Origin of the sequence: Humitalea sp. 24SJ18S-53, assembly GCF_050632385.1 — a bacterium.
Taxonomy (GTDB): domain Bacteria; phylum Pseudomonadota; class Alphaproteobacteria; order Acetobacterales; family Acetobacteraceae; genus Humitalea.
The window spans coordinates 5,246,733-5,299,232 of record NZ_CP192599.1 but is presented as its reverse complement, the minus strand read 5'-3'; the positions used below and the strand labels follow the sequence as shown (position 1 = coordinate 5,299,232).

The window sequence follows — 52,500 nt, the reverse complement described above, 5'->3', positions numbered from 1 at the left end:
ACGGCCCAGTCGTTGATATCCGTCCAATACCAGACCGGGATGATGGTTGGCGTGAGCGTCTGGACGAAGGTCTGGTCGAGGTTGGTGTTCCGCCGGAACAGGTTGGATGCCGTCTCCTCAAGCTCCGGCGGCAGCCACAAATACTTCGGCCCGATGCCGAGGGCCTCGGTCGAACCGAATTCCGTCTGCTTGGTCATCGCCAACCGCACAGCGGCATAGCTGACGGCGGACAGGGCGGCGACGGACAGGTTGTTGTGCGTCGCATGGAACAGCGCGACGCCGTCATAGGCGACCGGGTTGCTGCGGAGGAAGTCCAGGACGAACTTCGCCAGCGTGCGCTTGGCGGCGCGGGCCATCTTGACGGGGATGCGCTGGATGGCGCCCACGTCATCGTTCTTGATCATTTCGAGCGTGACGTTCTCGGTCCCGCCCCGCTTGGTCACCGCATAGCTGGCCTTTTCATCGGTGGGGCTGGTCAGCGCGACATAGGGCGCGGACTCCGCGACCGCCGGCAGGTCGCCGTAGCCACCAAAGCGCGTGCGCTCCTGACTGCGGAAGTCGCCCACCGGGGTGACCGTCGCCAGCAGCTTCCACATGTCCAGATCGGTGGCGGCGCGATAGTCGGCGATCATCTTGCGCGTGATGCTGTTGCCGAGCACCGAGGCGAAGGTAGTGCTGGCCAGCGCTTCGGCGAAGCGCACGTTTTCCAGGCGGCCGGTGACGCGGTTGTCGCCGGTCAGCAGGATGTAGCATTCCTTGAAGGAACGGGCGTGCTTGTGGTCCTTATGCTTGGGGTCGAAGAACGCCTCAAGCATGCGCTCGTGCTTCTCGGCCTGGTCTTCACCGATGCGGGTGGACCCGTAGCCGCCGACACCGCCCGGCACGCGACCGACGCCGAGGCTTGCCAGATACTCGCCCTCGGACTGGATGCGACGGGTCAGGGCGGCCTCCGTGAAGTTGGTGTTCCGCAGATCGGCGAGGACGCGGTTCCGCGCGGCGGGCGGCAGGGCGGAGGCCGCGACCTGCGCTCGCATGCGGTCGCGGCGATCCATCGCGGCTTCGATCATGGCGGTGGTGGCGGCCGGCGGGGCGGCGCGCAGCGCGACCAGGACGGCGCGCAGATCGTCCTCGGTGGCGGCGGCGACATCGGCGGGCAGCTTGCTGGGGTCGATGGCAGTGATGGCGGCGATCAGGTCATCGCGCCCCATCGTGGCGGGATCACCGTCAGCCTCGACCGTGCGCCCGGCTGCGGGGGCGGGCGCGATGGCACCGGCCAAGATGGCCTGGAGCGCCTCCACCGTGACCGTGGCTTCGTCCACACCCTCAAGCAAGGCGGGGTTGTTGGCCTTGAGAAAAGCAAGCAACTGGTCGCGGTCCATAGTGGTTCCCTCTCCGGCAGCTTCACGAAAAGCGATGACCTGGCCGCCGGCGCCGGGTTCAACGATCAAGTCCACGGAATTCACCTTCGCGAAGCGCCGCGCGACGCGGACACCTCCCGCGCCGGCAACCGAGGTGCCGGCGACATCGACCGAGAGGCCGAACAGATCGGTCAGGCCGAGGGTGACGGCCTCCCGCAATTTGGTGGCGATGGGATCGGCCTCGCCGAGGATCAGCGTCAGCACCGCTTCAATGGCGCCCGTGTTGGGCTTGCCGCCCTCCACGAAGCGCGGCTCGGAAAGACCGCCGATCAGGTTGCGAACGTCCTTGCCGGCGCCGGCCAGGTGCTCGCGATCGCCCTTCACGAAGACGCGGGCGCCCTGGAACAGCGCAACGGCCTCGCGCAGCACGGCATCGGGATAGAGGTTGCCGTTCGCCGACAGGCCGGCGCGGATCACGCGGACCCGATAGGTGTTGGAAGCGCCGGCGGCGGCCTCCAGGATTGCGCGAAGGGTCATGCGCGGGCCAGCACCAGCTTGGCGCCGGCGGTGGTGACGATGGTGCCGGTCTGGAAATTGACGCCCAGAATGTCGTCCACGGACAGGCCGTGGTGGTCAGCCAGCCATTCCTTCGCGCGCCTTTCGTGCGCCTGGCGGTCATCCTCGCCCAGCCACGCGTCAAGCACGCGGGCGGCCAGGGGCGCATCCGCCTGCGCTTCGCCAGCAGGCGGCGGCGTCACGACATCGGCGGCAGGCGACACCGGCACCGCGTCGGCAACGGGCGGAACCACCGCAGCGTCATCGGCAGGCGGTAGCGTCATCGTATCGGCGGCGGACGACTGCGCCACCGCATCATCGGCAGGCGGCACTTCGCCGGAATGTTCGGGGGACTTCGGGGGACGGGCCAATGCTGCTCTCCGCTCCACCCCAAATCGGGGCGAGACAGGACCATCGCGGCTGGCGGATCGAAACGCGGGAGGAACGGCTTCCCCCGCCTCTTTCCGGGGGCGGGGCGTCCTGCGGGCTGCATGCCCGATCAGGAAGGGGTCATTAAATGCCTTTTAACGGGGGTAGCAGCCGCCGGACGCGCCGGGCCGCTACACACCCCGCCAGATACCGCCTGGCGGCGTCCTGGGGGCCTCCCCGGCGGACCCTAGATTTCGCCGTGGGCGGCAGCCAGGGCGCGCTTGTTTCGGTCGCCCGCCACCTCCTCGGCAGTGAAGGGCCGGCGCGCTGGCACCGACTTCGGCCAGGACGCCATGAATGGCAGCGAGGTGCAACCGCAATTGATCGTCTCGCCGATCGGGCCAGACGGATCGCGGGGGAACATGAGCTGCACCCCGTTCGGCAGGTCGAAGGGCTGATCGACGTCGCGCACCTGGCCGTCGATCGCATCGTGCTCATAGCGGCTGTGCAGCTTCCCCGACCGCCGCCACTGTTTCTGCATCTGCGGCACGAGCTGGACGGCCTGCACCTGGCGGTCATGTGCCGCGACCGAATAGGCGCGGCCGAGGCCGTCGCGCACAACGGTGGTGGCGCGCCGCATCCCGCCTTCCTTCAGCACCAGGTTCACCCGCTGCGCCGCCTCAAACGGCGTCTGTGTGCCGATGGCGGCCTGCGCGATCTCAGTGTTGATCCGGTTCGCGACGCGCGTGGTGATGTCCGCCATGCGGTGGGTGGCGAATTCGCGCATCGATGTCAGCACGCGCATATCCAGCGCCACCAGGCTCCCGGTCAGGTCGATGCCGGCGGCGGCAAGCGGCGCATCCACCTGTGCGACGCCGGCGCCCCAGCTCGCCGCGATTCCCGCCAGCACGCTGTCCGTCGCCGGCGCCGTGGCGGCGACCAGGGCCTTGGATACCTCGCGTTGCAACTCAGTCAGGCGCCAGCGGCGGAAGTCGCTGGGCGCTCCAGCCAGGGTGCTGCGGATGATCTCGGCGGCCGTCTCCAACTGGCGGCGCACCTCGGCCGCCGTGTCCCGCTGCATGCGCACGCCATCCTTCAGGCGGCGATCCCGCTCGGCCGCAAAGCGAGCGGTGCGTTCCTGGTTGGTCACGGGACGCGCGGCTGCGGATCAATCCCGATTCCTGGGGGTGGCGAGGCTGGTGTGCTGCCCGCCGGCGGGATGCCGGGCAATGGCGGGTCCACAAAGGCATCCTCCTCATTGCGCCGCGCCAGCTCCGCCGCCGCCTTGCCCAGCTCCTCCAACGGGTCCACTTCCAGCCCCAACGGCGCCGCCGCCGTCACCACCAGGCGCACCGCGCTCTCGATCGACAACATGTTGGCCTGGACCGCCTGCGCGGCGCCCATCACCACCTGGCCGAACACCGTGGAGAATTTCGCGATGTCCTTCGCGGTCAGCTCGGGGAAGATCGCACGCGGGCGGTAGGCTGGTTCTGCGGCGCGATCGGACACGCCAAGCGCCAACAGCCGCGACCGCACCACGTAGCCGGCCACATCCTCCAGGATCGCACGCCATAGCCGCTGCCGCTGGGTGAACACCTTATAGGTCGGCTCGCCCATGCTGCTGGCGGTGGCCAGGTTCACGTCACCGCCGTCCGCCATCCAGTGCTGCGGGATCGATGCCCCGCCAAGGACATGGTTGCGCACCAGGCGCGTCGCCTCACCGGCATCGGCCGAGTTGAGGGTGGGGGTGAGCAGCTCCCACTCCTCCGCCTCATTGTGAAACCTGACCGATAGCGGCGACGGCGCGGGCGTGGTGCGGGCGCGTTCGTCAATCTGCTCCTGTGTCGCGCCGGTCATTTTGACGTCCCAAGACACTGACCGCAGCACCACGGACCGCTCCACCTCGCCGAACATTAGCTGTTCATGCGCATCCACATGGTCGATCGCCGCCAGCAGGTCGGACCGGCCCCGCACGCCGGAGGACAGGCTGTTGATGCGGAAGAAAAAGCAATCGCCATCCATCGCTTCGCGCAGGGCGATGGTCGCCGGGCTGAACAGCTCGGCCTCCTCCGCCGCATAGATGACGCGCCAGGTCCGCAGCGCCCCATCGCCACGGCTATTGCGTGCTTCCACGCCAATCACCACGGCGTCGTTGTCCGGGTCGGTAATGACCGCCGTGATGCGGGCCGGATCGACCTTGCCCAGGATCACCTGGCCGGTCACCTCATTGCGGATAACCGGCCAGCATTGTTCGCCGAAAATCGCCAGCTCGCGCACATGCGACACCAGGTTGATATCCATGGCATTCAGGGGGTGGTTCCAAAACTTCTCCAGCCATTCCTGGGCATCGGTCGCATCCACCTCCAAGCGCACGCCCTCGCCCAGCAGGAACGACACCGGCAGCTCAATCATGCGATTGGCCAGTGGGTTGGCCTCCCAGACATAGGCGGCCAGCTCCTGCATGCGCTGCTGGTCCATCGGCATGAGGTCGCGCTCACCGACGCGACCGGACAGGCGCGTCCAGCCATTGTCATTGTCCCGACTGGCCGCCGCCGGGTCGGCGGTGGGGGTATCATCCGCCGCCTCCACGAAGCGGGCGGCAGCGCGGGCAGCCACGGCAACGGCCCTTCGCGTGGCGTTGAACAGGCGCATTAACGCATCCTCCGCATGGCGACCGAGCGCCGCCCAAACATCGCCGCACCCATTCCCCCGGCGGTCTTGCCGGGCGGCCTGGCCGAGGTGGCGCCGGCCGATGGCTGGCGGCCGATAGCCGTCATCCAGAGCATCTCCAGCGCATCCAGCCCGTCGTCATGATCCGTCATCGGGTAGTGCCGTAGCTGGTCCAGCAGGGCCGTATGGCCGGCATGGAAGCGCACCACGCCGTTGGCGACATGCGGCTGCAACCGTTCGATGCGCAGCCCCTTGTCGCCCAGGGGGATCACAGGCACCGCCGGCACCGGCACGCCCCGCGCCTGGCCACGCGCGATCAGCGACGTGCGGAAGAATTCCTGAAACTGGACGCTCTCGATCGCCCAGCGGAGGCAGCGATATTCCTCCTCCATGGTGATGATGTCTTCGATGATCCGGTCGGGCAGGCGACGGCGGATCAGCGCTTCCACCACGTCCAGCACGCCGGTCTCCCGGTTCAGGCCACCGATCAGCACGGCGGACGGATCGCGGGCGCGGTTCTGCTTGCCAAGGGAGGGATCGCAGGCGCCGAAGAACACCCAATCGGCCAGCCGATCGACCCAGAAGGTGACGGTGCCGAACAGCGCATCGGTGCTGCTGACCGGGTCATTCTGCTGCTCGCTGTCGAAGGCGGCATGGCCAACCTTCACCCGCAACTTCATCAGGGCGACCAGCGGGCGGACGCCGGGCCAGCTCACGATGGCGCCGGCATCCATGCTGGGCTTCCGGCTGGCATAGAGGGCGTCGGCCGCATCCGGGCCGTCGTTCCGCAGCACCTCTTCCCAGCGGTCCCACAGATCCATCGCATCCGGCCAGCGGACGATGCTGGCGAATTTCGCGGCACGCCAAAGCGGGTTGCGCTGCTTGCGCGCGAGCACGCCATCATAGTGGAGCGTGGTGCCGATATAGATGACGTCCAGCGACCCGTCCGCCGCGCCGACGTTCAGCACCGCCTTGTCCACCCAGCCTTCCAGCTTGTCGCGCTGTTCCGGGCTGCGCACGTTGTCGTCGTTCTCGATATCGTCCAGCACCGCCAGGTCGGGCCGATGCGGTCCGTGGCGACGGCCGCGCAGGCGCTTGCCCGACCCCACGCCCTCGATCTTCACGCCGCTGGCGGTGACGATCACGCCCTCTTTCCAGACGCGCCCCTGGCCGCAGATATCGGGGAAGTCATGGGCAAGGCGGGGGTTCGACACCAGCTCCGCCTTGATGGCCTCCAACATCACGGCGGCCTGGTCGAAGGCGTCCATGAGGATCAGCACATAGTGCTTGGCGCGGCGGGCGATGCACCACAGCGGGAAGAGCTGCGAGCAGATGGTGGATTTCGCCTCGCCACGGGGGGCGGCGATCACATCGTTCTGCCCGGCCGTGGTCGTGAGGATTTCGGGCAGGCGGCGATAGAGGTAATCGTGCAGCCGGGACCGGTGCTGCGGGTTCCGGATGTAGTGCGGGAAATAGGTCCGGCAGAAGAAGGCGAAGCCGTCCGGCGCCAGCGCCTGGCGGCGCCGATCGGCGATGGCCTCCGGGCTGTTGTCCAGGCCAGTGACATCGGCTTCGATGCGGCGGCGCAGCTCTGCTGCGACGTCCGCCATGTCGGCCCGGAATTCGCTGCGCGACCTGGTGCGCAGGCGCGGGCCGCCGGCGGCCGTACCGCTCATGCGTATTCTCGGGCCAGCTCGACCGTGAAGGGTTCCAGTACCTCCAACAGCGCCGAGGCGTGGTGCGGATGCACTTCCGCCGCATAGCGCGACAGGCGCTGGATGACATCGGTAGCCACGCCCAGGCGGTTCATCTGCGGCGATGCCTTGGCGACGGCCGCCATCGTCTTGGTGAAGGCGTCGGCGAGCCGCGACATGATCTCCGCCTTCACCAGCGGGGTAATCTTCGCGTCCGCCTTCACGCCCTCTATCGTGGCCTGATGCAGGGTCAGGTAGTCATCCAGGATCATCTGGGTGATGAGCTGGTTGCCATCGCCGGACAGCCGCGCGGCCGAGCGCGCCCGGTCCCAGTCATCGCCGGCCTGTTCCGCCTCTCGCTTCCAGCGGCGCGCGGTGGCGATGCTGATGCCCGCGCGATCCGATGCGGCATCCAAACCGAGACGGTCATAGACATAGGCCGCGCGGAGCTTGGCTGTCGTTTCCGGGGGATGCGCCATGTCAGCGCTTCAGCCGGTCCAGGCTGATGGACAGCGCCTTGCGCGCCACGGCGGCGGTGACGTTCGGTCGCTTCACGCCCTCATGGGTGCGCCGGCCTTCGGCCACCATGGCGCCACGCTCGGTCAGCAGCGCCATCATCGATCCGCGCGTGACGGTGGCCGCCACCAGGTCCTCTGCGTGCAACCACAGCAGCTCATCCCGCACCTGGTCGCGGTCGGCCGAGATGTGGACAGCCTGCACCAGGTCCATGAGCAGGCTCTCGTTGCTCGCCCGGCCGGGGTCATCATTCAGGGCGCGCAGGATGGCGATGCGCAGATGCGCCCGCCAGGCTTCCGCCATGGGGTCGCGATGGGTCACGCCATGCCTCCGCTGCGGGCGCGCGAGGAGATGATGTCCTCATGCCTGGCCATGGCCGTCTCCACGCGCGACAGCAGCTCCCGGTCGCCGCGCGCCTCGACCCGCATTTCCCCCAGGCTGCCCTTGATCTCGGTCATCCCGAGCTGGATGCGATGGATGTCCTCTCGCGTCGGCAGGTGCTGCATGTCCCGCTCGATGCGCTCCAGGCGCTGGGCTGTCTTCACGCCCTCGGAGCGCAGCTCCGAAACATCGGCCTTGGTGGCGAATTCCCCCCGGAAGCGCCAGAGCACGCCCGCGAGGACGATGCCCCCGATCGTCACGACGATCGGCCACAGTTTCAGCATCTCATCAAACGACAACGACACGGTGCACGCTCCAGGTCAGCAGGTCAGGGCGGGGTGCCGCAGGCGGCGCCGGAGGTGTCCGGATAAAGACAGGCGATGGCGCGCAGCTGCGCGGCAGCGGTCGCCAGGGCGGCGTCATAGGCGAGCAGCAATTCACCGACCCGGCCCTGTGTCAGCGGGGCGCCTGGCGGCGGCAGGGCCGGCGCCGCCGGCGGCACCAGCAGCGGGGCGGGCGGCGGGGTCCGCACCAGCCGCACCTCTGGCACCGGGGCGACGGAGGCGCAGCTGATCAACAGCGCGGACAAGCACAGGAGCGGCAGGAGACGAATGGCTCGGATCGACACGAAGGGCCTCCACCTGGGTTGCGAGCACCTGGCGCTCGGCCTCGGCGCTCTGCGCGCGGGCCGCGACGGCCTGCATCTGCGATTCATGGATGCTGGCGGCCTCGGCCAGGGCGGCGGCATTGCGGCTGGCGGCAAGCTCCGCGATCTCTGCCCGGCGGGTCGCCTCGGCCGCGCGGGCTTCCAAACCCGACCAGGTGACGCCCACCCACAGCGCGGCGCCGCCGGCCAGCAGCAGCGCCCCAACGGCAAGGTAGAGGCGCCAGCCGATCACGGCCGCGCGCCCTCGGCGATCATGCGCTCACGCCATTGCGCGATGGAGGCGACATAGCCTTGCGTTTCGGCGGCGTGCAGGGCGCCCGTAATGCGCGGCAGGCAGGGGCTGATGCCTGGCCAATCCGAGGCACCACCGCACAGCGTCTGCGCCCGAATGATGTTGCCGGGGCCGGCGTTGTAGCTGGCCTGGGCCAGACGATGCCGCTCGGCCGAGGAGCGCGGCGCCGACCAGGTGCGGCGCATCCGGGCCATGTAATAGGCGCCGGCATCGATCGCGATATCCTGGTGGGGCGACACGCCGGCGGGCAACCGCAGCTCCCGCACCACGTCGCGCCAGGTGCCCGGCATAAACTGCGCGAGGCCGGCCGCGCCGACCGGCGACACGGCATCCGGCCGCAGTCGGCTTTCCTGATAGAGCTGCGCACGCCAGGCAAGCCAGTCGGGATGGTCAGGCCACCAGCGCTCGACGGCGGCGCGTATCTGCGGGTCGTAGCGCGAGGGGAATAGGCTGTTGGCCTGCGCCGAGCCGCAACCGACCAGCAGTCCAAGCAAGATGCAGATGCCGAGGATGCGCAGGCCGAAGTAGAGTGCCGCCGCCTGTGGCTGCAACATGATGACGCTCAGGGCGTGGCGGAACCGTATCCCCCCACGATGGTCCAGCCACCGCGTTACGAGGATGGCGATGACGACGCCGACGCTCACATAGAGCGCCTTCATTGCGGCTGCGGTCAGAAGAAAGTCGCCCACGGGACACCTCCGGTTGAGGTGCCACCATCGCGCGCGAAAGTCGTGGACGTAGGCGGAAGGGCTTCCGGTGCCTCATCCCGGAGGCGACGCGGTCAATCCTCCACGCGGGCGGCGAACATGTCTATCTGGCGGGGGTCCGGCCGCCCCATATTGCGCACCATGCGCACCCAGCGCGCGGTGACGCCCAGCGTGCGCGCCACCTCGTGCGTCGGGCCGGAAGCGCCGGCGATCAGCACCTTGCGACTGCGGGCCATGCGCACGGTCGGAACTTCGATCTTCTCCCGCGTGTAGCGCTCTATCAAAAGGGCCGCCGCCTCCCGCCCGATCGACTGCACCAGGCGATGGGTCGGTTCGGCATGGGCGGGCACATAGAGGGTGGTCCCGCCGTAGGCGTCCACCAGGCGAAGCGACGCCGCAATGCCAATCACCTCCGCGATCTCCACCAGCGACGCGGGCCAGGTGCGCATGATGGCGCGATCCCGCAGAAGCGCTTCGGCGCCGGTCTGGAGGATCATGGCGGCGTGCCCCCCGCCTTCGGCGCAGGGCGATTCATCATGCCCTTCAACGCCTCGATAACGGCCGCTGCACGGGCGGCCGACAGCGCGCCCATGTCCTGCTGGGTCTGCCGCTTCACGAAGGCGTTCAGCGCTTCTTCGGATGGATTTCGCACGCGGCCCGCCTGGTGCAGCTCAATCCACAGCCCGCGCATCATCTTCGTCTGGGGATCATCGGCGTAGCGTGACCGCTGCGGGCCGCCTGCTGACCGGGGTGCGCCGGCGTCGTGCAGCGCGTCCAGCACCTTGCCCAGCTGGCGGCCGTTCATCGCCCGCAGGCTCACCTCACCGGCCGTGACACGGCCGAGGAAGGCACGCCAGTCGGCCTCCTCGGCCAGCCCTTCCAGCTTGCGGCGGCGCACCTGGATGGCGACCACCAGGCGCTTCATCGCATCCGGGCGCGCCTTCGTGACGGGGGCGCCCATCAGCCCACCAGCTCCTCGGCATGGGGCTGCACGATGAATTCCTCGCCGGGGTTACCGATCGATACGCCTGGCACCAAGCGGGCCGCGACCGGGTCACCCCGCATCGCCTGGCGGTTGATCGTGACGTTGCGACGCAGGAAGCGCTCCAGGCCCATCGTCTCCAGCAGCAGCAGCACTGCGCCCGGCGTGGTGATGCGGACGGACGGCGGCAAGCGCCGCCACAGCAGCGCACCGGTGGTCAGCCGCACTGTCTTGGTCCGGCCGCGCTTGGTCAGATCGTCCCGGTTCGCCTCGGCCCATGCCTGGACGCCGGCCTGGAGGTTCGCCAGCTCGACACGAAGCGGTGCGGCCTGGACTTCTACCGAGGCACGTCTGGCCGCGATCTCTTCATCCAGGGCTGCGGTCAGCAGCACCAGGTCGCGGCCGACGCTGCCCATGCGCGCGACCATGGCTGCGGCCTGTGCGGCGGTCGCCGGGGCGACCACTGCAAGGGCGGGTGTTTTGACGCGGGTGCGGGTGCTGGGGGCCATGTTAGTCTCTCAGTGCTTGGTACGGGTGGTGACGGTGTGGCCCCAGGCGATTTGCAAAGTGACCGCCAGGGTGGCGAGGGCTTCCGGGGTGCATTGGCCGACGCATTGCGCGGCGGCCTCGCCTAACGCGGAAGAAAGGGCGAGCAGCACCGTCTCGATCGGCGCGCCCTGCATGGCGTCATCCAGGGCGCGCATCATCTCGCGCACCTCGGCCGGCGATGTGCGCTCCATCAACTGGAGCAGATCGGCGCGGGCGTCCTCGACCTGTGCGGGCTCGGCCGGCCAGATGATCGGCGGCATCGGTGTCATTGAGCGTGCCCCTTCGGTGGCATGATTCGGGACACCAGGGGCTCGCCCTTCTGGGCGGCCGTGGTCCGCAGGATGCGGAGGCGGTCTTGCGCGGCCGCCGCATCGGGAAAGGTCTCGACCTGATCGCCGGGCGGCAAGCCGCCGCCGCGTACCACCAGCGTCCACTGGGTGCGGTGGGGCTGGATGCTCATGCCGTGGTGTCCCCGCCGGCATCGGCATCGCTCTGCCGGTTCGGGCAGTCGCGGCATGCCAAGAACATGCGCACCGTCTGGTGATTGCTGCCGTCGTAGGGGCGGCGCTGCCATGCCACGCACTGCTGCGCGGGAAGTTCCTGCCGCAGCGCCGGGCAATTCACGGTGTCGCCCATGAAGGCGCCGCGCACCGCGCGCTCAAGCTGCCCGGTTTCGGGCTTGAGGCTGCGGTTCAGCACCTGGCTGATCCGCCCCGGCGAATAGCCCACTGCCTTGGCCGCCTTGGCCTGGCTGGTGGCGTCGCTGGCAATGGCCAGCGCCAGCACCCAGGCCGGCAGATCATCGCCCCAGGCGGCGCGCGCCCGATCGACGGCAAGGATTGCGACGGCCTTCATGGCACGGGCCACATCTGGGCGCCGGTGTTCTGGTCGAGCACGATGCCGCCGCGCCGCACCGCAGGCGCGCGCGGGCCGGTGTTGCGCGATGCCAGCAAGGCGTATCGGGCGAAGGTGCCCCGGCCGGCCGGTTCCACCACGGCCAGGTATCCGGCGCGCGTCAGGTTCCAGACGTAGCTGCGAACCGTCCCCGGTGCTTGGATGCCGGTGGACGTCAGCAGATCAGTCACGATGAAGGTGCGCAGCACCTTCATCGCCTGCCACAGGCGCTCCTGCTCGCTCGGCGTGTTGTCGATGGTGCCGGCGGCGTTGACGCGCGGCGGCTCCACACCGTGATCTTGCACCAGGCGATAGACGCCCCGCGTGTTGCGGGTGGCGGGCACCAGCACTTCAACGATCCCGGCTGCGGCAAGGCGGCGGATGTAGTCGTTCACCATGGCGGTGCCGCCCGTCATCCTGGCCATGATGTCGTGCGCTGTAAATTCCGGCGAAGGCCGCGCAGCCAGCTCGCGGATGATCGACCAGACCGCGTCGCGCCCCGTCAGGCGCGCGAGCGGGCGTAACGTCGGGCGGCGCTTGCGCGGGGGCGTCATGCGGTGTCCCCGCCGGAATTGAGGTGCGCTTCCCAGAAAGCATCGGCGATCGAGCTGGCGCGCCCGTAGGCGGCGTAGAGACGTTCCCGCTTGGCGGAGGCCGCGTCGAAAGCTTCGCTTGCCTTCCGAAGCCGGCGCCGGGCGGCGAGGCTCTGGCCGCGCTCCCCGAACGCCAGCATCTGCGCATCGAACGCGGCGTCCCCCTGGGCTGCTGCGGCGCGCCACACCTGGGAGGCGGCGTCACTCACGCAAGACAGCTCATGCCAACGCGCACGGGCCAAGTCCCAGGCATCGGGCGGGAATCGCGACCGCAACAGGAACAGCAGCCCGTCGCGCGACAGCTCCTCCACCGTCGCCGGCACGGGCGGGACCTTGGCGGTGCGGGCCTTGCGGGGGGCGGTCATGAGTGAAGCCAGTGGTCGATGATGTACTGCTCGTGGAAGGCGTCAGAGACTTCCACAGCCTTGCGGTAGGTTGCGCAGGCTTTCTCCTCCGCCCAGCTTGCCCGTGCCAGCGCCTGGGCATTCAGAACCGCGCGGCCGCCAGGCGAGCATGCTTTGTCCAGCAGGATGCTATGGACGGTGACGTTGTTAATGGCTCGCAGCCACAAATTGCGACAGTCCTGTACCTCCTCTTCAAGCTCCCGCCAGCGCGCGTCGGCCAGGGCTCGTCTGTCTTTGACCGCTGCAAACTGCATTGCGTAAGCAAGCACACCTGCGCGCGACAATTTTGCCAGACCCTCGTACTCGCCGGCATCAAGCGGATATGTGCGATCGATCAATTGGAGGAGGCCAAACTTGGACAACCCCTCCGCACCATCCGGGATGGGTAGCGCCTTTGGGCTGGCCATCTCAAAAGCTCCGCGTCGCGGGCGGCTTGCCGGTGTGCAGCGGCTGACCGCCCCAATCGCCGAGCGTGATCGTCTCCAGCCCCTCACCACGCGCGTAGACATTGATCTGATCGAGGTTGACGCAAACGCGCCGGCAGGAGCCGTGCGCCTCACTGACCAACCGCGCCAGCAGGTCATCCGCCACGGTCAGGTTCGGGCAATAGAGGCGCGCCAGCGCCTGGGCATCCGGCAGGCTGCACGGCGACGCCTGCATCCAGTCCAGCACGCGGCCGTGGAAGCGCTCCCACCGCTGCAACTTCTGCGGCAGGTATTCCTCACCGATCAAGATGATGGTCGCCTGGCTCTGCTCGTATATGTCGCGGACCAGCTCCACGAGCGAGCGCGCGACCACGTGGTCAAATTCGTCGATGATCAGCGGGCGGCGCGAAAGCACGAGTTGCTCCGCCACCTGGTCGACCATCTCAGTCACCGTCCTGGCCGGGACCACACCCTGCTGGCGGAGGATGGCCAGCAGCATGGCCTTGCGCGTCCAACCCGAGCGCGCCTCGACGTAGTAGGCCCGGAAGGCGCCGGCGGCGTGCGCGGCCGCGAAGGACTTCCCGAAGCCGGACGGTCCCGAGAACGTAGCGAGGCCGGGCAGATGGCTGGCGCGCTGCATCGTGCGCGTGATCAGCGCCGACAGCGCGGTGATGTTGCGCAACGCGGCGACGCCGCCGGTGGCCGAGGGCAGCGCGGCACCGGGCGTCACAATGGTGAGGTGGTTCATGCTGTTCTCCGTGCGGGATTGGGGAAACTGGCAGCCATCTGCGCGGCCATCAGGCGGGCCTTGAACCAGCCTTCCTGGCGGTTGACCGCGAGCCAGTGGGCATCGGCTTCGGACAGGGTCTCCCCCGCATCGAGTTTGGCCTGAAGGCCCGAGGCGCGCCGCCACCAGCGATCCTCGTGCGTCTCGGTGGGCTGGATCAGCGCGACGGGCGCTGCGACCTGGAGGGGCAACTCGGCATGCGCCCGCTCGATAGTGTGGTTGAGCACGTGCGGCGCCACCTGCGGCGCGTTCTCGATGACACGGAAGCCCCGGCGTTCGTCCTCAATGGCCTCGACTGCCTTGCGATGCAGGTCCACCTGTCGGTCATTGCGCTTGTCCTGGGCGATCTGCACCATGGAGCGCGGGTGCTGCTCTGTGTGGTGACCATTCAGGGTCGCCTCGCAAATGAAGCGATCATCCTCCAAAGTGCGCACCCACACCTTAGACGGATCATGCGGGTCATAGCCGACGCGCACCCGGCGACCATGGAACGGCGTCAGATCGGCCGCGAAATACTTCGCGTCGCCGAGCGGCACGAGACCTCGGGTAACAGTGCGCTCTTCGCAGGGCCGGAAAAGATCGTCGAGCATGGAGGCCGGCGCCATGCGAGGTGTCCAACCCTGCGCACGCCAATGCTCCATCGCATCGTGCGGCGACATGTGGCGTTTGACGCCGTTACCATCTGTGAACTTCGGCAGGCCCCGATGCGGCTTCATGTTGTAGCGATCAAACACGTCGCCGAGGAAGGCCGTGAAGTCCTCCCAGCTAATCACGCGCCGAGATGTGCCGGTCGCCTTGGTGTCTTTGCTGATCTGTTTTTCGAGGCGCTTCTTGAACTCGCGATCCACGTCACGGCCGGTATAGGTCGGCAAATCGCGCGCAGCGGCGCGCAGCACCTTCATGAAGGCTTCGATCTTACCGCGTGCCTGCGCGCGGCCCGGCGTCGAATTCTCCGGCGAAGCTCCGATGCGGGCCAGCAACCCGACCGCGTCCGATGTCATCGCCTTCGCGATGAAGCCGCTTCCGTTGTCCGTATAGAACAGGCCGAACATGCCGAACCGCTCGACGGTGTGCCGGATCGCGTCACGGATCGCTTGCGAGCTTTCGGCGAGCGCAGTCGAGAAGCCGAGGAGATACCGCGTCGCGGTATCCATCACGACGGCGACTTCCGGATTGAACGACCTGCCACTGCGCGGGTTCCGCACCCATGCCTTGAAGGTGTGCCCATCTGCCGTGACCGTAGCCATCGGCGGAAGCCCATCCACGGATCGGTGCTTGTAGGGCAGGAATTGCAGCATGCCGTTCGGGCCGTGGCGCCCGGCCTCGCGCTCCAGCGGCGACAGCTTGTCCAGGTAGCGCCTGGCGGCCGAGGGCGAGGGCATGGCGACGCCCTCGGGAAGATGCTTGTGCATCGTCCGCAGCACCTCGGACAGCTTGCGTTTCGTCGGCCCGTTCCACTCTTTGTGGAAGGCCGGTGCCCAGGCTGGCGGTGCAACCGACAGCGACGGCGCGACGGGTGCCAGTGCGGCAACGCCGCGCTTAGCCTCGGACCGCCACCGATACAGCGTCATGACGGACAAGGTGCGCCCGCCCGTCTTGCCGGCGCGTGCGTTGGCTACGCCTACGAACTGTTTCAGATGTTGGGGCAGAGTGTCTGCCTTCGCGCGGCCGACCATCTCTGCGATGGCGGCTGTAATGCCAGCCACCTGCGCCAGTCGCTCCAGCTCCGCGAGGATCACGGCGCGGGCATCCATGGTTTGGCGCTGCCAATTGGCCATTTGCGCCGTCGCGGGCGCGGGAAGCGCAGGGAGCGCTGGCTGCTCTATCGGGGCCGGTGCGGCGTCGGCGAGACGGGTCACAAGCGCCGCCCGCGCTTCCTGCGGCAAGACCTTGATGGAATACTCTCGCCCGCCACCACGTCCGCTGCGGGGGCGGGAGGACCAGCCCTCCTGCTTCGCTCGGTGGGTCACACCGACCTTCGTCGTCGGCATGCCGGGGAGGTTCGCGTCCGCCCACCCCTGCGCGGTCCTCCACATGGCCCCCGTCATGCCCGCCCCCGCCGCGCGATCTCACGCGACGCCCATTCCGTCGCCCCCTTCGGCAGCCGGCGCCGCAGCGCCTCGGCACGCTCATTCAGCTCGCGCTTCTGCATCTCCAGCAGCATCAGCTCGCCGAGGGCGGCAGCTTCCTCCGGCAGGGCCTTCTGGCCGCAAGCGCTGTTCACCAGCGTCAGCAGCCGGGCATCGCCGGTCGCGCGATGCAGCAGCGGCAGCGCCTCCAAGGGGAACCGCCAATCGGTCGACGATGGGGCGCAGTATTGATCCAGCATCCGCTTCGTCATCTCCCTCCCCGAACCTTCATCGCCCGCAAGGCGGTTCATCGCCGCCGCGACGGCGTGACGATCGGCACCGCCGTCGCGCGCCGCCGCCAGCGTTTCGGCAAGCACACTGCGCACCTCCATGCCGAAGTCGTGGAGCGGAAGCGGTTCCGGCGCGGTGTCGAAGAACGACCCTTGCGCGCGGTTAAGGACGGGGCGGCGGCTCATCCCAGGTCGGCCTCGCGCCAGGTCACGGAGGACTTGCAGCGGGCGCAGACAAACAGGTGGCGGGGCGTCTCGAAGGTCACTCGGCACTGGAGGCAGCGCCGGGTGACGGTGGTCGATGCCTCGGCGCGGATCGTCACGGGCGGTGCGACCCGCTTAATCCGGACTATCCCCAGCGTGGCGCAACGGCGGGCCATGGCACCTGGGGTCCGGCCAAGCCGCCGAGCCAGCACCTTGGTCGGCTCGATGGAGGTGCGGAGGGCCTCATCCTCTGCGTCCGTCCAGCGGCAAATCCGGTCGTTCAGACCCAGGAAGCCACGACGTGCCCGCGCTGCACCCTCGGTGCGGCCAAGTGCCGCAGCCACGTCCCTGATCGGACCGGTCGCGTCGCGCAACGCGTCATCCTCGGTCTTGGACCAGGGACGCCAAACGATCATGGCGCGGCGTCCTCGGCGGGGGCGCATGCCATATCTGTCATGTTGATGCGCTGCCCGACCGCGTGCGCCCAGGCGAAGAGGACGCGGGCGGTGGGATCGACCTCCGCCGCCTCCAGGCGCGCGAATTGCCGTAGCGAGATACCGACCCGCTGCGCGACATCGGCCTGCCGCAGCTTAGCGGCGGCGCGGGCGCGGCAGAGCCGCATCGCCAGGCTGGCGTATTCCACCCGCCAGTTGCTGGCGCCGTTCCGGGCGGCACTCATTCCCCTCGGTCCCGGCCGATGGCGAGGGGCGGTTTCCCCCCGTTGACCCCCCAGTTAACCGAGGTGTTCATGCCGGCGGTGCGGCCGTTGTTCCGGACCCCGGCAAAGCTGCCGGCCCCCTTCAGCACTGGCACGGGGCGGGACTTGGTGAATTCGACATCGACGATGGCGCGCCGGGCAAGGGCGACGTCGGCAGCGCGTTCGGCCTTGGCACCGTCCTGCCCGATCAAGCCGGCAAGCTTGTAGGCCAAGCCTTCGGCCATGCCGGCCGCGAAATGCGCACGTGCCAGGTTGCGGGTCCGGCGGGTCCGGCGGGCGCGATAGCCTGGGGTTTTCAGGAAGTCTCGGTTGGCACGGGCCATGGCGCCGGCGACCACGCCATGCATCCATTCCGCGACCTCGGGCCAGGGCAGCCGGCCGACGTAGACAACCCGGATCGGCCGGGCAAAGGAGCGCCGCGTGTAGGCGATGCAGTGGCAGGCGGAGGCGACCAGCAGCCAGATGCTGTCGCCTGGCGCCCGGCGCATCCGGCCAAGGCTCACCTCGGCTTCGCCGCAGGCGACCTGGTCATCGGTCAGGCGGTGCTGGCGCATCAGCTCCAGCATCTTCTCCGCCGCCGCCAAAGCCTCCGCCTCGGTGCATCCGCGCGCCGTCGTGCGTGCCCCAAGCGCACGGATGCGGGCCTTGATGGCGTCCAGCTCGCTCATGCCGGCACCGTCAGCAGGATGACCAGCAGGCCAGGGTCGGTGACGTCCAGGCGCTCATCCATCAGGAGGCGGGCGGAACGGGTCGCAGCCGCCTCGGCGCCGCCGGCGCGAATCGCGGCGCGGAAGCTGTTGGCCGCGCGGTCGCGAAGGTCGGCCGCCCATTGACGCTGGTAGCGGTCGCCGGCCTGCCGCGCCGCCAGGCGGTGGCAGATGTAGGCCCAGGCGAGCGGGGTCGCCTCCATGAAGGTGGCGCTCACCGGAGCGCCTCCACCGCCACGCCCAGCAGCCGGTCCGCCGATAGGATCAGCCACATCATTCCGGCAAACAGCAGTCCGCCCAGGACCGTCTGCCCGCCAAATTCCTGGCGCCGCCTCATGCAGCCACCCGATTTTCACAATGACCGCCGGTGGAGGGAGGGCTAGCTTTCGTTCTCACACGGACCTGACATATCCGGGTGCCATCCGCCTCGTGGCGGTTCGGCCAGATGTCCGCAGGGGAGAGACGGAGGAGGTTGGCGATGGCCTGCTCGCCCAGGTAGTGCGGCTTCGCGATGGCATGCGCGCAGGCGTTCGGGTGCAGGTCGTTGTCGCGGGCAAGCTTTTGGAGGTTCATGCCGCGCCGCTCCATGCGGACAGCGGCCTTGATCTCCTCAGGATGCCAGTCACCAGACGGGAGTTTGGCGACGTTCCAGCTGCCGTCTTTCCGGCGCACGGCCATGGGCTTTGTCTCCGATACCCCGCCCTGGCAGGCGGGTTTTTAAAAGGGGTTTGATGTGGAGTTCATGGGAAGCAACAGCGCGAAGATACCGTTTAGCGGCATTTTCGCAACCAGGAAATTCCGTTTTACGGTTGTGTTCCTGCGGACAAGGACAAAAAACGGTATTTATTGTGCCAGAACAACAGCTTGCGATTCCGAAAAGGGGTGTCGTGCTGCTCCTTCCGAGAGGGGGCTGTGAAGCGCAAGCCAAGCGGGCTGCCCGCCCGCCTTCACGAGGCGAGGAAGGCGAGGGACGTAACCATGCAGCAGCTGGCAGAAGGCAGCGGGGTCGAGAAAACCACGCTCGCCAAGTGGTTCGGCGGACACACATCGCCGCGCGCAAACAACCTGCAGCCTGTGGCCGATTTCCTCGGCGTATCGATGGACTGGCTGCTGGTTGGCGACGCCATGAAGACCGCGCGGAACGTCGAAGAGCAGACCGACACGGGGCCACCGCCCCCCCTGGATGCGGTCGATGAACGGCTGATAACCGCCATTTATGAGAACGTTGAACGCATCTATCAGGAGGTGGGCATACCCCTGGACAGGCCGCGCCTAGTGGCCGTCGTCTTCCGCCAGTATCAGAGCATCTGTGCCGTGGCCGATGCCACGGAGCGGCGCCATAGCGGCGCCTCGCTGGTTGCCATGGTCGGACGCCGGCTCCGCCGAGAATTGGCCTCGCACGCGGAGGCTAAGGCAGGCGGGGGCGAGTGAGGCAGGCCGAGCAGCCAAGATCGTTCCGCGCTCACGAACTACCAAAACGCTAACGCTTTTCGCGCGATCCACGCTCAAAGCCGATCATTTGCTATCAAACCGGCCGGCGAGAATTTGTCGTGGACTGCGGACGCAAACCCAATTCAAAGGCCGGTTTCAGATCGCACATCGGGTGGGGGCGAATTTTGGAACCACTACCAAAGTGATCCCCTCCCCACAAATGCGATGCGCCCGGCGACAGGCGCGGAAGATGAAGGTTTGTATCGCGCGCAAAGGGTGGTCGTCGTCGAGGCGAGCGAGGGTTTCGAGCAGGGTTTGCCAGAGGCCCCCATGCGTGAGGCGGCGGAAGTATCGGGCGATGGTATCGGGTTTGCCGTATTTTTCGGGAACGTCGCGCCAGGGGGCATGGGCGCAGGCGACGTGGAAAATGGCGTCGATGCGGCCCCGCAGGTCACCGACCTGGCGACCGGCGGGGGAGCGGTGTTGCAGGTAGGGGTAGAGGGCGGCCCATTCGAGGTCGGAGAGGGGGGACCAGGGGCGGGGGGTATGGGGATGGGTCATGCGGGTCGTGTAGCATGGGGGGCGGGAAATAGGTTATTTTTCTTATGCCACAGCATCGGGCGTCGCGGCCAGCATCATGATGGCAGACGCATGTCAGCGGCCGATCAAAGAACGATGATCACATAGACCGCGCCGACGCGGATCAGGACCAGCAGCGGCCGTTCGGGCACCACCCCGGGCGACGATGGGGCGACGGCACGCCGCCGGGGATACCTGGAATATCGCGGCAAAGGCCGGAGCGGGTGTCCGCCCGCTCCGGCCCAGCCTGGCTGCGCCGCCCCCCGTGGAGGGCTGGAAACAAGGCGGCGCGCCAAGGTCAGCGCGTTGCCGCGATGTCGGTGATTTCGGCGGTGGGCAGGCCCGTCACCGGGCCGAGCGCCGTCGGCGCGCCGGTTTCCAGGTTGACCGTGTGCAGCGTGCCGCCGGCCAGCAGGAAGGCGGTGTTGGTGGTGCCCTCGGTCAGGATGTCGAAGCCGATGCCGGCCGGAAGGCCGGTGCCGACCGGGCCGCGCACGACCTGCACGCCATCGTTCGGCGGCATCTGCACGTTCAACTGACCGAGCGAGGTGTCGATCGTGAAGAGCATCGTCGCCGTCGCGCCGGCCATGCTGTTGGTATAGGCGCCGGCGGTGACGCGCGGGGTCGTCTCGGCCAGGGGCGTGCCGGCGGCATATTTCAGGCTGCCGTCGCGGGTCACGGCGCCGGTGTCCGGATGGATGCGGAAGGACGTGCCGTTCATCCCCATCAGGCGGATGCGGTCGGCCATCGGATTGAAGTCCAGCACCACGCGGCCACCGCCGACGAAGGGTTCGGACAGGCGCGCGACCTGCGTCGCCTGGCCGGTGGCCGGGTCGATGGTCACGATCTGGTTGTTGGCGGTGATGCCATAGAGCTTGCCGTCGGTCGGGCGCACATCGATGCCCAGCAGCGCGCCATCGGCGCCGCGCACGGCCACCGGCGCGGTGGCGCGGCGGGTGGTGCTGTCGATGCGGACCAGGCGGTTGTCGGCGGTCAGGGCGACCAGGGTGGCGGCTTCGGCCAGGGGCGCGGCGCCCAGCAGGGCGGTGGCGGCAAGCGCGATCTTCAGCGGGGTGTGGGTCATCGTGGTCTCTCCGTATCGCAACGGCGAGACCGCACCGGCCCCGCTGCATGCGTTACGGCCGGGCGAATGGGGTGGATGCAGCGGGAGTGAGAAAAATCGTATCCTGGTGGAGCTGGGCCGTGATGCGGCGCGGGCGGCCAGCCGGCGCCGACGATCAGGGTCCGGCGCGCCGGCGCGCGGCGCCTAGCGCGTCGTCACGCGGATGACGGCCGTCACCGGCCGGCCGTCGACCAGCACCGGGCGGTGGTGGTCGTTGGCCAGCAGGATGCCGATCACATGCGGCCCCGTGGCGACCGGGCAATGACCGAAGCGGGCGGCGATCTGATCTCCGCCGAAGTCGCTGTTCATGCTGTTGTACGGCCGCCCGGGGATGTTGCAGGTGTTGCCGTCCGGATCGATCTTCATGTGGATATGGCCGCAGCGTGGGTCGGCCCCGCATTGGCCGGCGGGGCGCAGGGTGAAGTTGCTGCGCACGACGACGCCGATGGCGCGCTCCATATCGGTGCCCAAGGGTATCTCCATGCCCTCGACGGGCCAGACGATCTCCAAGGTCGGGGGGGCTTCGGCCGCGGCGGGAAGGCTGCCAAGGCAGGTGGCAAGGGCGATGCGGGCGAGGGTTCTGAACATTGTGTGTCTCCTTCGGTGAGTAAGCACTGATTACATCGGTGCCCGGATGGGCACAATCGAAAAGTGATCGGCGATTACATTTACGCCCGAAGCGCGCGTGCTATGGCAGCGCCATGCGCAAACCCCAGCCCGACCGCTACCACCACGGGAACCTGGTCGAGGCCCTGATCGCCGCGACCATCGACATCGTCGAGGAACGCGGCGTGGAGCATGTCTCGGTGCGGGAGGCCGCGCGCCGGGCCGGTGTGTCGCCCGGCGCGCCCTTCCGCCACTTCGCCACCAAGACCGCCTTGATGACCGCCGTCGGCGAACAGGCGATGGATCGGCTGAAAGCCGCGGTGGATGCGGCCTTGCAGGCGACGCTGGACCAGGCGCCGCTGGCGCGCCTGGAGGCCCTGGGTTCAGCCTATCTGCAATGGGCGCTGCGGAACCCGACGCATTTCCAGATCATCAGTTCGCGCTCGCTGATCGACATCGCGGCATCGGAGAGCATCCGCACGGCCAATGCCGCCATCCGCGCGGTCATGGTCGGGTTGCTGGAGGAGGCGCGGAGGGACGGGGCGCTCGCGCCGGACCTCGATATCGCGCAGACCGTGCTGGTGACACGGGCCTTCGGCTATGGCCTGGCGCGCATGGCGATCGATGGGCATTTTGGCGAATGGCATACGGCCGAGCCGCCGGCGGACGCGGTGCCGAAGGCGCTGCGCCTTTTCATGGGCCTGCTGAAGGCGAAGCCGTCGTAGTGGGATGCGGGGAATGGCGCTTTGGCGCCTCCATTCCACCCGCCGTCACGGCGCGGCCCCTTCCCCCGGCCAGACCAGTGCCGGCATACGCGCCAGCGGGATTCGCGCGATGGCCACCGTGCGGTTTTCCAGGGTCAGCGGCACGTCGATTTGCGGCGGTCCGCCTTCCGGTCCCGGGCGGCCCATGAAGGCCACCATGGCTTGCGCGGTGAAGGCGGCGCGTGCGCCGACCGCCCCGGCTTCGGCCAGGGCGGCCAGGCCTTCCGATGCGCCGGTCAGTCGCAGGGTCCCGGCCCCCATCGGCTGCAACTGGTCATCCAGCGCCAGGGTCGCGGCCCCTTCAAGCGTCACATCGCCCCATTGCAGGGTCAGGGAGCGCAGGTCGAACGTGCCGCCGGCGTCGCGCCAGGTCGCGGCGCGGCGGGTCGGCTGGCGCCCGCCCGGGATAGGGCCGGTCATCGCGACCTCGGTCTGCAACAGGGTGACGGCGCGGCCCAGCGGGCCTGGCATCGGCAGCAGGATGTCGCGTGCCTCCAGCGCGATCAGCAGTGCGGGTTCGGCTTCGGTGGCGCTCATGCGGGATTCGAAGCGCCCGGTCGCGGCGCGCAGTTCCAACGCGCCGCCGGCCATGCCGACGCGCAGCCGGTCGGCGGCGAAACGCCCATCCCGCGGCGGCACGCCGGGTTCCAGGGCAAAGACGGCCAGCATGCGATCGGCGATGAAGGGGGCTTCGGCATCGCCCAGGCGCAGGCGCTGGAAGCCTTCGGGTTCGACCTCCAGCTCCCCGATATTGGGCAGGGCGACGCGCAGGGTCAGGGTCTCGGCGGTCCATTCCAACCCGCCGGGCACCGTGCCGGCCGCGCCGACGAAGCGGATTTCCGGCAAGCGCAAGGTGGCGGCGAAGGGCCAGCCGCCGTGTTCGGGGGGGCCATGGGCGATGGTCCAGCCCTGGGCGCGCCGGGCATCGGCCCAGGCGGCGAAGGATTGTTCGATCTGCGCCCCCATCCAGCGCCACAGCAGCGTATGGCCGCCGGCCACCAGCAGCGGCAGCAGGATCAGCAGCAAGAGCCACCAGCGGCGGCGGGAGAGGAAGCGCAGGGGCATCCGGCACAGCCTATAGACCCGAACCGGGCGGGATGGCATGGGCCGGGCCTGCAATGCTGGCGAACACCCCCCTGCTGGTCTTCGGTTACGGTTCGCTGATCTGGCGGCCGGATTTCCCGCATGCCTCGGCGCATCCGGCGCGGCTGAACGGCTGGCACCGCAGTTTCTGCATCTGGTCGCACCATCATCGCGGCACCGCGGCGAGGCCCGGCCTGGTGCTGGGGCTGCGGCCCGGGGGCGCGTGCCGGGGGATGGCGTTTCGCGTGGCGGCCCAGGATGCGGCGGCGGCGCTGGCGGTGCTGGATGCGCGCGAACTGGTCGCTGGCGAATATCGCCGCACCACCAGGCCGGTCATGCTGCTGGACAGCGGCGAAAGGCTGACCGCCGTCCTGTATGTCGCCGATCGCGCCGCCCCTGTGTTCGTCCCCGGCCTGCCGGCGGATCGGGCGGCGGCCGCCATCGCGACGGCCCATGGCATCAGCGGCGCCAATCGGGACTACCTGACCAATACCCTGGCGGGGCTGCGCGCGATGGGGGTGCGGGATCGGGGGCTGGAACGGGTGGCGGCTTTGTTGCCGGGGCTTGCGGCAGCCAGGGTGTGACGGTGCGCCCATTGCCCAAACCGGCGGCAAACCGGGGGTGGCGGGAGCGAAGACTCCCGTAAACGCGGTTGCCTTGGCCTGGCATCGGGACAAAGCATGCGCCGGCATTTCACGGGGCGGGCGCATGTTGTTTGTCGCACAGGCCGGCCTGGCGCTGGTGCGCCGGGTCGTCGAGATCGTGCTGATCCTGTTGGTCGCGATCATGCTGGGAACCGTGCTGGCGCAGGTCGCCGGGCGGTACCTGTTCAACTTCTCCATCGCCTGGGCGACGGAACTCGCGACCTTCGCGCAGGTCTGGATGGTGCTTCTGGGCGCCGGCTACGCCATGCGGATGCGGCTGCATGTGTCGATCGAAACCTTTGTCGAAATGCTGCCGCCGCTGGTCACGCGACTGATCATGGTGCCGGTGGCCCTGCTGTGCCTGTGGTTCCTGTGGGTGGTGTTCGAGGGCGGGCTGCTGCTGATGGAGATCGGCGGCATGCAGACCTCCGCCGCGCTGCAGATCTCGATGCAGGTGCCCTATGTCGCGCTGCCGATCAGCGCGGCCTATTTCGCGCTGGAATGCGCCATCCGCTTCGGCGCGATCATCTTCGGCGGTGCCGCGGTGACCACCGGCGGCGGCGTGCGGGTGGATTGAGGCGATGTTCCTGTCCTTCGGATCCTTCCTCGCATTGCTGGCGGCCGGCGCGCCGATGGTCTTTGTCCTCGGCGTCGCGGGTGCGCTGACGCTGGCGATCACCGGGGCGACGCCCTTGGTCGTGGTGGCGCAGCGGCTCTACAACGGGCTCGACAGTTTTCCGCTGATGGCCATTCCGTTCTTCGTGCTGGCCGGGCTGATCATGGAACAGGGCGGCATCGCGCGGGCCATGGTCGGGCTGGCGACGGCGCTGGTCGGCTGGATCCGCGGCAGCCTGTTCATGGTGGCGACCGTGACGGCGACGGGGCTTTCGGCGATCTCCGGGTCGGGCAGCGCGGATACGGCGGCGATTTCCTCCATCCTGCTGCCGGAGATGCGCAAGCGCGGCTACGACATCGACTATGCGGCGGCGGTGGTGGCCTCGGCCGGGTCGCTCGGGCCGATCATCCCGCCGTCGATCATCATGGTCGTGCTGGCGATGATTTCGGACCTGTCGGTCGGCGCGATGTTCCTGGGGGGCATCATTCCGGGGCTGATCGCGGCGGCGGGGTTGATGGTGGGGCATTGGTTGTATGCGCGGCGCGAACCGGAGCGGTATTCGGACGCCGAGCCGTTTTCCTGGCCACGCCTGGGTTCGGCCTTCATCGCGGCCATCCCGGCGCTGACGATGCCGCTGATCGTCGTGGTCGGCATCATCGGCGGCGTGGTGACGCCGACCGAGGCGGCGGTCCTGGCCGTGGTCGCGGGGCTGATCATCGGGCTGTTCGTGTATCGGGAGATCAAGCTCTCCGACCTGCCGGCGATGATGCTGCGCACGGCTGGGATTTCTTCGGCCGTCATGATCATCATCGGCACGGCGTCGATCTTTTCCTGGCTGGTCGCGGTGCAGGACGTGCCGCAGATGATCGCCGCCTGGTTTTCGACGCATGTCGGCAGTCCGGCGATGTTCCTGCTGGCGGTGAACATCCTGCTGCTGATCGTGGGCATGTTCATGGAGAGCATTTCCGCCCTGCTGATCCTGATGCCGGTGCTGATGCCGATCGCGATCAGCCTGGGCATCGACCCGCTGCATTTCGGCGTGGTCGTGGCGATCAACCTGTCGATCGGGCTGATCACGCCGCCCTATGGCATCTGTCTGTTCGTCGCCTGCACCGTCGCGCAGCGGTCGGTCATGCAGGTCAGCCGGGTGATCTGGATTCCGCTGATCCCGCTGATCCTGATGTTGATTTTGTCCACCTATGTGCCGCAGGTTGTCCTGTGGCTGCCGCAGACCCTGATGTGAAGGAGCCAATTCCCATGACGATGACTCTCGCCCGCCGCGGGCTGCTTGCCACTGCGTTGACCTCCGCCGTCGTGCTGCGCCATCCGCTGGCGCAGGCGCCGATCATCCTGCGTGCCGCGCATACCAATGCGGTCGGCGAAGTGCAGGACGAGGGGCTGAAGGTCATGGACCGCCGCCTGCGCGAACTGACCAATGGCCGCGCCGGGTTGCAGATCTTCCCGAACGGCCAGTTGGGCAATGAATTGCCGATGATCGAGGGCGTGGCCCTGGGCACCGTCGATATCGCCGTGCCGTCGCATGCGGCGCTGGCGAATTTCGTGCGGGAGTTCCAGCTTTTCGACATGCCGTTCCTGGTGCGCGACTACGCGCATCTGGACCGCATCGCCGTCAGCCCGGTGATGGACGACCTGGCGACAGCGTCCAAGGCGCGCAACTTCCGGCTGCTGGGCCTGTATTCCTCCGGCATCCGCCACATCATGACGCGCGATGCGGTCGGCAGCATGGCCGATCTGCGGGGCAAGAAGATCCGCGTGCAGCAGAACCCGGCGCATCTGGCGGCCTTCCAGGCCTTTGGCGCGAATGCGACGCCGCTCGCCTATGGCGAATTGTATGGCGCGATCCAGACCGGCGTCGTGGATGGGGCGGAGGCTGCCTATACCAACTACGTCGGCCAGAAATTCTACGAGGTGGCGAAGAACTGGGCGCCGATCGGCTGGCTGGCGCTGACCGCGCCGGTGATCATGAGCGAGCGCAAGGCCGCATCCCTGCCGCCCGACATCCAGGCGGCGCTGCTGCAATCGGCCATGGAATCCGCCGTCTGGGAACGCAACCTGGTGGTCCAGGGTGAGGCGCAACTACATGCCCAGGTCGTCGCCGCCGGGGTGAACATCACCAACCCCGACCGCGCTCCGTTCCAAGCCGCTGCCCTGCCGCTGTATGACCGGTTCCTGTCCTCCGAGGCCGATAAGCGCCGCCTGGGGCTGATCCGCGCATCGGCGACCGTCTGATGTTCGCGTGGCGTGAAGCGGCGGCCGAGCGGGGTCTTGGCGTCCGCAACCTGGGTCCGGCGATCGGGGTGGAGGTGTCGGGCGTCGATCTCGCCGCCCCCGCCGATCCGGAGGTCACCGCCATCCTGCGCGCGGCCTGCGTCGAACGCACGCTGCTGCTGATCCGCGACCAGGCGCATCTGTCCGATGCGGGCTACGTCGGCTTCGCACGGCGGTTCGGCGACGATCTGGACCTGCATAGCCGGCGCGACCTGTGCCACCACGACCATCATGAGATTTTTGTCGTCGGCAATGTGGTGGAGAACGGCCGTGCCGCCGGGGCCGCCAAGGTCGGGCTGAACTGGCACACCGACCATTATCATTTGCAGCACCCGGCGCTGTTCACCTTCCTGCACGCCATCACCGTGCCGGCGGAGGCGGGTGAGACGCGCTACGCCAATGGCATCGCGGCCTATGAGAGCCTGTCGCCGGCGATGCAGGCGCGGATCGAGGGGTTGCGCGTGCGCCACAGCCGGGCGCGGCTGTTCCGCGAATTGTTCCCCGATGCGAGCGAGGAACAATGCCAGGCCGAGGCCGAACGCTTCCCCGACGTGCTGCACCCGCTGGTGCGCACGCATGCGGAGTCAGGCAAGAAGGGCCTCTACCTCGGCGGCGAATGGGGGTCGATCATCGAAGGCGACCCGGAGCCCGAGGCGCTTTTTGCCGAACTGCTGGCGCATATGACGCAGCAGGGTTTCGTCCATGAACACCATTGGAAGCCGGGCGATGTGCTGATGAGCGACAATCGCTGCAGCCTGCATCGCGCGACCGAATGGGATGAAGCGCAGTACAAGCGGCGACTTCACCGCTTGATCCTGCTGGACGATCAAGTCCCGGCGTAAAAAATCAGGCCGCTTCTTGTTCAGGCAGCGGCGCCGGCTGTTCGGATTCGCTACGCATCATCAGCATGACCGAAGCGACGGAGCCGAGCAGGGCCGCCGTATTACCATAATTCAGGTAGGCCGCGGCCACCGTCGCGGCGACCAGCACCGCAACACACAGCCACATGTTGGCCATCATCAGACGACCGATTCCCAGATCCATTGATTTTTCCTAAGCGGGACATCCAGCCCGAAGTGACATCCTAGAAGCGATCAATGAATCTTCCGCTTTTCATTTTGGCAATATTCCGCGTGTGGGGCGGTTTTAATGTGCCTCACCCCAATTCGCGCCCTGGCCGACCTCAACCTTCAACGGAACGCGCAGGTTGGCGACGCCCTCCATCACCCGTTTCGCCAGGGCGGACATGGCTTCGGCCTCGGCCAGCGGTGTCTCGAACAGCAGTTCGTCGTGAACCTGTAACAACATACGCGCGGTTAACCCGGCCTCTTCCAGGGCATGCGGCATGCGGACCATGGCGCGCTTGATGATTTCAGCGGCGCCACCTTGGAAGGGTGCGTTGATCGCGGCGCGTTCGGCATTGCCGCGGATGCCCTGGATCTTGCTGTCGATGCCCTCGATCCACAGGCGCCGGCCGAAGGGGGTGCGGACGAAGCCGTTCTCCTTCGCTTCCTTCTTCAGCCGGTCCATCTCATCCTTGATACCGGGGTAGCGGGCGAAATAGGCGTCGATGATGCCCTTCGCCTCGCCGGCCGAAATGCCGAGCCGCGCCCCGAGGCCAAAGGCCCCCATGCCGTAGATGATGCCGAAGTTGATCGTCTTGGCCCGACGCCGCGCTTCGCGGTCCACCTCGCCCAACGGCATGCCAAAGATGTCCGATGCCGTGCGGCTGTGGATGTCCTCGTCATTGGCGAAGGCGGCCCGCAGGGTCGGCACATCCGCCAGATGCGCCAGCAGCCGCAATTCGATCTGCGAGTAGTCCGCCGAGATCAGCACGGTCCCGGGTGCGGCGATGAAGGCGCGACGGATGCGGGCACCGGCCTCCGTGCGGATCGGGATGTTCTGCAGATTGGGCTCGGTCGATGACAGCCGCCCGGTGGAGGTCACGGCCAGCGCGTAGTCGGTATGCACGCGCCCATCACCCGCGATCTGCGCCGTCAGCCCCTCGACATAGGTCGATTTCAACTTCTGGTACTGGCGCCATTCCAGCAGTTGTTTCGGCAGGTCGTGGCCGCGCGCGGCCAGTTCTTCCAGGGCGGCGGCATCGGTGCTCCAGGCGCCGGTTTTTGTCCGCTTGCCGCCGGGCAGCCCCTGTTCGTCGAACAGGATTTCGCCCAGTTGCTTTGGGCTGCCGAGGTTGAAGGGGCGGCCGGCCAGCTTGTGGATCTGGATTTCCAGCTCCGCCATGCGGGTGCCGAAATCGCCGCCGATGCGGGCGAGTTCGCGGCCGTCCACCAGCACGCCGGCGGCCTCCATGTCGCGCAGCACGCCGATCATGCGGCGTTCGATCAATTCATAGGTCGCCAGCGCCTTTTCCGGCAGCAGGCGCGGGAACAAGACCTGATACAGGCGCCAGGTGACGTCCGCATCCTCGGCCGCGTAGGCGGTGGCCTTGTCCAGCTGGACGGCGGCGAAAGGGATTTTCGTGCGGCCGGTGCCGGTCACCTCGGCGAAGGGGATGGGGCGGTGGCCGAGGTGGCGGATGGACAATTCGTCCATGCCGTGGCTGTGGCGCCCGGCATCCAGGCTGTAGGACACCATCATCGTGTCGCCGATGGGCGATACCTCCAGCGCGCCGTTTTCCGCCCGGCCCAGCACGGTCAGATCGTATTTGGCGTTGTGCAGCACCTTCAGCACCGAAGGATCGCGGAACATCGGCCGCAGGATCGCGATGGCTTCGGCAAAATCCATCTGGTCGGGTTTGGGCGACAACGGATCCAGCCCGGTGTGCCGCAGCGGGATGTAGCAGGCGCGGCCTGGCGCGACGGCCAGCGACACGCCGACGAGAGAGGCGGCCAGCGCGTCCAGGTTGTCGGTCTCGGTATCCAGCGCGACCATGCCGATGGCCGTCGCCTCATCCACCCAGGCCTGCAAGGCGGCGGCGTCGGTGATGGTGACATAGGGGCCGAAACCATCAGGCGCCGGGGCATCGGTCGGGGCCGCGGGCGCCAGGACGGCGGGGGCGGTGCGGTTCGGCACGGCCTCGTCCAGGCCGAAGCGATGCAGGGTCGTGCGGAAACCGTGGTCGCGCAGGAAGCCGGCCAGGCGCGCGGGTTCCGGCGGGCGGGCCAGCAGGGTTTCGATCGGCGCCGGGGGCGGCACGGCGGGGTCAAGCGTGACCAGCCGCAGCGACACCCGCGCCTTGTCGGCATTGTCCAGCAGCGCCTCGCGCCGCTTGGGCTGCTTGATCGTGCCGGCGCCGGCGAGCAAGGCTTCCAGGCCGCCGAATTCATTGATCAGCAGGGCGGCGGTCTTGATGCCGATGCCGGGCACGCCCGGGACATTGTCCGTGGGGTCGCCGGCCAGGGCCTGGACCTCGGCCACCTTGTCCGGGGCGACGCCGAATTTTTCCATCACCTCGGCCGGGCCGATGGGCTTCTGCTTGATGGGGTCGAGCATGATCACGCCGTCGCGGATCAATTGCATCAGATCCTTGTCGGAGGAGACGATCGTCACCCGCCCGCCGGATTCGGTGAACAAGCGGGCGTAGGTGGCGATCAGGTCGTCGGCCTCGAACCCGTCCAACTCGATCCGCGCGACGCCAAAGGCATCGGTCGCGTCGCGGATCAGGCTGAACTGCGGCACCAGCTCCGGCGGCGGCTCGGTGCGGTTGGCTTTGTAGAGGTCGTAGATCGCCTGGCGAAACGTGACGCGAGAGGTGTCGAAGACCACGGCGATATGGCTGGCCGCATGCTTCTGCAAGAACTGCCCAAGCATGTTGCAGAAACCGAAGACGGCATTGACCGGCACCCCGGCCGGATTGGTCATCGGCGGCAAGGCATGGAAGGCCCGGAAAATATAGCCCGAGCCATCCACCAGGATCAGATGCCGGTCGATATCCGGCGGCGGCGGCTGCAACAGGTCGGGGAGGGCGTCGGTCACGTCAGGCCTCGGCGGTTGCGCCGTGGAAGGGGCTTTGCCCCCTCCACACCACCCCCACCAGGGGCCGCCGCCCCTGGACCGGCGTGATGTATTGGCAAGAGAAGGAGAGGGGCATCACTGAGGCGCCAGTGGCCAAGGGCGCACGCTGCCCCTCTCCTTCTCTTGCCAAACGCCGTGGGTTCCAAGGGGCCACGGCCCCTTGGTGGGGAGAGTTTGAGAGGGGCGAAGCCCCTCTCAAGGCGCCACCCGTCAGTGCCCATGATCGTCGCCCGCGCCCTCGGCCAAGACGTAGGTGCGCGAGCAATAGGGGCAGGTGATCTCGTGGTCTTCGATCCGCAGGGCGATGGACGGGTGGCCGAGCGTGCCGCCGCCGCCGTCGCAGGTGGTGACGCGGGCGGTCACGGCAATCTTGTCCACCGGGGTCACGCCCGCCACCAGGTGGGGGGCGTAGCCGGTCATGTTCGCATCGCGCATGCGGGCGGTCTCCATCAGGGTTGGCGGAGCATAGAGCAGGTTCCGGCGCGGCGGAATTCGCCGGGGGTGCGAAAGCACGGCTTCCGCTGGACTGGTTCTTGCTGACAATGCGGCCATCTTTGCCCGACACGCCACAGGAGCCCCCCGGATGATCCGTCGCCGCGTATTGCCTGCCTTGGGGGCGAGCCTCGCCGCCGGGGTGCTTGCCACGCCCGCCGTGGCCCAGGCGCCCGCACAGGCACCTTGGCCCAGCCGGCCGATCCGGCTGGTGGTGCCCTATCCGCCGGGGGGTGCCAGCGACATCGCCGGGCGGTTGCAGGCGCAGGTCCTGTCCGACGGGTTGGGCGTGCCGGTGCTGGTGGACAACCGGGCCGGGGCCGGCGGCACCATCGGCACCGCGCATGTCGCGCAATCGGCCCCCGATGGCTACACGGTGATGATGGCCAGCCCATCGTCGCACCTGGGCGCGCCGCTGCTGTTCAAGACCCCGGGGTATGAGGGCGTGGATGATTTCACCGCCATCGCCACCTTCGCCACCGGCACCGCCATCGTGGCGGTGTTTCCGGGCCTGCCGATCAACAGCATCCAGGAGTTGATCGCCTATGCCCGGGCCAATCCGGGGCGGCTGAACTTCGGTTCGGCCGGGGCGGGCGGGGCGAACCACATGCTGGGCGTGCTGTTCATGCAGCGGACCGGGGTGGATCTGACGCATGTGCCGTATCGCGGCTCCGCGCCGGCCCTGGCGGATCTGATCGCCGGCAATATCCAGGTGGTGTTCGACAGCTACTCCGGCATCATCGGCTCGGTGCGGGCCAACCAGGTGCGGGCGCTGGCGGTGACCAGCGCGACGCGTTGGCCCTTGGCGCCCGAATTCCCGACGGTGCAGGAACAGGGCGTGGCCGATTACGACCTGCCGAGCTTTTCGGCCGTGATGGGGCCGCGCGGCATTCCCGAACCGATCGTCAGGCGGATGAACCAGGTGATCAACCAGGGGCTGCAGAACCCGGCGCTGGTCGAGCGGCTGGCGTCGCTCGGCAATGCGCCTTTCCCCGGCACATCGGCCGAATTCGCGGCGCTGATGGTGGCGCAGCGGGGCAAGTGGCAGGAATTGGTGCGGGCCACGGGGATGCAGCCGGAATAGCCGCGGGCGCCGGCGCACCCCATACTCGGGGGGTGCGCGCGCTACTGCTTCTTCTGGTCCTGGTCGGCGCCTGTTCGCCGCGGGAATGGCCGGCCGGGCCGGTGACGGGATCGCCCCGGCTGATGCCGGATGCGGTGGTGGCGGCCGATGACGCCCGGCTGCCGCTGGCCTCCTGGCCGCCCGAGGGCGCGCCCCGTGCCGTTGTCCTGGCGCTGCACGGGCTTGGTGATCACTCGGGCCTGTTCCTTGAGGAAGCGGCCCCCCTGCTGACCGCCGGCGGGGTGGCGCTGTATGCCTATGACCAGCGGGGTTTTGGTGCGGCGCCGGGGCGCGGGCTTTGGGCGGGAACGCGCACGCTGACCGATGACGCACGCGACACGCTGGCGCTGCTGCGGGCGCGCCACCCGGGGCTGCCACTGGTGCTGCTGGGCGAAAGCATGGGCGGTGCCATCGCCCTGCTGGCGGGTGAGGGGGCGGCCGACCGCGTGATCCTGCTGGCCCCCGCGCTGTGGAACCGCGACGCGATGGGCCGCGGCCTGTCGGGCGTGCTGTGGCTGGCGGCGCATACGATCCCGACGGTGGGGTTCGAGAACAGCGCGCCAGGCTATGTCGCCAGCGACAACACGGCCGCGCTGCGCCGCCTGTCGCGCGATCCGCTGACCTTGCGGACGACGCGGGTGGAGGTGCTGTGGGGGGTGACGAACCTGATGGACCAGGCGGTCGGCACGCTGCCCGCCTGTTGCTCGGTGCCGACGCTGGTGCTGTTGGGCGCGAAGGACAGCATCGTGCCGCAGGGGCCGGTGCGCCGGGCATTGCGATCGGTGCCGGATGGGGCGGCGCTGACCGTCGCGCGGTATCAGGATGGCTACCACCTGTTGCTGCGGGACAGTATTCGGGGTGTGGTGATGGCCGATCTGCTCGATTGGATCGTCGATCCGGCGGCGCCCCTGCCATCGGGCGCCGATGCCGCCGGGCGCGCCTGGTTGGCGGGACCACAAAATTGAGGAAGCGATAGAATGGACGCCGAACTGCTGGAAGACATCCGCGACGGCATCGCGGTATCGACATTGAACCGCCCGCAGGCGCGCAATGCGATGACCTTCCCGATGTACGAGGGCCTCGCGGCCATGGCCCGGCGCGTGGCGGAAGACGATGCCATCAAGGTCTGGATCATCACCGGCGCGGGGGGCAAGGCCTTTGCCGCCGGCACCGACATCAACCAGTTTCGGTCGTTTGCGACGCCGCAGGATGCGCTGGATTACGAGGCGCGGATCGACCGCGTGCTGACCGCGATCGAATTGTGCCCCAAGCCCGTGATCGCGGCGATCGCGGGGGCCTGCACGGGCGGCGGGGCCGCCATCGCGGGGGTCTGCGACCTGCGGCTGGGGTCGGCGAATGCAAAGATCGGGCTGCCGATCGCGCGCACCCTGGGCAATTGCCTGTCGATGTCGAACTACGCGCGCTTCGCCGCCTTGATCGGGCCGGCGCGGCTGACCGACCTTGTGTTCACCGCGCGGTTGATGGAGGCGCCGGAAGCCCTGGCGGCGGGGTTGCTCAGCGAAGTCCTGGACACGCCCGAGGCGCTGGCCGAACGCGCCCGCGCCCTGGCGACGACCATCGCCGGCCACGCGCCGCTGACCCTGCGCGCGACCAAAGAAGCGCTGCGCCGGCTGCGCGAGGCGGCGCATGGGGTGCCGGGGGACGATCTGGTGACCATGTGCTTCACCAGCGCCGATTTCGCGGAGGGCGTGGATGCGTTCCTGACGCGGCGTCCGCCGGTGTGGACAGGGCGTTAGTCCGTGACGGCCGCAGGCGCGAATGCGCCGCAGGGCTGAATCACGCGACAAAACAACAAGCTAGACCGCGATGCGTGAGCGAATGCGACCCCATCGCGGTCTAGCCCCGGCACACGCGGTCGTCACGCCAGGGCGGAGCCCATCCTGCGCAATGTCTCGGGCCGCAGCTCCGCCAGGCTGTTGATGCCAAGCAGGCCCATGTCGCGGTCGATCTCGGCGCCCAGCAGGTTGATGCAATGGGTCACGCCCGCCGCGCCGCCGATCGCCGCGGCGTAGACGAAGGGCCGGCCGACGAAGACGAAGCTCGCGCCCAGGGCCATCGCCTTCAGCACATCCGTGCCACGGCGCAACCCGCTGTCCAGCATCACCGGGATATTGCCCGCCACGGCGACCACCTCCGGCAGGACGCGCAGGGGTGACACGGTGCCATCCAACTGCCGCCCGCCGTGGTTGGACACGATGATGCCATCCACGCCGCTGTCGCAGGCGATGCGGGCATCGGCCGGGTTCATGATGCCCTTGACCACCAGGCGGCCCTGCCACTGCCGGCGGATCTGTTGCAGGTGCGTCCAGTTCAGGTGGTCGCGCATGCTGAAGTCGCGGGCGATGTTCCGCGCCACGATGGGCGCGCCGCGCTCGGCGTAGGAATTCTCGAAATGCGGCATCCCGTGGCGCGTGAGCGTGCGCAGGAAGGTGTTGAGCGACCAGCGGGGATGGGTGATGCCGTCCCAGGCCAGGCGCAGGCTGGGGCGCAGCGGGGTGGAGAAGCCGGTGCGGATATTGTTCTCGCGGTTCGCCAGCACCGCCGTATCGACCGTCAGCACCAGCGTGCCGAAGCCGGCGCGGGCGACGCGGTCCACCAGCGCCGCGATCCGCGCGGGTTCGCCGGGCAGGTAGGCCTGGAACCAGGAACCGGGGGCGGCGGCCGCGACCTCCTCAAGCCGGATCAGCGAGGATCCGCTCATGATCATCGGGATATGCGCATCCGCCGCGCCGCGCGCGAGCACGAGGTCGCCGCGATAGGCGATCAGTGCGCCCATGCCCATCGGCGCGATGCCGAAGGGGGCGGCGTAGGCCTGGCCGAACAGGGTGGTGGCCTGCGACCGCTGCGACACATCGGCCAGCACGCGCGGGGCAAAGCCCCATTCGGTGAAGACCGCGCGGTTGTCGGCCAGGGTGGCGTTGGTTTCGGCGGCACCTGCGACATAGCCAAAAATCGGGCGCGGCAGGTGGCGCCGCGCCGCGACCTCGAAATCATCCAGCGCCAGGATGCCCCGCAGGCGTCGCGGCACCGACTTGGCCGCCGTCCGGAACGGCGGGGTCGGTGCGCCGTTCAGTTCCAAGGCGTGGTTTCCCAGATACGGCGATACCGCGCTTCCTGCGCCGGCATCTGCGCTTCCCATTCGGCGCCGGGCAGGTAGGCCATCGGCAGTTCCAACTGGCGCGCCTTCTCCTGCCATTCCGGCTTGACCACCACCCGCGCGATGGCGTCCTGCAGGCGGGCGGCGACGTCGTCGGGGATGCCACGCGGGGCGGCGAAGCCACGTTCGCTGGTCATCAGCACATCGAACCCTTCCTCGCGGAAGGTCGGCACGGTCGGCATCAGGTCCCAGCGCTGTTCGCCCATCGCGGCCAGGGCGCGCAGCGGCGGGTTCTCCTGGCCGAGGACGCCGATCTCACCCAGGTTCAGCCCGCCGACATCGATATGCCCGGCCAGGACCGCGTTCTTCACGAGGCCGGCGCCGGCATAGGGCGCATGGATGAATTCCGTGCCGGAGGCCGCCTGCAACAAGGTCAGCCCCAGATGGTCGTCGGTGCCGACGCCGGAAGAGCCGACGCTGATCGTGCCCGGGGCGCGGCGGGCGGCCTCCACCAGGTCGCGCAGGCTGCGATAGGGCGAGGTCTGGCGGACCACGAAGGCGGTCGGGTCGTCGACCAGCCGCGCGATCGGGCGAATCTTCGTGCGGTCGTAGCGCACGGGGCGGGAGACGGGCACGGACAGGTAGCCCGGCGTGTTGATCGCGCCGATGGTGTAGCCATCCGGCCGGGCCGCTTGCAGCGCCACATAGGCGGTTTCACCCCCCGCGCCGGCGCGGTTCTGCACGACGAAATTGGCGCCGGGGAGTTCGGCCGCGAGGAAGGTGGCAAGCACGCGCACCATGACATCGGTGCCGCCGCCCGGGGCGAAGCCGACGATGACCTCGATCGGGCGGCCGGCGGGCCAGGCGGTTTGCGCCAGGGCGGGGCAAGGCAGGGCCAGGGCGGCACCGGCGGCCAGGAGACCGCGGCGATTGATGTTCTTGTTCATTTTGGACGTTCCTCCGTGATGGCGCTAGGCGGCGGCGGGCAGCCCGCCGGGCACGACGACGGCGCCCTCCAGCGCCGGGGCGCGGCCGGCCAGGACCGCGATGATGCATTCGGCGGCACCGCTCGCCATGGCGACGGCACCGCGTGGGGTATTGGCGGCCAGGTGCGGCGTCGGCACCACGCGCGGATGCTGGCGCAGGGGGCTGTCCGCCTCCAGCGGTTCCTTGGCGAAGACATCGACGCCGGCCCAGGCCAGGTGGCCGGAATCCAGTGCCGCCAGCAGCGCCGCCTGGTCGACGATGCCGCCGCGCGCGGTATGCACCAGGATGGCGCCGCGCGGCAGCAGGGCGAGTTCGGCGGCACCGATCATGCCGCGCGACGATGCGTCCAGCGGGCAATGCAGGCTGAGCACCTCGGCCCGCGCCAGCAGGTCTGGCAGGGTGTCGACACGTTTGGCCGGGCCGGGCAGCGGGCCGGCGGGCAGCAGCGGATCCCAGGCCAGGACCTGCATGCCGAAGGCGCTGGCCATGCGCGCGACCTTGGAGCCGATGGCGCCATGGCCGACGATGCCGATCACCATGCCGTCGATGTCGCGCGTCATGCGGGAGGTCTTTTCCCACAGGCCGGCGCGCATCTTGGCGGTGACGTCGGGCAGGTCCTTCAGCATGGTCAGCAGCAGCGCCATGGCGTGTTCGGCGACGGAGCGCGAATTGGCCCCCGCCGCGCGCGTCACGGTCACGCCACGGGCGGCGGCGGCGGCCAGGTCGATGCCATCCACGCCCGCGCCATGGCGCGCCACCACGCGCACATCCGGCAGGGCCGCGTCCAGCACCTTGGAGGTGATGAGGCCCTGGCGGTGCAGGATGGCGATCGGGCGGTGCAGGGCGATCGCGGCGAGGAGTTCCGGCTCCTCCGGATAGCCGGCGGTCAGGACCGGGGTCAGCCCGGCCTGTTCCAGCATCGCCAGGGCGTCGGGCGCCAGCTTGGCCGCGGTGATGAGAACGACGGGATTGGCCATGTCGGGATCAGTCCAGCCCTTCGCAGCCGAGCCGGCGCAGGGCGGCATCGACCCAGGCGGCGTCATGCGTGCCGGCCTTGATATTGGCGACCTGGCGATGTTCGGCGGCCTGCTTGGCGACGGAGGCGGCATAGACCTGTTCGGCCACGTCGAAGGGCACGCAGAGCAGCCCGTCGGGGTCACCGATGATCAGGTCGCCGGCCTCGATCACCATGCCGTCGATCGCGATGGGCAGGTTGATTTCGCCCGGGCCGTCCTTGTAGGGGCCGCGATGCGTCACGCCGGCGGCGAAGACGGGGAAATCCTGTTCGCGGATGGTGGCGCTGTCGCGGATGGCGCCGTTGATCACGATGCCGCCCAGCTTGCGATAGACCATCTGCGCCAGCATCAGGTCGCCGATCAGGGCGTTGGTCAGGTCGCCGCCGGCATCGACCACGATCACGTCGCCGGGCTGGGCCAGCAGGATCGCCTTATGGATCATCAGGTTGTCGCCGGGGCGGGTTTTCACCGTCAGCGCCGGGCCGGACATGACGTCGCCATTGTGCATGGGGCGCAGGCGCGGGCCGCCGGCGGTGATGCGGGACATGTTGTCGCTGACATTGGCGACGGGGAGAGCGCGGAAGCGCTCGGCCAGATCGGCGCTCACCTGGCGCGAACGCGTCGCGATCCTGAAGCCTGACGGCATTTGGTTCTCTCCATCCCTGCGCATATTTGGTAAAAACGAAACGCGATTTCGAAATATCACGCCCGATGGAGGGCGCAAGGCGAAAATGGATCACCATGACGGAACGACATGGCTGGCTTGCTCACGCCCCGCCAGGGCCGTAACCGTAACGCCATGACCAAAACCAGTCGCCCGAAGCCGGCCCTTGAGGGCGTCGCGGCCGCCGAGCGCGCCCTGCGCATCCTGGCCGCCTTCCGCAAGGGCGATGCGGCGGTCAGCCTGGCCGAACTGGCCGAGCGCACCGGGCTGGTGAAGAGCACGATCATGCGCCTGGCGATCTCGCTGGAGGCATGCGGCTTCCTCGCGCATTTGCCGGACGGCTCCTATCGGCTGGATGCCGAGGTGCTGCGGCTGGGCGGGATCTACCAGCAATCATTCCGGTTGGAGCCGCATGTGATGCGGGTGCTGGAAGCCCTGGTCGCCGCGACGGGGGAAAGTGCGTCCTTCTACATCCGGCGCGGGGCGTATCGCCAATGCCTGTTCCGGGTGGATTCCCCCCACATGCTGCGCTTGCATGTGCGCGAGGGCGATCTGCTGCCGATGGACAGCTCCGGCATCGCGCAGGTGCTGCGGATCTTTGGCGCGGTGCCGCTGCCGCCGGATGCCGCGACGGTCGCGCTGCCGCTCTACACCGCCGGGGCGAACGATCCGCATACCGCCAGCATGTCGATGCCCGTGTTTGGGCCGGGTGAAGGCTTTGCCGGGGCGCTGACGATCACCGGCCCGGTCACGCGGCTGACGCGGGAGGCGGCGGCGGGCTATGCGGACACGCTGCGGGATGCGGCCATGGGTTTGACGCGCGTGCTGGGCGGGCAGGCGCCGCGCTGATTGACAGGGGCTGCCGGGCGCATCCAGGCTTTCGCGCCCTTGGAGTGCCCCCGTCGATGCTGCGTCCTGGCCTGAGCCTGCTGGCTGCCCTGGTGATCGCCACGCCCGCTTTGGCCCAAGTGCCGACACGGGCCAATACGCTGCGTGTCGCGCCCGAGACCCTGACCCGCGTGCTGGACCCGCATTTCACCACCAGCTTCACCACGCGCGACTTCGCCTATCTGGTGTTCGACACGCTGTTTGCCGTGAACGACCGCTGGGAACCGACGCCGCAGATGGTCGATCGCTTCACCCGCAGCGACGACGGCATGAGCTGGACGTTTACGCTGCGCGACGGGCTGACCTGGCACGATGGCACCGCCGTCACGGCCGAGGATTGCGTGGCCAGCCTGCGAAGGTGGGGTGCCCGCGATGCGCTGGGCGGGGCCTTGATGCGGGCCACGGCCTCGATCGACGTGGTGGACCCAAAGACCTTTCGCCTGATGCTGCGCGAACCCTTTGGCCTGGTGCTGGAAGCGCTGGCCAAGCCCGGCGCGATGGTGCCGGCGATGATGCCGGCGCGGCTGGCGGCGACATCGCCGACGCAGCAGATCCCGCAGGTGATGGGCAGCGGTCCCTATCGCTTCGTCGCGGAAGAATACGTCCCGGGCGACCGCATCGTCGTGCAGCGCCACGCGGGGTATCGCCCGAGGTCCGAGCCGGCGGTCTGGGCCAGCGGCGGCAAGGTCGCGCGGATGGAACGGGTGGAATTGCTGGCGCTGCCCGATGTCTCGACCCAGGTCAGCGCGCTGACGACGGGTGAGATCGACTACGTCGAACGCCTGCCGGCCGATGTGCTGCCGGTGCTGGAGCGCAACCGGGCGGTGCGGGTCGCGACCGTGTCGCACTATGGCTTCCAGGGGCTGCTGCGCTTCAACCACCTGCACCCGCCCTTCGACAATCCTGCCGTGCGGCGCGCGGTGATGCTGGCGGTGGACCAGGCCGACTACCTGGCCGCCGTGGCCGGGCGGCCCGAATATGCGCGGGAATGCCGCAGCATGTATGGCTGCGGCACGCCGCTGGAAACCACGGCGGGCATGCCGATGACGCCCGACCTGGAGGGTGCGCGGCGGATGCTGCGGGACAGCGGCGCGGACCTGTCGCGCCCCGTCGTCATCATCCATCCAGCCGATGCGCCGGGGATCGCGGCGCTGGGCCTGGTGTCGCAGGCGTTGCTGACGCAGATCGGGCTGCGCGTCGATCTGCAGGCGATGGACCTCAACACCTATTTTGGCCGGCGCGCGCGGCCGGAGGGCTGGAACATCGCGCATACGACCAACACGGTGCCGGATATGCAGTCGCCGTTGCTGAACCCTTTCCTCAATGGCGCGGGGTTTCCCGCCGGTTTCGCCGGCTGGCCGAAGGATGATGAGGTGGAGCGGCTGCGCATGGAATTCGCGCGCGCGCCGGATGCGGCCGAAAGGCTGCGCATCGCGACCGAAATCCATCGCCGCGCGGCGGAGGGCGGGTTCTACATGCCGCTCGGCCAGTTCACCGCCGCCAGCGCCTGGCGCGCGAATTTGACGGGCGTGCTGGACGGGCCGGCGATGTTCCTGTGGAACATGAGCCGCAACTGATGACGAAACTCTCCTTCTCCGACTACCTCGATGCCGTGCCGAAGGTGGAATTGCACCTGCACATCGCCGGCGCGATCCGGCCCGAGACGCTGGATGACCTCGCCTTCCTGAATGAATTGCGGTTGCCGAAGCCGGCAACCGAGCTTTACCAGTTCACGACCTTCTACGAATTCCTCGATGCACTGCGGTTGGCGGCGCTGGCGCTCGCCACGCCGCGGGATTTTGCCCGCGTGGCTTATGAATGCATCGAAGACCTGCACCGCCACGGCAACGTCCGTCATGCGGAAATCTTCTTCAACCCGCATTACTTCACACCGAACGGCGTGGCCTATCCCGAGATCGTCGATGGGCTGATCGAGGGGCTGGAGCGGGCCGAGCATGATTTTGGCGTGTCCTCCCTGCTGATCGCCTGCATCGACCGCAGCGTCTGCCTGCCGTCGGAAGCGTTGCAGATGCTGGAATGGATGGCGCAATACCCGCGGCCGAAGGTGGTCGGCATCGGACTGGATGGCGCCGAACGCGCCGGGCCGCCGTTGCTTTGGGTCGAGGCCTGGCGCCAGGCGGGACGATCCGGTTTCCGCCGCACCGCACATGTCTGCGAAGACAACCAGAGCCTGTTCGAGGCGCCGCCCACCCATTACACGCAATGCCGCGACGCGCTGGGCTGCGACCGGCTGGACCATGGCTACAACATCCTGGCCGATCCGGCGGTGGTGCAGCGCGCGGTGCAAGACCAGGTGCCCTTCACCATGGCCTGCTGGTCCGGCCTGACCTGGAACCGCGCGCCGCGGCGCCAACGTATCAAGGCGATGTACGATGCGGGGCTGAACATCACGCTCGGCACCGATGACCCGACGATCTTCGGCACCACGATGGGGCATTCGTGGCGCACGGTCTTCGCCGACCTGGGCTGGCGCGGGGCGGAGGCGCGCCGGCTGAGCCTGGCAGGCGTCGAAGCCTCCTGGTTGCCGGAGGCGCGCAAGGCGGCATTGCGCAGTGAATTCGTCGCGACGCTGGATGCGCTGGAGCGGGACTTGGACCCGGAAGACCGCGTGGTGGAGCTTGCGGTGACGCGGGGTTAGCAGGACGGGAGGTTGCGCCGTGGAGAGGGCTTCGCCCCCTCCACACCTCCCCCACCAGGGGCCGCCGCCCCTGGACCGGCGCGATGTATTGGCAAGAGAAAGAGAGGGGCGTCGCTGAAACGCCCCTGGGCAAGGGCGCACCATGCCCCTCTCTTTCTCTTGCCAAACGCCGTGGGTTCCAAGGGGCCACGGCCCCTTGGTGGGGAGAGTTTGAGAGGGGCAAAGCCCCTCTCAAGGCGCCACCCGTCTCTTCGTCTACGCGTTCCGCCGCAGGACGTCCGGGTTCACGCAGACATCCGGTGTCAGTGTCCCGGCAAAGGTCGCCAGGATGCTTTCAGCGCAAGACATCGCCATGCGTTGCATGCCTTGTGCCGTGCTGGCGGCGGAGTGCGGCGACACGGTGACATTCGGCAGGTCGAACAGCGGGATTGGCGCCGGCACGGGCTCTGTCTCGAACACATCCAGCCCGGCGCAGGCCAGGTGGCCGTTGGTCAGCGCGGCGTGCAGGGCGGCCTCGTCCACCAGCGTGCCGCGCGCGGTATTCACAAAGGCGCCGCCCGGCTTCATCGCGGCCAGGAAGGGCGCATCGATCATGCGTCGCGTGGCTTCGCTGGAGGGCACGTGCAAAGTCACCATATCGGCCTCGGCCAGGCCGGCGTGCAGGTCGGCCACGGGGATGAAGCCTGCGCCCTTGATGGTGTTCTGCGGGATATAGGGGTCGTGCACCAGCACGCGCATCCCGAAGGCGGCGCAGAGCCGCGCGACGCGCCCGCCGATGCGACCAAAGCCCAGCACCAGGATGCTGCGGCCGGCGAGGTCGAAGGTCGGTGCCTCCGCCACCTGGCCCCAGCCGCAGCCCCGCAGCCGCGCGTCATAGACACGGGTTTGCCGGGCGCAGGACAGCAGCAGCATCATCGCGTGTTCGGCGACGCTTTGCGCATTGGCATCGGGCGTGATGGTGACGGGGATGCCGCGCGCCGTGGCGGCGGGGATGTCCACGCTGTCGAAGCCGACGCCGTGCCGCGCGATGATGCGCAGGTTGGGTGCGGCATCCATCACCGCCGCGGTGATCGGCGTCAGGCGCACGGTGACCGCATCGGCGCGCGGCAGGGCTTCGGCCATGTTCCGCGCGTCGGGGAATTCCAGGACCTCGGTCGTGCAGCCCGCGGCATGCAGGCTCGCCATGGCGTCCGGGTGGATGGAACGCAGCATCAACACATGGGGCATGGGGCTACTCCAGATGGGCCGCGTCGCCCAGAAGCGCGCCGCGAAAGCGGGTGGTGAGGACAGCGCCATCGCGCGGCGGCAGCGCCAGCGGCAGGGTTTCGGGGTCGATCTTCACGGTCGCGAAGAAGGGACCGATGCCGGTGTGGATCGTCTCCCGCAGGGCGGCGATCTCATCCGGCTTGCTGACCCGCCGCACCGCCGGGATCCCGGCGGCCGTGGCCATGCCGTTCAAATCCACGCCGAGCCCGGTATGCGTCATCTGGCCACCGGTTTCGCCGTAGCGCTCATTGTCCAGCACCACGATCGACAGATTTCTTGGCGCCTGCACCGCGATGGTGGCGAGCGCACCGATGCCCATCAGCATTTCGCCATCGCCGGTCAGCACAAGCACGCGCTTGTCGGGCTGCGCCAGGGCCAGGCCCAGGCCGATCAGCGCGGCACCGCCCATCGCGCCCCAGAGCGGGAAGGACAGCGGATGGTCGCCCGCGGCGGTGATATCCCAGGCTGGCGCGCCCAGGCCGGCGATCACCAGCAGATCGCCGCGATCCTCCAGAAGCGCCGGCACGACGCTGCGACGATGCAGCAGGCCGGCGGCCGAAACCTCCACCATGGCGCTCATTTCCCAAAAGTCTTGGCGCCCAGCACGCGCTGCCCGATCAGGCAGGCGGTGGCGCGATAGGTGTTGAAGGCAAGCCGCAATGTCGCATCGGCGATGGGCACGACATCTTCCGGCGTATCGGCGCGATGGGTGATGCAGCCCATGGCTTCCAGCACGGCCGGCGTCGCCTGGCCCATCGGCACCTGCCACGGGTTGAATTCGCCGAAATCGCCCCGCATCGTGATCAGCATCGGCACGGGAAACCGGCAGGTCGCGGCCAGCGACAGCATGTTGATGCAATTGCCGACGCCAGAGGATTGCATCAGCACCACGCCACGCTGCCCGCCCAGCCAGGCGCCGCCGAGGACGGCAATGCCCTCTTCCTCGGTCGTCAGCGGGATCAGGCGCATGGTGTTGGAGGCCTGGACCCTGCGGATCAGCCGCGCATGCCCGGCATCGGGCACGACCACCACCTGCCGGATCTTGTGCGCTTCCAGCAGCGCGAACAGGCCATCGGGCCAGTTCTCGGTTTGGCCGGCGTCCGGATGCATGGTTCCCCCAAGGTGCAGTTTGCGCGATCCTCCCCTCGGTCAGGGCATGTGTCCATGGCCCGAGGGGCCCGGAGGGTCAGAATGGCATTCGCCCATACCATCGCCGGCACGCGTTTCGTCTTCGATGATCTGCGCATGCTGATGGCGCGCGCGACGCCGCTGCGCAGTGGCGATGCGCTGGCCGGCGTCGCGGCGGACAGCGCGATGGAGCGGGTCGCGGCACAGCATGCGTTGGCCGATCTGCCGCTGCGGCATTTTCTGCACGAGGTCGTGGTCCCGTATGAATCCGACGACGTGACGCGGCTGATCATCGACAGCCACGACCGTATCGCCTTTGCGCCGATCGCCAGCCTGACGGTGGGTGGGTTTCGCGATTGGCTGCTGACCGTCGATGAAGCGGCGTTGACCCGTATCCGCCCCGGGCTGACGCCGGAGATGGTCGCCGCGGTATCAAAGATCATGCGCCTGCAGGATCTGGTCGCGGTGGCGGCGAAATGCCGGGTGATCTCGCGCTTCCGCAACACCTTGGGCCTGGCGGGAACGCTGTCGATCCGCCTGCAACCGAACGACCCCGTGGATGATCCGCGCGGTGTCGCGGCACAGATCCTGGATGGGCTGATGCTCGGCGCCGGGGATGCGGTGATCGGGGTGAATCCCGCGACCGACAATGTCGAAACCCTGTGCCGGCTGTTGGAGTTGCTGGACGGAGTCAGGGACCGGCTGGATATCCCGACGCAGACCTGTGTCTTGTCGCATGTCACCACCACCATGCTGGCGATGCAGCGCGGCGCGCCGGTGGACCTGGTGTTCCAGTCCATCGGCGGCACGCAGGGCACCAACGAGTCCTTTGGCGTCACCCTGCCGCTCTTGGCCGAGGCGCGGGCAGCGGCCTTGGCCCTGGGTCGCGGCACGCTCGGCCGCAACGTGATGTATTTCGAAACCGGCCAGGGCAGCGCGCTATCGGCCAATGCCCATCACGGCGTCGACCAGCAAACGATCGAGACGCGCGCCTATGCCGTCGCCCGGGCCTTCGATCCGCTGCTGGTCAACAGCGTCGTCGGCTTCATCGGGCCGGAATACCTCTACGACGGCAAGCAGATCATCCGGGCAGGGCTGGAGGATCATTTCTGCGGCAAACTCCTCGGCCTGCCGATGGGGGTGGATGTTTGCTACACGAACCATGCCGAGGCCGACCAGGATGACATGGACGCGCTGCTGACCTTGCTGGGGGCCGCGGGCGTAACCTATGTGATGGGTGTGGCCGGCGCGGATGACGTGATGCTGGCCTATCAATCGACATCCTTCCACGACGGGCTTTATGCCCGCGCGCTGCTGGGCCGGCAGCCCGCGCCGGAATTCGCTGCCTGGCTGGCGCGCAATGGCGTGGCGCCGAGCAGCGATACGGGCGCCCTGCCGTCCCGGCTGTTGAAAGCCTTGCCGTGACCGCGCCGCGCCTTTGGCGCGACCTGCGGGGGATGACCACGGCGCGGGTCGCACTGGGGCGGGCCGGCAATGCGGTGCCGACCGCATCGCATTTGGCCTTCCAGGCCGATCATGCGGCGGCGCGCGACGCGGTATGGTCGGCGCTGGACGCGGCGGCGCTGGTGGCCGAGGCCGCCAGCCTGGACCTGCCGATCCTGCGCGTCGCGAGCCAGGCAGTGGACCGGCGAAGCTATCTGCTGCGGCCGGACCAGGGGCGGCGGTTGCGCCCGGCGGACCTGGGCGTGCTGGAGGCATCGGCACATCCCGGCGCCGTGGTCTTCGTCGCCGCCGATGGTCTTTGCGCGCTTGGCGTCCAGGCGCAGGCCGTCGCGGTTGTCTCGGCCTTGCTGGACCCCCTGCGCCGTCTGGGATTTGTGCCCGGACCCTTCGTCGTGGCGGAACAGGCGCGGGTCGCCTTGGGCGACGAGATCGGCGGCGCCTTGGGGGCCTTGGCGGTGGTGATGCTGATCGGGGAGAGGCCGGGATTGTCCTCGACCGATAGCCTGGGGGCGTATCTGACCTGGGGGCCGCGGGTCGGGCGGACGGATGCGGAGCGCAATTGCATCAGCAACATCCGCCCGGGCGGCCTGTCGCCGCCGGCGGCGGCGGCGAAAATCGCCTGGCTGCTGGCCGGGGCCAGGGCGCAATCCGGGACGGGCGTCGCGCTGAAGGATGAACAGCCGGAAGCGCCCTTGGCCTTGGGGTAGGCGTCGTTATCCTGCCAGGACCCCGTGTTGGCGCAGAAAGCCGAGGAGAGGCAGGATAGGAAGGCCCAGAATCTCGTCCTGGCTGCCTTCGATCCGCTCAAAAAGCTGAATGCCGGGCCCTTCCACGCGATAGCCGCCGACCGAGGCCAAGACCGCATCGCCTTCGGCCGCCAGATACGCGTCCAGCACCGCGTCGGAAAATTGGCGCATCGTCATGCGCGGCGTCGCCACATGATGCCAGATGCGCCGGCCATGGCGCCAGACGACGATGGCGGTCGGCAGCATGTGGGTTTTGCCGCGCAGGACCATGAGCTGCGCCCGGGCCGCGGCCAGATCGGCCGGCTTGTCGAAGCGATCATCGCCACAGACCAGCATCTGGTCGCCGCCGATGACCAGCAGATTGGGGTCCCGCATGGCCAGGCGCCGCGCCTTGGCATCGGCCAGCATCAGCGCCGTGTCGGCGACCGGCATGCCCTCGGCCAGGGCCGCGGCCTTCAGCGCGTCTTCATCGACATGCGCGGCGCGCGCTTCGAACACCAGGCCGGAGGCGCGCAGCAGACCGGCGCGGCTGGCGGATGCCGAAGCCAGCAGGATCGGCGGATCCTCGGCCTGGATCATGACGCGAGGGGTTTTGCCTGCTTGGCATCACGCCGGCGCTGGTGCCAGGCCTCCATGAGCTGGACCACGGTGGCCGCGGTTTCCTCGATCGACCGGCGGGTCACATCGATCACCGGCCAGCCGCGCGCCCCGCAGAGGCGCCGGGCCGCCAGGATTTCGGCCTTTACCGAGTCAGGATCGACGTAGTCATTGGTGTCCTGCCGCACGCCACCCGCGCCGATCAGCCGCAACCGGTGGCGGCGGATGTCGATCAGGCTGTCGGCGTCGATGGTCAGCCCGATGATCGGGCAACCGATGGCATCCAATTCGATCGGCAGCACGGCCCCGGGCACCAGCGGGATATTGGCCGCCTTGATGCCGCGATTGGCGAGGTAGAAGCAGGTCGGCGTCTTGCTGCTGCGGGACACGCCGACCAGCAGCACATCGGCATCATGCACGCCGGCCGTGCTCATCCCATCATCATGCGCCAGCACGTAGTGCATGGCATCGATGCGGCGGAAGTAATCGGCGTCCATCACATGCTGCGCGCCGCGCTTGGCCTGGGCGCGTTCGCCGATCGCCTGCTGCATGAGGTCGAGCACCGGGTCCAGCACGGAAAGACATCGCACGCCCAATCGCGCGCATAATTCCTCCAAGGCCAGGCGCAGGCTGCGATCGACCAGGGTGAAAAGGACGGGGCCAGGTTCGGCCTGGATGCCTTCCAGCACGCGGTCGAGTTGCAGCCGCGAGCGGACCAGCGACCAGCGGTGCTGGACGACCATCGGTTCCTCGAACCGTGCCAAAACCGCGCGGGCCATGGAGTTCAGCGTGTCCCCGGTGCTGTCGGAGACGAGATGGAGGTTTGTCATGCGGTGGGGCATTGCCGGGATGGTTCGAAGCCGCAACTGGGGATAACGGGGACAGTCATGACGGGTCCACATCGCGACCGCCGGATATGGGGATAAGACGTGCGGAGCGAGCGCCTGGGGACGTGATTCGCGGGGGTCGAGGGGCAAACCCGGGACATCGACGCCTCGGCGGCCTTTGGACTGGGCATTCCGGCCATCCTCCCTTGTGCAGAACCCTGTGGAGCGATCAGGGGCGCATTGCCTCCCCATGATTCACAGGGCCTACAAATCACTACCATCTTTCTTCTTATCTTCAATTCAGGGATTAGAACGGCATGCAAACCGGCAAACCGATGCTTCGCGTGCTTTCAGGTGAGAGCGTCTGGCCACCTCCCGCCTGGTTGATGCGCCAGGCGGGGCGCTATCTGCCGGAGTATCGCGAATTGCGGGCGCAGGCCGGGGATTTCATCGCGCTCTGCACCAATCCCGCCCTGGCGGCCGAGGTTACCTTGCAGCCGTTGCGCCGCTATGGCTTCGACGCGGCGATCCTGTTCAGCGATATCCTGATGGTGCCATGGGCCCTGGGGCAGCCGTTGCGCTTTGCCGAGGGCGAGGGGCCGCTGCTGGAGCCGATCCGCGATGCGGTGGCCGTGGCGAAACTCGACCCGACGGTGGTCGCCGCCCGCGCGGCCCCGATCATGGAAACGGTCAGTCGCCTGCGCGGTGCGCTCGATCGCGATTTCCCGAGCACGGCGCTGATCGGTTTCGCCGGCAGCCCGTTCACGGTCGCCTGCTACATGGTCGATGGCCGCGGTGGCGGCGAATTTCCGGCCACGCGGCTGCTGGCCCATCGCGATCCGGTGCTTTTTGCCCAGTTGATCGCGGTCCTTGAGGCCTCGACGGTCGCCTATCTTGAGGCGCAGGTCGATGCCGGCGCCGAAATCCTGCAATTGTTCGATTCCTGGGCGGGTGTTTTGCCGCCGGATGGTTTTGCCCGATGGGTGGTCGAGCCTACGGCACGCATTGTGGCGGCTCTGAGGGCCAGCAGGCCCCATGTCCCGATCATTGGCTTTCCCCGCATGTCAGGGGCGTCCCTGCCTGCCTACGCCGTCCGCACGGGCGTGCAGGGGGTGTCCATGGATACGTCGATGGACCCGGCCTGGGCCGCGGGCGCGGTTCCGGCGTCGATCGCGGTGCAGGGCAATCTGGATCCGCTGGCTGTCGTTGCTGGCGGGGCGGCGCTGGAGGCGGGGACGCGGCGTGTGTTGCAGGCGCTGCGTGGTCGCCCGGCGATCTTCAACCTGGGCCATGGGATCGTGCCCCAGACGCCACCGGACCATGTCGCGCGCCTGATGGAGATTGTGCGGGCCGACGGGAAATAGCCCGGCGAAATAATATAAAGTCAGGATTTTCTTCGCCACGCGATGATTCTCGTGTGGCGAATGATTTTCAGGGAATTTTCCCCGGAAACGATTTCAAACCGGGGAAATTCCGATCCATTCAGGGAATCAGAAGCGTGCTTCCGGTCGTCTGACGCGCTTCCAAGGCACGATGGGCCGCAGCGGCTTCCTTCAGCGGCCAGGTCTGGTTGACCCGGATCTTCACGGCGCCGGATGCAACCGCTGCAAACAGGTCGGCGGCCGAAGCGACCATATCCTCGCGCTTGGCGGTGTAGGTCGCGAGCGTCGGGCGCGTCAGGTAGAGCGATCCCTTGGACGCGAGGATGCCGATATCGAAGGGCGGCACGGGCCCGGAGGCATTGCCGTAGGACACCATCATGCCGAGCGGGGCAAGGCTGGACAGCGACGCATCCCAACTGTCCTTGCCGATGCTGTCATAGACGACCGGCAGCATGGCACCGCCGGTGATGTCCTTCACGCGCGTCGGCAGGTCTTCGCTGTTGAGCACGATGTGGTCGGCGCCATGCGCCAGGGCCAGGTCGGCCTTGGCCTGGGTCGACACCGTGCCGATGACCGTGCAGCCCAGGGCCTTGGCCCATTGCACCAGGATCAGCCCGACCCCGCCGGCCGCGGCATGGACCAGGATGGTCTGCCCCGCCTGCACGCGAAACGTCCGGCGCAGCAGGTATTGGGCCGTCATCCCCTGCAGCATCATGGCCGCGCCCTGTTCGAAGGAAATGCCATCGGGCAGCTTCACCAGGCGATCAGCCTTGATGGTGCGGGTTTCGGCATAGGCGCCGACCGGACCGGAGGCATAGGCGACGCGGTCGCCGATGGCGACCTCGGTCACGCCTTCGCCGATCGCCTCGACGATGCCGGCGCCTTCCATCCCGATGGTCGCGGGCAGGGAGGGCAGTTTGTAGAGCCCGGTGCGGAAATAGACGTCGATGTAGTTCAGCCCGACGGCGCGGTGGCTGACCAGGGCCTCACCCGGCCGCGGGGTTGGCGTTGGCACTTCATCCCAAGAAAGGACCTCGGGGCCACCATGCTGGTGGATGCGTATCGCATGGGTCATCTTGTCGTTCCCTGGTTAGGCAGTCGAAACACCCCACGGCTCATTCGGTCTTCGTGGGCCAGCAACCACTTCTTGGTTTGAACGCCATCGCCGCCGGAATAGCCACCAAGGCGGCCTTGCCCGGCAGTGACCCGATGGCATGGAATCAGGATCGGCAAGGGATTGCGCGCATTCGCCTGCCCGATGGCGCGCGCGGCGGTGCCCACGACGGCCGCGACTTCGCCATAGGACATCGTCTGGCCGAGGGGAATCGTTTGCAGGCAGGCCCAGACCCGTTGCTGGAATGGCGACCCATCCGGGGCAAGCGGCAGGTCGAACTGCGAAAGCTGCCCGTCGAAATAGGCGTCGAACTGCCGTTTGGCTTCGGCCAGCAACGGGTGTTCCGACGTGTCCAGGCTTGCGCCGCCGCCACGACCCCACTCCAGCGCCGTCAGCCCATCGGCCGAGGAGAAGAGCGTGATCTCACCAAGGGGAGTATGGAAACTTGCTTGTCGCATCGCGCCCTGATCACCGTGTTTGGGCGCTTTTTCACGCAACTCGTCAAGCATGGCGCGTCCGGCCCGTCTGGCTGTAAAGGAAAGCGGTGTCTGATCGAGGCCGATGTGACCGAACCCGACCCGCCGCTATTCTATAAGTGCCATATTTTCGTCTGCTGCAATAAGCGACCCGATGGCCATCCGCGCGGATCCTGCGCAGCCCGGGGGAGCGAGAAGCTGCGCGACTACATGAAGGCACGGATGAAGGAGCTTCGGGTTCCCCAGTCCCGGGTCAATAGCGCCGGCTGCCTGGAGCGCTGTGAGTTCGGCCCAGCCCTTGTGATCTACCCCGAAGGCGTCTGGTACCAGGCCAGGACCAACGCCGATATCGACGAAATCCTCGATACCCATATCCTGCATGGCGGCCGGGTCGCGCGCCTGATGCTGACCGAGCACGACGTGCCGCCACCCAAGGCTTGAAGCGTTTCACGTGAAACAGGGCGGCACCATCTTCGCGCTCGCCACCGCCGCCATCGCCGCCCCGGTCGCCATCATCCGGCTGTCCGGCAGCGGCTGTGGGGGGCAGGTCGCGCCACTTGTGGGTAGCCTGCCGCCCGCCCGCACAGCGGGTATCAGGTCATTGCGCAGGCCCGGATCGGCCGAGGTGCTGGACCGCGCCCTTGTCCTGTGGTTTCCCGGCCCCCGGTCCGCCACGGGCGAAGACGCCCTGGAACTGCACCTGCACGGCGGCCTGGCCGTCGTGGCGGCGGTGACGGAGGCCTTGGTGACCCTTGGCTGCCGCCCCGCGGAGCCGGGCGAATTCTCCCGCCGCGCCTTCCTCAACGGCAAGCTCGACCTGACCGCGGCCGAGGGCATCGCCGATCTGGTGGCCGCCGAGACCGAGGGGCAACGACGCCAGGCCATGCGCCAGGCCAGTGGCGGCCTGGCGAAGGAATTGATCCGCTGGGATCAGGATCTGCTCCGGCTTCTGGCGCATCAGGAAGCCAATATCGAATTCGCCGACGAAGGCTTGCCCACCGACCTGGACCAGACTGTCCGTGCGGGCATCGGCCGGCTTCAGCAGGATTTGGCCGCCCATCTCAAGGCCGGCGAAAAGGCGCGCCGGCTGCGTTCGGGTGTCAGCGTCGTGATCCTGGGTGCGCCCAACGTCGGCAAATCATCGCTGCTGAACCATCTGGCGCGGTCGGATGCGGCTATCGTGTCCCGCCACCCAGGCACCACGCGCGACATCGTCGAGGTGCGGCTGGACCTGGATGGCATACCCGTGACCCTGTCCGACACCGCCGGCATTCGGGACACCGTCGATGAGATCGAAGCGGAGGGCATCCGCCGCGCCCTGGAGAAGGCCGACATCGCGGACCTCGTGATCCTGATGACCGCGCCGGACATTCCGGCAGGTGCAGATCTGCCGCCAATGGCCACGCCCGTTCTGCGTGTTTCGAACAAGGCTGACCTGTTGGCAGCCCCAACCGAAGGCCTTGTCATGTCCACCCTGACCGGGGCCGGGCTTGACGCTTTCGATGATGTGTTGCGGCGGCAAGTGAAAATGCTGGCGGGGGTCACGGCCACGGCGGCACTCTCCCGGCCGCGGCATATCGCGGCGGTGTCCGAGACCGCCATCTGG

At 68.3% G+C, this 52,500-nt stretch carries 65 protein-coding genes (2 of these 65 running past the window's edge); 19 read left to right on the top strand and 46 right to left on the bottom strand.

Translation table 11 applies throughout. The annotated features are described in order from the left end of the window. The 9 genes from ACQW02_RS25470 to lysC form a co-directional block, all read right to left on the bottom strand. Positions 1-1,895: the 5' portion of a hypothetical protein gene (locus tag ACQW02_RS25470; RefSeq protein WP_431282717.1), read on the bottom strand. Its footprint begins 196 nt before the window's first position; the window shows 1,895 of its 2,091 coding nt (coding positions 1-1,895); its start codon is at positions 1,893-1,895; its stop codon lies beyond the left edge, outside the window. Then, positions 1,892-2,284, bottom strand: a complete 393-nt coding sequence (locus tag ACQW02_RS25465) for a hypothetical protein (protein ID WP_431282716.1) — start codon at positions 2,282-2,284, stop codon at positions 1,892-1,894. The genes ACQW02_RS25470 and ACQW02_RS25465 overlap by 4 nt, the downstream gene beginning before the upstream one ends. A gap of 245 nt (positions 2,285-2,529) precedes the next feature. Then, positions 2,530-3,363, bottom strand: a complete 834-nt coding sequence (locus tag ACQW02_RS25460) for a hypothetical protein (protein WP_431282715.1) — start codon at positions 3,361-3,363, stop codon at positions 2,530-2,532. Positions 3,364-3,428: 65 nt separating this feature from the next. Next, on the bottom strand, positions 3,429-4,934 hold the full coding sequence (locus ACQW02_RS25455; protein WP_431282714.1) for a hypothetical protein: 1,506 nt from the start codon (positions 4,932-4,934) through the stop codon (positions 3,429-3,431). Beyond that, positions 4,934-6,628: a phage terminase large subunit gene (gene terL, locus ACQW02_RS25450; protein ID WP_431282713.1), complete on the bottom strand. Its 1,695-nt coding sequence runs from the start codon at positions 6,626-6,628 to the stop codon at positions 4,934-4,936. Before terL ends, ACQW02_RS25455 begins: the two co-directional genes overlap by 1 nt. Continuing rightward, a complete protein-coding gene (locus tag ACQW02_RS25445) occupies positions 6,625-7,125 on the bottom strand; it encodes a DUF1804 family protein (RefSeq protein WP_431282712.1) in 501 nt (166 codons plus the stop codon). Before ACQW02_RS25445 ends, terL begins: the two co-directional genes overlap by 4 nt. A gap of 1 nt (position 7,126) precedes the next feature. Beyond that, complete coding sequence (locus ACQW02_RS25440; protein ID WP_431282711.1) at positions 7,127-7,483, bottom strand: VpaChn25_0724 family phage protein; 357 nt, start codon at positions 7,481-7,483, stop codon at positions 7,127-7,129. Then, complete coding sequence (locus ACQW02_RS25435) at positions 7,480-7,848, bottom strand: DUF2730 family protein (protein ID WP_431282710.1); 369 nt, start codon at positions 7,846-7,848, stop codon at positions 7,480-7,482. Before ACQW02_RS25435 ends, ACQW02_RS25440 begins: the two co-directional genes overlap by 4 nt. A gap of 23 nt (positions 7,849-7,871) precedes the next feature. After that, on the bottom strand, positions 7,872-8,132 hold the full coding sequence (gene lysC / locus ACQW02_RS25430; RefSeq protein ID WP_431282709.1) for an Rz1-like lysis system protein LysC: 261 nt from the start codon (positions 8,130-8,132) through the stop codon (positions 7,872-7,874). Between the two features lie 22 nt (positions 8,133-8,154). Between lysC and ACQW02_RS25425 the strand changes: the two genes are divergently transcribed. Beyond that, positions 8,155-8,499 carry a hypothetical protein gene (locus ACQW02_RS25425; protein WP_431282708.1) on the top strand — a complete coding sequence of 115 codons (345 nt, stop codon included), beginning with the start codon at positions 8,155-8,157 and terminating at the stop codon, positions 8,497-8,499. Here ACQW02_RS25425 and ACQW02_RS25420 read toward each other — a convergent pair. From ACQW02_RS25420 to ACQW02_RS25330, 19 genes are all read right to left on the bottom strand, one after another. Beyond that, positions 8,439-9,191 carry a transglycosylase SLT domain-containing protein gene (locus tag ACQW02_RS25420; RefSeq protein ID WP_431282707.1) on the bottom strand — a complete coding sequence of 251 codons (753 nt, stop codon included), beginning with the start codon at positions 9,189-9,191 and terminating at the stop codon, positions 8,439-8,441. The genes ACQW02_RS25425 and ACQW02_RS25420 overlap by 61 nt on opposite strands. Positions 9,192-9,283: 92 nt before the next feature. After that, on the bottom strand, positions 9,284-9,706 hold the full coding sequence (locus ACQW02_RS25415) for a hypothetical protein (RefSeq protein ID WP_431282706.1): 423 nt from the start codon (positions 9,704-9,706) through the stop codon (positions 9,284-9,286). Beyond that, the gene (locus ACQW02_RS25410) at positions 9,703-10,170 is read right to left on the bottom strand and encodes a regulatory protein GemA (protein WP_431282705.1); all 468 of its coding nucleotides are present in this window, start codon (positions 10,168-10,170) and stop codon (positions 9,703-9,705) included. The genes ACQW02_RS25415 and ACQW02_RS25410 overlap by 4 nt, the downstream gene beginning before the upstream one ends. Next, positions 10,170-10,700, bottom strand: a complete 531-nt coding sequence (locus tag ACQW02_RS25405) for a host-nuclease inhibitor Gam family protein (protein ID WP_431282704.1) — start codon at positions 10,698-10,700, stop codon at positions 10,170-10,172. Before ACQW02_RS25405 ends, ACQW02_RS25410 begins: the two co-directional genes overlap by 1 nt. A gap of 9 nt (positions 10,701-10,709) precedes the next feature. Beyond that, positions 10,710-11,009, bottom strand: coding sequence for a hypothetical protein (locus tag ACQW02_RS25400; RefSeq protein WP_431282703.1), 300 nt, complete (start codon positions 11,007-11,009; stop codon positions 10,710-10,712). Beyond that, positions 11,006-11,200, bottom strand: coding sequence for a hypothetical protein (locus tag ACQW02_RS25395; RefSeq protein ID WP_431282702.1), 195 nt, complete (start codon positions 11,198-11,200; stop codon positions 11,006-11,008). Before ACQW02_RS25395 ends, ACQW02_RS25400 begins: the two co-directional genes overlap by 4 nt. Further along, the gene (locus ACQW02_RS25390) at positions 11,197-11,595 is read right to left on the bottom strand and encodes a hypothetical protein (protein ID WP_431282701.1); all 399 of its coding nucleotides are present in this window, start codon (positions 11,593-11,595) and stop codon (positions 11,197-11,199) included. The genes ACQW02_RS25395 and ACQW02_RS25390 overlap by 4 nt, the downstream gene beginning before the upstream one ends. Next, positions 11,592-12,188 carry a hypothetical protein gene (locus tag ACQW02_RS25385; RefSeq protein WP_431282700.1) on the bottom strand — a complete coding sequence of 199 codons (597 nt, stop codon included), beginning with the start codon at positions 12,186-12,188 and terminating at the stop codon, positions 11,592-11,594. Before ACQW02_RS25385 ends, ACQW02_RS25390 begins: the two co-directional genes overlap by 4 nt. Beyond that, positions 12,185-12,592 (bottom strand): hypothetical protein, encoded by a 408-nt coding sequence (locus tag ACQW02_RS25380; protein WP_431282699.1) that lies wholly within the window; start codon positions 12,590-12,592, stop codon positions 12,185-12,187. Before ACQW02_RS25380 ends, ACQW02_RS25385 begins: the two co-directional genes overlap by 4 nt. Continuing rightward, positions 12,589-13,038: a hypothetical protein gene (locus ACQW02_RS25375; protein WP_431282698.1), complete on the bottom strand. Its 450-nt coding sequence runs from the start codon at positions 13,036-13,038 to the stop codon at positions 12,589-12,591. The genes ACQW02_RS25380 and ACQW02_RS25375 overlap by 4 nt, the downstream gene beginning before the upstream one ends. A 1-nt stretch (position 13,039) precedes the next feature. After that, a complete protein-coding gene (locus ACQW02_RS25370) occupies positions 13,040-13,804 on the bottom strand; it encodes an AAA family ATPase (protein ID WP_431282697.1) in 765 nt (254 codons plus the stop codon). Then, on the bottom strand, positions 13,801-15,834 hold the full coding sequence (locus ACQW02_RS25365; RefSeq protein WP_431282696.1) for a transposase: 2,034 nt from the start codon (positions 15,832-15,834) through the stop codon (positions 13,801-13,803). The genes ACQW02_RS25370 and ACQW02_RS25365 overlap by 4 nt, the downstream gene beginning before the upstream one ends. A 53-nt stretch (positions 15,835-15,887) precedes the next feature. Then, positions 15,888-16,388 carry a hypothetical protein gene (locus ACQW02_RS25360; protein ID WP_431282695.1) on the bottom strand — a complete coding sequence of 167 codons (501 nt, stop codon included), beginning with the start codon at positions 16,386-16,388 and terminating at the stop codon, positions 15,888-15,890. Continuing rightward, positions 16,385-16,822 (bottom strand): hypothetical protein, encoded by a 438-nt coding sequence (locus ACQW02_RS25355; protein ID WP_431282694.1) that lies wholly within the window; start codon positions 16,820-16,822, stop codon positions 16,385-16,387. Before ACQW02_RS25355 ends, ACQW02_RS25360 begins: the two co-directional genes overlap by 4 nt. Continuing rightward, positions 16,819-17,085: a helix-turn-helix domain-containing protein gene (locus tag ACQW02_RS25350; protein ID WP_431282693.1), complete on the bottom strand. Its 267-nt coding sequence runs from the start codon at positions 17,083-17,085 to the stop codon at positions 16,819-16,821. The genes ACQW02_RS25355 and ACQW02_RS25350 overlap by 4 nt, the downstream gene beginning before the upstream one ends. Then, a complete protein-coding gene (locus tag ACQW02_RS25345; RefSeq protein ID WP_431282692.1) occupies positions 17,082-17,792 on the bottom strand; it encodes a DUF7168 domain-containing protein in 711 nt (236 codons plus the stop codon). The genes ACQW02_RS25350 and ACQW02_RS25345 overlap by 4 nt, the downstream gene beginning before the upstream one ends. Beyond that, positions 17,789-18,049 (bottom strand): hypothetical protein, encoded by a 261-nt coding sequence (locus tag ACQW02_RS25340; protein WP_431282691.1) that lies wholly within the window; start codon positions 18,047-18,049, stop codon positions 17,789-17,791. The genes ACQW02_RS25345 and ACQW02_RS25340 overlap by 4 nt, the downstream gene beginning before the upstream one ends. Next, a complete protein-coding gene (locus ACQW02_RS25335; protein WP_431282690.1) occupies positions 18,046-18,168 on the bottom strand; it encodes a hypothetical protein in 123 nt (40 codons plus the stop codon). Before ACQW02_RS25335 ends, ACQW02_RS25340 begins: the two co-directional genes overlap by 4 nt. Beyond that, entirely contained in the window at positions 18,165-18,509 is a 345-nt protein-coding gene (locus ACQW02_RS25330; RefSeq protein ID WP_431282689.1) for a helix-turn-helix domain-containing protein, read from the bottom strand. Before ACQW02_RS25330 ends, ACQW02_RS25335 begins: the two co-directional genes overlap by 4 nt. A gap of 300 nt (positions 18,510-18,809) precedes the next feature. Here ACQW02_RS25330 and ACQW02_RS25325 point away from each other — a divergent pair, with 300 nt between their 5' ends. Beyond that, positions 18,810-19,262, top strand: a complete 453-nt coding sequence (locus ACQW02_RS25325) for a helix-turn-helix domain-containing protein (protein WP_431282688.1) — start codon at positions 18,810-18,812, stop codon at positions 19,260-19,262. 156 nt (positions 19,263-19,418) lie between these two features. On the opposite strand, the gene ACQW02_RS25320 is transcribed toward ACQW02_RS25325, so the two are convergent. From ACQW02_RS25320 to ACQW02_RS25310, 3 genes are all read right to left on the bottom strand, one after another. After that, positions 19,419-19,823 (bottom strand): transposase, encoded by a 405-nt coding sequence (locus ACQW02_RS25320; RefSeq protein ID WP_431282687.1) that lies wholly within the window; start codon positions 19,821-19,823, stop codon positions 19,419-19,421. Between the two features lie 316 nt (positions 19,824-20,139). Next, positions 20,140-20,925 (bottom strand): DUF4394 domain-containing protein, encoded by a 786-nt coding sequence (locus tag ACQW02_RS25315; RefSeq protein ID WP_431282686.1) that lies wholly within the window; start codon positions 20,923-20,925, stop codon positions 20,140-20,142. 183 nt (positions 20,926-21,108) lie between these two features. Then, the gene (locus tag ACQW02_RS25310; RefSeq protein ID WP_431282685.1) at positions 21,109-21,552 is read right to left on the bottom strand and encodes a hypothetical protein; all 444 of its coding nucleotides are present in this window, start codon (positions 21,550-21,552) and stop codon (positions 21,109-21,111) included. Between the two features lie 113 nt (positions 21,553-21,665). Between ACQW02_RS25310 and ACQW02_RS25305 the strand changes: the two genes are divergently transcribed. Then, entirely contained in the window at positions 21,666-22,295 is a 630-nt protein-coding gene (locus ACQW02_RS25305; RefSeq protein ID WP_431282684.1) for a TetR/AcrR family transcriptional regulator, read from the top strand. Between the two features lie 45 nt (positions 22,296-22,340). On the opposite strand, the gene ACQW02_RS25300 is transcribed toward ACQW02_RS25305, so the two are convergent. Next, positions 22,341-23,399, bottom strand: a complete 1,059-nt coding sequence (locus tag ACQW02_RS25300) for a DUF2125 domain-containing protein (RefSeq protein ID WP_431282683.1) — start codon at positions 23,397-23,399, stop codon at positions 22,341-22,343. Positions 23,400-23,452: 53 nt separating this feature from the next. Between ACQW02_RS25300 and ACQW02_RS25295 the strand changes: the two genes are divergently transcribed. The 5 genes from ACQW02_RS25295 to ACQW02_RS25275 all read left to right on the top strand — a co-directional run bounded on the left by ACQW02_RS25295 (position 23,453) and on the right by ACQW02_RS25275 (position 27,808). Beyond that, positions 23,453-24,001 carry a gamma-glutamylcyclotransferase gene (locus ACQW02_RS25295; RefSeq protein WP_431282682.1) on the top strand — a complete coding sequence of 183 codons (549 nt, stop codon included), beginning with the start codon at positions 23,453-23,455 and terminating at the stop codon, positions 23,999-24,001. A 124-nt stretch (positions 24,002-24,125) separates the two neighbouring features. After that, the gene (locus ACQW02_RS25290) at positions 24,126-24,638 is read left to right on the top strand and encodes a TRAP transporter small permease (RefSeq protein ID WP_431282681.1); all 513 of its coding nucleotides are present in this window, start codon (positions 24,126-24,128) and stop codon (positions 24,636-24,638) included. A gap of 4 nt (positions 24,639-24,642) precedes the next feature. Next, complete coding sequence (locus ACQW02_RS25285; protein WP_431282680.1) at positions 24,643-25,920, top strand: TRAP transporter large permease; 1,278 nt, start codon at positions 24,643-24,645, stop codon at positions 25,918-25,920. Between the two features lie 14 nt (positions 25,921-25,934). After that, positions 25,935-26,927, top strand: coding sequence for a TRAP transporter substrate-binding protein (locus ACQW02_RS25280; RefSeq protein ID WP_431282679.1), 993 nt, complete (start codon positions 25,935-25,937; stop codon positions 26,925-26,927). After that, positions 26,927-27,808: a TauD/TfdA dioxygenase family protein gene (locus ACQW02_RS25275; RefSeq protein WP_431282678.1), complete on the top strand. Its 882-nt coding sequence runs from the start codon at positions 26,927-26,929 to the stop codon at positions 27,806-27,808. Before ACQW02_RS25280 ends, ACQW02_RS25275 begins: the two co-directional genes overlap by 1 nt. Positions 27,809-27,812: 4 nt before the next feature. Here the strand turns inward: ACQW02_RS25275 and ACQW02_RS25270 are convergent, their stop codons facing one another. The 3 genes from ACQW02_RS25270 to ACQW02_RS25260 all read right to left on the bottom strand — a co-directional run bounded on the left by ACQW02_RS25270 (position 27,813) and on the right by ACQW02_RS25260 (position 31,382). Next, on the bottom strand, positions 27,813-28,010 hold the full coding sequence (locus tag ACQW02_RS25270) for a hypothetical protein (protein ID WP_431282677.1): 198 nt from the start codon (positions 28,008-28,010) through the stop codon (positions 27,813-27,815). Positions 28,011-28,112: 102 nt separating this feature from the next. After that, positions 28,113-30,908, bottom strand: coding sequence for a DNA polymerase I (gene polA / locus ACQW02_RS25265; RefSeq protein WP_431282676.1), 2,796 nt, complete (start codon positions 30,906-30,908; stop codon positions 28,113-28,115). Positions 30,909-31,157: 249 nt separating this feature from the next. Beyond that, a complete protein-coding gene (locus tag ACQW02_RS25260; RefSeq protein ID WP_431282675.1) occupies positions 31,158-31,382 on the bottom strand; it encodes a zinc-finger domain-containing protein in 225 nt (74 codons plus the stop codon). A 148-nt stretch (positions 31,383-31,530) separates the two neighbouring features. Here ACQW02_RS25260 and ACQW02_RS25255 point away from each other — a divergent pair, with 148 nt between their 5' ends. From ACQW02_RS25255 to ACQW02_RS25245, 3 genes are read left to right on the top strand one after another with little or no spacing between them, the layout of a single operon-like run. Then, a complete protein-coding gene (locus tag ACQW02_RS25255) occupies positions 31,531-32,523 on the top strand; it encodes a Bug family tripartite tricarboxylate transporter substrate binding protein (protein ID WP_431282674.1) in 993 nt (330 codons plus the stop codon). A 32-nt stretch (positions 32,524-32,555) separates the two neighbouring features. Next, entirely contained in the window at positions 32,556-33,527 is a 972-nt protein-coding gene (locus ACQW02_RS25250) for an alpha/beta fold hydrolase (RefSeq protein WP_431282673.1), read from the top strand. A gap of 12 nt (positions 33,528-33,539) precedes the next feature. Continuing rightward, positions 33,540-34,319, top strand: coding sequence for an enoyl-CoA hydratase (locus ACQW02_RS25245; RefSeq protein ID WP_431282672.1), 780 nt, complete (start codon positions 33,540-33,542; stop codon positions 34,317-34,319). A 122-nt stretch (positions 34,320-34,441) separates the two neighbouring features. Here the strand turns inward: ACQW02_RS25245 and ACQW02_RS25240 are convergent, their stop codons facing one another. Genes ACQW02_RS25240 through ACQW02_RS25225 form a run of 4 tightly spaced genes read right to left on the bottom strand, consistent with a single transcriptional unit; the run spans position 34,442 to position 38,329 of the window. Then, positions 34,442-35,662 carry an alpha-hydroxy acid oxidase gene (locus ACQW02_RS25240; RefSeq protein ID WP_431282671.1) on the bottom strand — a complete coding sequence of 407 codons (1,221 nt, stop codon included), beginning with the start codon at positions 35,660-35,662 and terminating at the stop codon, positions 34,442-34,444. Beyond that, positions 35,653-36,627, bottom strand: a complete 975-nt coding sequence (locus tag ACQW02_RS25235) for a tripartite tricarboxylate transporter substrate binding protein (protein WP_431282670.1) — start codon at positions 36,625-36,627, stop codon at positions 35,653-35,655. The genes ACQW02_RS25240 and ACQW02_RS25235 overlap by 10 nt, the downstream gene beginning before the upstream one ends. Positions 36,628-36,651: 24 nt before the next feature. After that, entirely contained in the window at positions 36,652-37,644 is a 993-nt protein-coding gene (locus tag ACQW02_RS25230) for a hydroxyacid dehydrogenase (protein WP_431282669.1), read from the bottom strand. A gap of 7 nt (positions 37,645-37,651) precedes the next feature. Continuing rightward, positions 37,652-38,329: an RraA family protein gene (locus tag ACQW02_RS25225; protein ID WP_431282668.1), complete on the bottom strand. Its 678-nt coding sequence runs from the start codon at positions 38,327-38,329 to the stop codon at positions 37,652-37,654. A 153-nt stretch (positions 38,330-38,482) separates the two neighbouring features. Between ACQW02_RS25225 and ACQW02_RS25220 the strand changes: the two genes are divergently transcribed. The 3 genes from ACQW02_RS25220 to add are packed head-to-tail and all read left to right on the top strand — an operon-like array spanning position 38,483 to position 41,894. Next, a complete protein-coding gene (locus ACQW02_RS25220; RefSeq protein ID WP_431282667.1) occupies positions 38,483-39,196 on the top strand; it encodes an IclR family transcriptional regulator in 714 nt (237 codons plus the stop codon). A gap of 56 nt (positions 39,197-39,252) precedes the next feature. Then, on the top strand, positions 39,253-40,812 hold the full coding sequence (locus ACQW02_RS25215; RefSeq protein WP_431282666.1) for an ABC transporter substrate-binding protein: 1,560 nt from the start codon (positions 39,253-39,255) through the stop codon (positions 40,810-40,812). Further along, positions 40,812-41,894: an adenosine deaminase gene (gene add / locus ACQW02_RS25210; RefSeq protein ID WP_431282665.1), complete on the top strand. Its 1,083-nt coding sequence runs from the start codon at positions 40,812-40,814 to the stop codon at positions 41,892-41,894. The genes ACQW02_RS25215 and add overlap by 1 nt, the downstream gene beginning before the upstream one ends. Before the next feature lie 255 nt (positions 41,895-42,149). On the opposite strand, the gene ACQW02_RS25205 is transcribed toward add, so the two are convergent. Genes ACQW02_RS25205 through ACQW02_RS25195 form a run of 3 tightly spaced genes read right to left on the bottom strand, consistent with a single transcriptional unit; the run spans position 42,150 to position 44,270 of the window. Then, entirely contained in the window at positions 42,150-43,121 is a 972-nt protein-coding gene (locus ACQW02_RS25205; RefSeq protein WP_431282664.1) for a hydroxyacid dehydrogenase, read from the bottom strand. Positions 43,122-43,125: 4 nt separating this feature from the next. Next, complete coding sequence (locus ACQW02_RS25200; RefSeq protein WP_431282663.1) at positions 43,126-43,740, bottom strand: thiamine pyrophosphate-dependent enzyme; 615 nt, start codon at positions 43,738-43,740, stop codon at positions 43,126-43,128. Further along, positions 43,737-44,270 (bottom strand): thiamine pyrophosphate-binding protein, encoded by a 534-nt coding sequence (locus ACQW02_RS25195; RefSeq protein WP_431282662.1) that lies wholly within the window; start codon positions 44,268-44,270, stop codon positions 43,737-43,739. The genes ACQW02_RS25200 and ACQW02_RS25195 overlap by 4 nt, the downstream gene beginning before the upstream one ends. A gap of 81 nt (positions 44,271-44,351) precedes the next feature. Here ACQW02_RS25195 and ACQW02_RS25190 point away from each other — a divergent pair, with 81 nt between their 5' ends. Together ACQW02_RS25190 and eutC are read left to right on the top strand one after the other, a co-directional pair. Beyond that, positions 44,352-45,713 carry an ethanolamine ammonia-lyase subunit EutB gene (locus ACQW02_RS25190; RefSeq protein ID WP_431282661.1) on the top strand — a complete coding sequence of 454 codons (1,362 nt, stop codon included), beginning with the start codon at positions 44,352-44,354 and terminating at the stop codon, positions 45,711-45,713. 32 nt (positions 45,714-45,745) lie between these two features. Further along, a complete protein-coding gene (gene eutC / locus ACQW02_RS25185) occupies positions 45,746-46,459 on the top strand; it encodes an ethanolamine ammonia-lyase subunit EutC (RefSeq protein WP_431285969.1) in 714 nt (237 codons plus the stop codon). Positions 46,460-46,465: 6 nt separating this feature from the next. On the opposite strand, the gene ACQW02_RS25180 is transcribed toward eutC, so the two are convergent. Continuing rightward, positions 46,466-47,077, bottom strand: a complete 612-nt coding sequence (locus ACQW02_RS25180) for a Maf family protein (protein WP_431282660.1) — start codon at positions 47,075-47,077, stop codon at positions 46,466-46,468. Then, positions 47,074-47,937 (bottom strand): pyruvate, water dikinase regulatory protein, encoded by an 864-nt coding sequence (locus tag ACQW02_RS25175; protein ID WP_431282659.1) that lies wholly within the window; start codon positions 47,935-47,937, stop codon positions 47,074-47,076. The genes ACQW02_RS25180 and ACQW02_RS25175 overlap by 4 nt, the downstream gene beginning before the upstream one ends. A gap of 302 nt (positions 47,938-48,239) precedes the next feature. Between ACQW02_RS25175 and hemE the strand changes: the two genes are divergently transcribed. After that, positions 48,240-49,286: a uroporphyrinogen decarboxylase gene (gene hemE, locus ACQW02_RS25170; RefSeq protein WP_431282658.1), complete on the top strand. Its 1,047-nt coding sequence runs from the start codon at positions 48,240-48,242 to the stop codon at positions 49,284-49,286. 118 nt (positions 49,287-49,404) lie between these two features. Here the strand turns inward: hemE and ACQW02_RS25165 are convergent, their stop codons facing one another. Then, entirely contained in the window at positions 49,405-50,379 is a 975-nt protein-coding gene (locus tag ACQW02_RS25165; protein WP_431282657.1) for a quinone oxidoreductase family protein, read from the bottom strand. Continuing rightward, positions 50,376-50,927 (bottom strand): methylated-DNA--[protein]-cysteine S-methyltransferase, encoded by a 552-nt coding sequence (locus ACQW02_RS25160; protein WP_431282656.1) that lies wholly within the window; start codon positions 50,925-50,927, stop codon positions 50,376-50,378. Before ACQW02_RS25160 ends, ACQW02_RS25165 begins: the two co-directional genes overlap by 4 nt. Before the next feature lie 54 nt (positions 50,928-50,981). Between ACQW02_RS25160 and ACQW02_RS25155 the strand changes: the two genes are divergently transcribed. Both ACQW02_RS25155 and mnmE read left to right on the top strand, forming a co-directional pair. Then, entirely contained in the window at positions 50,982-51,335 is a 354-nt protein-coding gene (locus ACQW02_RS25155) for a (2Fe-2S) ferredoxin domain-containing protein (RefSeq protein WP_431282655.1), read from the top strand. Positions 51,336-51,345: 10 nt separating this feature from the next. Continuing rightward, positions 51,346-52,500, top strand: partial view of a tRNA uridine-5-carboxymethylaminomethyl(34) synthesis GTPase MnmE gene (gene mnmE / locus ACQW02_RS25150; RefSeq protein WP_431282654.1) — the 5' portion only. It continues 147 nt past the right edge of the window; only the first 1,155 of its 1,302 coding nucleotides appear in the window; the start codon lies at positions 51,346-51,348; the stop codon falls past the right edge of the window.

Bases quoted from the DNA above. Each gene is read 5' to 3' on its own strand.
- ACQW02_RS25460 (WP_431282715.1), bottom strand. From the start codon at position 3,363: ATGCAGCGGGACACGGCGGCCGAGGTGCGCCGCCAGTTGGAGACGGCC.
- ACQW02_RS25455 (WP_431282714.1), bottom strand. From the start codon at position 4,934: ATGCGCCTGTTCAACGCCACGCGAAGGGCCGTTGCCGTGGCTGCCCGC.
- terL (WP_431282713.1), bottom strand. From the start codon at position 6,628: ATGAGCGGTACGGCCGCCGGCGGCCCGCGCCTGCGCACCAGGTCGCGC.
- ACQW02_RS25445 (WP_431282712.1), bottom strand. From the start codon at position 7,125: ATGGCGCATCCCCCGGAAACGACAGCCAAGCTCCGCGCGGCCTATGTC.
- ACQW02_RS25425 (WP_431282708.1), top strand. From the start codon at position 8,155: ATGGCTCGGATCGACACGAAGGGCCTCCACCTGGGTTGCGAGCACCTG.
- ACQW02_RS25415 (WP_431282706.1), bottom strand. From the start codon at position 9,706: ATGATCCTCCAGACCGGCGCCGAAGCGCTTCTGCGGGATCGCGCCATC.
- ACQW02_RS25410 (WP_431282705.1), bottom strand. From the start codon at position 10,170: ATGGGCGCCCCCGTCACGAAGGCGCGCCCGGATGCGATGAAGCGCCTG.
- ACQW02_RS25405 (WP_431282704.1), bottom strand. From the start codon at position 10,700: ATGGCCCCCAGCACCCGCACCCGCGTCAAAACACCCGCCCTTGCAGTG.
- ACQW02_RS25400 (WP_431282703.1), bottom strand. From the start codon at position 11,009: ATGACACCGATGCCGCCGATCATCTGGCCGGCCGAGCCCGCACAGGTC.
- ACQW02_RS25395 (WP_431282702.1), bottom strand. From the start codon at position 11,200: ATGAGCATCCAGCCCCACCGCACCCAGTGGACGCTGGTGGTACGCGGC.
- ACQW02_RS25390 (WP_431282701.1), bottom strand. From the start codon at position 11,595: ATGAAGGCCGTCGCAATCCTTGCCGTCGATCGGGCGCGCGCCGCCTGG.
- ACQW02_RS25385 (WP_431282700.1), bottom strand. From the start codon at position 12,188: ATGACGCCCCCGCGCAAGCGCCGCCCGACGTTACGCCCGCTCGCGCGC.
- ACQW02_RS25380 (WP_431282699.1), bottom strand. From the start codon at position 12,592: ATGACCGCCCCCCGCAAGGCCCGCACCGCCAAGGTCCCGCCCGTGCCG.
- ACQW02_RS25375 (WP_431282698.1), bottom strand. From the start codon at position 13,038: ATGGCCAGCCCAAAGGCGCTACCCATCCCGGATGGTGCGGAGGGGTTG.
- ACQW02_RS25370 (WP_431282697.1), bottom strand. From the start codon at position 13,804: ATGAACCACCTCACCATTGTGACGCCCGGTGCCGCGCTGCCCTCGGCC.
- ACQW02_RS25365 (WP_431282696.1), bottom strand. From the start codon at position 15,834: ATGCCGACGACGAAGGTCGGTGTGACCCACCGAGCGAAGCAGGAGGGC.
- ACQW02_RS25360 (WP_431282695.1), bottom strand. From the start codon at position 16,388: ATGAGCCGCCGCCCCGTCCTTAACCGCGCGCAAGGGTCGTTCTTCGAC.
- ACQW02_RS25355 (WP_431282694.1), bottom strand. From the start codon at position 16,822: ATGATCGTTTGGCGTCCCTGGTCCAAGACCGAGGATGACGCGTTGCGC.
- ACQW02_RS25350 (WP_431282693.1), bottom strand. From the start codon at position 17,085: ATGAGTGCCGCCCGGAACGGCGCCAGCAACTGGCGGGTGGAATACGCC.
- ACQW02_RS25345 (WP_431282692.1), bottom strand. From the start codon at position 17,792: ATGAGCGAGCTGGACGCCATCAAGGCCCGCATCCGTGCGCTTGGGGCA.
- ACQW02_RS25335 (WP_431282690.1), bottom strand. From the start codon at position 18,168: ATGAGGCGGCGCCAGGAATTTGGCGGGCAGACGGTCCTGGGCGGACTG.
- ACQW02_RS25330 (WP_431282689.1), bottom strand. From the start codon at position 18,509: ATGGCCGTGCGCCGGAAAGACGGCAGCTGGAACGTCGCCAAACTCCCG.
- ACQW02_RS25325 (WP_431282688.1), top strand. From the start codon at position 18,810: ATGCAGCAGCTGGCAGAAGGCAGCGGGGTCGAGAAAACCACGCTCGCC.
- ACQW02_RS25320 (WP_431282687.1), bottom strand. From the start codon at position 19,823: ATGACCCATCCCCATACCCCCCGCCCCTGGTCCCCCCTCTCCGACCTC.
- ACQW02_RS25315 (WP_431282686.1), bottom strand. From the start codon at position 20,925: ATGACCCACACCCCGCTGAAGATCGCGCTTGCCGCCACCGCCCTGCTG.
- ACQW02_RS25310 (WP_431282685.1), bottom strand. From the start codon at position 21,552: ATGTTCAGAACCCTCGCCCGCATCGCCCTTGCCACCTGCCTTGGCAGC.
- ACQW02_RS25305 (WP_431282684.1), top strand. From the start codon at position 21,666: ATGCGCAAACCCCAGCCCGACCGCTACCACCACGGGAACCTGGTCGAG.
- ACQW02_RS25300 (WP_431282683.1), bottom strand. From the start codon at position 23,399: ATGCCCCTGCGCTTCCTCTCCCGCCGCCGCTGGTGGCTCTTGCTGCTG.
- ACQW02_RS25295 (WP_431282682.1), top strand. From the start codon at position 23,453: ATGCTGGCGAACACCCCCCTGCTGGTCTTCGGTTACGGTTCGCTGATC.
- ACQW02_RS25290 (WP_431282681.1), top strand. From the start codon at position 24,126: ATGTTGTTTGTCGCACAGGCCGGCCTGGCGCTGGTGCGCCGGGTCGTC.
- ACQW02_RS25285 (WP_431282680.1), top strand. From the start codon at position 24,643: ATGTTCCTGTCCTTCGGATCCTTCCTCGCATTGCTGGCGGCCGGCGCG.
- ACQW02_RS25280 (WP_431282679.1), top strand. From the start codon at position 25,935: ATGACGATGACTCTCGCCCGCCGCGGGCTGCTTGCCACTGCGTTGACC.
- ACQW02_RS25275 (WP_431282678.1), top strand. From the start codon at position 26,927: ATGTTCGCGTGGCGTGAAGCGGCGGCCGAGCGGGGTCTTGGCGTCCGC.
- ACQW02_RS25270 (WP_431282677.1), bottom strand. From the start codon at position 28,010: ATGGATCTGGGAATCGGTCGTCTGATGATGGCCAACATGTGGCTGTGT.
- ACQW02_RS25260 (WP_431282675.1), bottom strand. From the start codon at position 31,382: ATGCGCGATGCGAACATGACCGGCTACGCCCCCCACCTGGTGGCGGGC.
- ACQW02_RS25255 (WP_431282674.1), top strand. From the start codon at position 31,531: ATGATCCGTCGCCGCGTATTGCCTGCCTTGGGGGCGAGCCTCGCCGCC.
- ACQW02_RS25245 (WP_431282672.1), top strand. From the start codon at position 33,540: ATGGACGCCGAACTGCTGGAAGACATCCGCGACGGCATCGCGGTATCG.
- ACQW02_RS25235 (WP_431282670.1), bottom strand. From the start codon at position 36,627: ATGAACAAGAACATCAATCGCCGCGGTCTCCTGGCCGCCGGTGCCGCC.
- ACQW02_RS25230 (WP_431282669.1), bottom strand. From the start codon at position 37,644: ATGGCCAATCCCGTCGTTCTCATCACCGCGGCCAAGCTGGCGCCCGAC.
- ACQW02_RS25225 (WP_431282668.1), bottom strand. From the start codon at position 38,329: ATGCCGTCAGGCTTCAGGATCGCGACGCGTTCGCGCCAGGTGAGCGCC.
- ACQW02_RS25220 (WP_431282667.1), top strand. From the start codon at position 38,483: ATGACCAAAACCAGTCGCCCGAAGCCGGCCCTTGAGGGCGTCGCGGCC.
- ACQW02_RS25215 (WP_431282666.1), top strand. From the start codon at position 39,253: ATGCTGCGTCCTGGCCTGAGCCTGCTGGCTGCCCTGGTGATCGCCACG.
- add (WP_431282665.1), top strand. From the start codon at position 40,812: ATGACGAAACTCTCCTTCTCCGACTACCTCGATGCCGTGCCGAAGGTG.
- ACQW02_RS25205 (WP_431282664.1), bottom strand. From the start codon at position 43,121: ATGCCCCATGTGTTGATGCTGCGTTCCATCCACCCGGACGCCATGGCG.
- ACQW02_RS25200 (WP_431282663.1), bottom strand. From the start codon at position 43,740: ATGAGCGCCATGGTGGAGGTTTCGGCCGCCGGCCTGCTGCATCGTCGC.
- ACQW02_RS25195 (WP_431282662.1), bottom strand. From the start codon at position 44,270: ATGCATCCGGACGCCGGCCAAACCGAGAACTGGCCCGATGGCCTGTTC.
- ACQW02_RS25190 (WP_431282661.1), top strand. From the start codon at position 44,352: ATGGCATTCGCCCATACCATCGCCGGCACGCGTTTCGTCTTCGATGAT.
- eutC (WP_431285969.1), top strand. From the start codon at position 45,746: ATGACCACGGCGCGGGTCGCACTGGGGCGGGCCGGCAATGCGGTGCCG.
- ACQW02_RS25180 (WP_431282660.1), bottom strand. From the start codon at position 47,077: ATGATCCAGGCCGAGGATCCGCCGATCCTGCTGGCTTCGGCATCCGCC.
- ACQW02_RS25175 (WP_431282659.1), bottom strand. From the start codon at position 47,937: ATGCCCCACCGCATGACAAACCTCCATCTCGTCTCCGACAGCACCGGG.
- hemE (WP_431282658.1), top strand. From the start codon at position 48,240: ATGCAAACCGGCAAACCGATGCTTCGCGTGCTTTCAGGTGAGAGCGTC.
- ACQW02_RS25165 (WP_431282657.1), bottom strand. From the start codon at position 50,379: ATGACCCATGCGATACGCATCCACCAGCATGGTGGCCCCGAGGTCCTT.
- ACQW02_RS25160 (WP_431282656.1), bottom strand. From the start codon at position 50,927: ATGCTTGACGAGTTGCGTGAAAAAGCGCCCAAACACGGTGATCAGGGC.